Annotated in this window: 53 protein-coding genes (1 of these 53 cut by a window edge); 26 read left to right on the top strand and 27 right to left on the bottom strand. The window is 64.0% G+C overall.

Translation table 11 applies throughout. From position 1 onward, the window contains the following. Position 1: 1 nt before the first annotated feature. The 8 genes from ACWGTO_RS23155 to ACWGTO_RS23120 form a co-directional block, all read right to left on the bottom strand. On the bottom strand, positions 2-1,006 hold the full coding sequence (locus tag ACWGTO_RS23155; RefSeq protein ID WP_454577118.1) for a Rieske 2Fe-2S domain-containing protein: 1,005 nt from the start codon (positions 1,004-1,006) through the stop codon (positions 2-4). Then, entirely contained in the window at positions 1,003-2,136 is a 1,134-nt protein-coding gene (locus ACWGTO_RS23150) for a GNAT family N-acetyltransferase (protein WP_454577117.1), read from the bottom strand. Before ACWGTO_RS23150 ends, ACWGTO_RS23155 begins: the two co-directional genes overlap by 4 nt. After that, the gene (locus ACWGTO_RS23145; protein WP_454577116.1) at positions 2,133-3,389 is read right to left on the bottom strand and encodes a F390 synthetase-related protein; all 1,257 of its coding nucleotides are present in this window, start codon (positions 3,387-3,389) and stop codon (positions 2,133-2,135) included. The genes ACWGTO_RS23150 and ACWGTO_RS23145 overlap by 4 nt, the downstream gene beginning before the upstream one ends. After that, on the bottom strand, positions 3,386-4,210 hold the full coding sequence (locus tag ACWGTO_RS23140; protein ID WP_454577115.1) for an MBL fold metallo-hydrolase: 825 nt from the start codon (positions 4,208-4,210) through the stop codon (positions 3,386-3,388). Before ACWGTO_RS23140 ends, ACWGTO_RS23145 begins: the two co-directional genes overlap by 4 nt. Beyond that, positions 4,207-5,199 (bottom strand): NAD-dependent epimerase/dehydratase family protein, encoded by a 993-nt coding sequence (locus tag ACWGTO_RS23135; RefSeq protein WP_454577114.1) that lies wholly within the window; start codon positions 5,197-5,199, stop codon positions 4,207-4,209. Before ACWGTO_RS23135 ends, ACWGTO_RS23140 begins: the two co-directional genes overlap by 4 nt. A gap of 2 nt (positions 5,200-5,201) precedes the next feature. Further along, a complete protein-coding gene (locus ACWGTO_RS23130; protein WP_454577113.1) occupies positions 5,202-6,191 on the bottom strand; it encodes a 3-oxoacyl-[acyl-carrier-protein] synthase III C-terminal domain-containing protein in 990 nt (329 codons plus the stop codon). 88 nt (positions 6,192-6,279) lie between these two features. Continuing rightward, on the bottom strand, positions 6,280-6,729 hold the full coding sequence (locus tag ACWGTO_RS23125) for a DNA polymerase III subunit chi (RefSeq protein WP_454577112.1): 450 nt from the start codon (positions 6,727-6,729) through the stop codon (positions 6,280-6,282). Between the two features lie 13 nt (positions 6,730-6,742). Continuing rightward, positions 6,743-8,233: a leucyl aminopeptidase gene (locus ACWGTO_RS23120; RefSeq protein WP_454577111.1), complete on the bottom strand. Its 1,491-nt coding sequence runs from the start codon at positions 8,231-8,233 to the stop codon at positions 6,743-6,745. Between the two features lie 372 nt (positions 8,234-8,605). Here ACWGTO_RS23120 and lptF point away from each other — a divergent pair, with 372 nt between their 5' ends. From lptF to rsmA, 6 genes are all read left to right on the top strand, one after another. Then, positions 8,606-9,805 carry an LPS export ABC transporter permease LptF gene (gene lptF, locus ACWGTO_RS23115; RefSeq protein WP_454577110.1) on the top strand — a complete coding sequence of 400 codons (1,200 nt, stop codon included), beginning with the start codon at positions 8,606-8,608 and terminating at the stop codon, positions 9,803-9,805. A 2-nt stretch (positions 9,806-9,807) separates the two neighbouring features. Then, positions 9,808-10,890 (top strand): LPS export ABC transporter permease LptG, encoded by a 1,083-nt coding sequence (gene lptG, locus ACWGTO_RS23110; RefSeq protein ID WP_454577109.1) that lies wholly within the window; start codon positions 9,808-9,810, stop codon positions 10,888-10,890. Positions 10,891-10,985: 95 nt separating this feature from the next. Then, complete coding sequence (locus ACWGTO_RS23105) at positions 10,986-13,316, top strand: LPS-assembly protein LptD (protein ID WP_454577108.1); 2,331 nt, start codon at positions 10,986-10,988, stop codon at positions 13,314-13,316. A gap of 75 nt (positions 13,317-13,391) precedes the next feature. Then, the gene (locus ACWGTO_RS23100) at positions 13,392-14,318 is read left to right on the top strand and encodes a peptidylprolyl isomerase (protein ID WP_454577107.1); all 927 of its coding nucleotides are present in this window, start codon (positions 13,392-13,394) and stop codon (positions 14,316-14,318) included. 13 nt (positions 14,319-14,331) lie between these two features. Beyond that, a complete protein-coding gene (gene pdxA / locus ACWGTO_RS23095) occupies positions 14,332-15,360 on the top strand; it encodes a 4-hydroxythreonine-4-phosphate dehydrogenase PdxA (RefSeq protein WP_454577106.1) in 1,029 nt (342 codons plus the stop codon). After that, complete coding sequence (gene rsmA, locus ACWGTO_RS23090) at positions 15,357-16,196, top strand: 16S rRNA (adenine(1518)-N(6)/adenine(1519)-N(6))-dimethyltransferase RsmA (RefSeq protein ID WP_454577105.1); 840 nt, start codon at positions 15,357-15,359, stop codon at positions 16,194-16,196. The genes pdxA and rsmA overlap by 4 nt, the downstream gene beginning before the upstream one ends. 37 nt (positions 16,197-16,233) lie before the next feature. Here rsmA and gmk read toward each other — a convergent pair whose 3' ends face one another. The 7 genes from gmk to fabD all read right to left on the bottom strand — a co-directional run bounded on the left by gmk (position 16,234) and on the right by fabD (position 23,021). After that, on the bottom strand, positions 16,234-16,908 hold the full coding sequence (gene gmk / locus ACWGTO_RS23085; RefSeq protein ID WP_454577104.1) for a guanylate kinase: 675 nt from the start codon (positions 16,906-16,908) through the stop codon (positions 16,234-16,236). Positions 16,909-16,914: 6 nt separating this feature from the next. Further along, a complete protein-coding gene (locus tag ACWGTO_RS23080; protein WP_454577103.1) occupies positions 16,915-17,805 on the bottom strand; it encodes a YicC/YloC family endoribonuclease in 891 nt (296 codons plus the stop codon). 256 nt (positions 17,806-18,061) lie between these two features. Continuing rightward, complete coding sequence (gene mltG / locus ACWGTO_RS23075; RefSeq protein ID WP_454577102.1) at positions 18,062-19,321, bottom strand: endolytic transglycosylase MltG; 1,260 nt, start codon at positions 19,319-19,321, stop codon at positions 18,062-18,064. Positions 19,322-19,522: 201 nt separating this feature from the next. Next, on the bottom strand, positions 19,523-20,785 hold the full coding sequence (gene fabF / locus ACWGTO_RS23070) for a beta-ketoacyl-ACP synthase II (RefSeq protein ID WP_454577101.1): 1,263 nt from the start codon (positions 20,783-20,785) through the stop codon (positions 19,523-19,525). A gap of 34 nt (positions 20,786-20,819) precedes the next feature. Beyond that, positions 20,820-21,056, bottom strand: coding sequence for an acyl carrier protein (locus ACWGTO_RS23065; RefSeq protein ID WP_006203723.1), 237 nt, complete (start codon positions 21,054-21,056; stop codon positions 20,820-20,822). Between the two features lie 220 nt (positions 21,057-21,276). Further along, entirely contained in the window at positions 21,277-22,014 is a 738-nt protein-coding gene (fabG, locus tag ACWGTO_RS23060) for a 3-oxoacyl-[acyl-carrier-protein] reductase (protein ID WP_454577100.1), read from the bottom strand. Positions 22,015-22,073: 59 nt separating this feature from the next. Further along, positions 22,074-23,021 (bottom strand): ACP S-malonyltransferase, encoded by a 948-nt coding sequence (gene fabD / locus ACWGTO_RS23055; protein ID WP_454577099.1) that lies wholly within the window; start codon positions 23,019-23,021, stop codon positions 22,074-22,076. Positions 23,022-23,301: 280 nt separating this feature from the next. On the opposite strand from fabD, the gene ACWGTO_RS23050 reads away from it, so the two are divergent. The 13 genes from ACWGTO_RS23050 to ACWGTO_RS22990 all read left to right on the top strand — a co-directional run bounded on the left by ACWGTO_RS23050 (position 23,302) and on the right by ACWGTO_RS22990 (position 37,484). Further along, entirely contained in the window at positions 23,302-25,230 is a 1,929-nt protein-coding gene (locus tag ACWGTO_RS23050) for an LTA synthase family protein (RefSeq protein ID WP_454577098.1), read from the top strand. 447 nt (positions 25,231-25,677) lie between these two features. Beyond that, positions 25,678-26,178 carry a 30S ribosomal protein S6 gene (gene rpsF, locus ACWGTO_RS23045; protein WP_112560792.1) on the top strand — a complete coding sequence of 167 codons (501 nt, stop codon included), beginning with the start codon at positions 25,678-25,680 and terminating at the stop codon, positions 26,176-26,178. Continuing rightward, on the top strand, positions 26,178-26,426 hold the full coding sequence (rpsR, locus tag ACWGTO_RS23040; protein ID WP_006203718.1) for a 30S ribosomal protein S18: 249 nt from the start codon (positions 26,178-26,180) through the stop codon (positions 26,424-26,426). Before rpsF ends, rpsR begins: the two co-directional genes overlap by 1 nt. A 268-nt stretch (positions 26,427-26,694) precedes the next feature. Next, positions 26,695-27,279 carry a 50S ribosomal protein L9 gene (gene rplI, locus ACWGTO_RS23035; protein WP_181059027.1) on the top strand — a complete coding sequence of 195 codons (585 nt, stop codon included), beginning with the start codon at positions 26,695-26,697 and terminating at the stop codon, positions 27,277-27,279. Positions 27,280-27,455: 176 nt separating this feature from the next. Beyond that, the gene (locus ACWGTO_RS23030) at positions 27,456-28,805 is read left to right on the top strand and encodes a class I SAM-dependent methyltransferase (RefSeq protein ID WP_454577097.1); all 1,350 of its coding nucleotides are present in this window, start codon (positions 27,456-27,458) and stop codon (positions 28,803-28,805) included. A 163-nt stretch (positions 28,806-28,968) separates the two neighbouring features. Then, positions 28,969-29,946 (top strand): small ribosomal subunit Rsm22 family protein, encoded by a 978-nt coding sequence (locus ACWGTO_RS23025; protein ID WP_454577096.1) that lies wholly within the window; start codon positions 28,969-28,971, stop codon positions 29,944-29,946. A 215-nt stretch (positions 29,947-30,161) separates the two neighbouring features. Beyond that, positions 30,162-31,652 (top strand): replicative DNA helicase, encoded by a 1,491-nt coding sequence (locus ACWGTO_RS23020; protein WP_454577095.1) that lies wholly within the window; start codon positions 30,162-30,164, stop codon positions 31,650-31,652. A 230-nt stretch (positions 31,653-31,882) separates the two neighbouring features. Next, positions 31,883-33,301, top strand: a complete 1,419-nt coding sequence (radA, locus tag ACWGTO_RS23015) for a DNA repair protein RadA (RefSeq protein WP_454577094.1) — start codon at positions 31,883-31,885, stop codon at positions 33,299-33,301. Positions 33,302-33,349: 48 nt separating this feature from the next. Continuing rightward, positions 33,350-34,021, top strand: coding sequence for a CvpA family protein (locus ACWGTO_RS23010; RefSeq protein WP_454577093.1), 672 nt, complete (start codon positions 33,350-33,352; stop codon positions 34,019-34,021). Between the two features lie 128 nt (positions 34,022-34,149). Continuing rightward, positions 34,150-35,631 (top strand): amidophosphoribosyltransferase, encoded by a 1,482-nt coding sequence (gene purF / locus ACWGTO_RS23005; protein ID WP_454577092.1) that lies wholly within the window; start codon positions 34,150-34,152, stop codon positions 35,629-35,631. 30 nt (positions 35,632-35,661) lie between these two features. Next, complete coding sequence (locus ACWGTO_RS23000; RefSeq protein WP_454577091.1) at positions 35,662-36,417, top strand: SDR family NAD(P)-dependent oxidoreductase; 756 nt, start codon at positions 35,662-35,664, stop codon at positions 36,415-36,417. A gap of 79 nt (positions 36,418-36,496) precedes the next feature. Further along, complete coding sequence (locus tag ACWGTO_RS22995) at positions 36,497-37,126, top strand: hypothetical protein (RefSeq protein ID WP_454577090.1); 630 nt, start codon at positions 36,497-36,499, stop codon at positions 37,124-37,126. 136 nt (positions 37,127-37,262) lie between these two features. Further along, positions 37,263-37,484 carry a hypothetical protein gene (locus ACWGTO_RS22990; protein ID WP_023689120.1) on the top strand — a complete coding sequence of 74 codons (222 nt, stop codon included), beginning with the start codon at positions 37,263-37,265 and terminating at the stop codon, positions 37,482-37,484. Positions 37,485-37,535: 51 nt separating this feature from the next. Here the strand turns inward: ACWGTO_RS22990 and ACWGTO_RS22985 are convergent, their stop codons facing one another. Then, complete coding sequence (locus tag ACWGTO_RS22985; RefSeq protein ID WP_454577089.1) at positions 37,536-38,042, bottom strand: OsmC family protein; 507 nt, start codon at positions 38,040-38,042, stop codon at positions 37,536-37,538. A gap of 139 nt (positions 38,043-38,181) precedes the next feature. On the opposite strand from ACWGTO_RS22985, the gene ACWGTO_RS22980 reads away from it, so the two are divergent. Next, positions 38,182-39,687, top strand: coding sequence for a S10 family peptidase (locus tag ACWGTO_RS22980; protein ID WP_454577088.1), 1,506 nt, complete (start codon positions 38,182-38,184; stop codon positions 39,685-39,687). An 80-nt stretch (positions 39,688-39,767) separates the two neighbouring features. On the opposite strand, the gene ACWGTO_RS22975 is transcribed toward ACWGTO_RS22980, so the two are convergent. Further along, a complete protein-coding gene (locus ACWGTO_RS22975) occupies positions 39,768-40,199 on the bottom strand; it encodes a nuclear transport factor 2 family protein (protein ID WP_454577087.1) in 432 nt (143 codons plus the stop codon). Positions 40,200-40,569: 370 nt separating this feature from the next. On the opposite strand from ACWGTO_RS22975, the gene ACWGTO_RS22970 reads away from it, so the two are divergent. Further along, positions 40,570-41,493, top strand: coding sequence for a DMT family transporter (locus tag ACWGTO_RS22970; RefSeq protein WP_454577086.1), 924 nt, complete (start codon positions 40,570-40,572; stop codon positions 41,491-41,493). A gap of 132 nt (positions 41,494-41,625) precedes the next feature. On the opposite strand, the gene ACWGTO_RS22965 is transcribed toward ACWGTO_RS22970, so the two are convergent. Next, positions 41,626-42,489: a LysR substrate-binding domain-containing protein gene (locus tag ACWGTO_RS22965; protein ID WP_454577085.1), complete on the bottom strand. Its 864-nt coding sequence runs from the start codon at positions 42,487-42,489 to the stop codon at positions 41,626-41,628. 112 nt (positions 42,490-42,601) lie between these two features. On the opposite strand from ACWGTO_RS22965, the gene ACWGTO_RS22960 reads away from it, so the two are divergent. Continuing rightward, a complete protein-coding gene (locus tag ACWGTO_RS22960; protein WP_454577084.1) occupies positions 42,602-43,009 on the top strand; it encodes a tautomerase family protein in 408 nt (135 codons plus the stop codon). Positions 43,010-43,269: 260 nt separating this feature from the next. Further along, positions 43,270-45,492 carry an AMP-binding protein gene (locus tag ACWGTO_RS22955; protein ID WP_454577083.1) on the top strand — a complete coding sequence of 741 codons (2,223 nt, stop codon included), beginning with the start codon at positions 43,270-43,272 and terminating at the stop codon, positions 45,490-45,492. A 52-nt stretch (positions 45,493-45,544) separates the two neighbouring features. On the opposite strand, the gene ACWGTO_RS22950 is transcribed toward ACWGTO_RS22955, so the two are convergent. From ACWGTO_RS22950 to ACWGTO_RS22940, 3 genes are all read right to left on the bottom strand, one after another. Next, entirely contained in the window at positions 45,545-45,808 is a 264-nt protein-coding gene (locus ACWGTO_RS22950) for a hypothetical protein (protein ID WP_454577082.1), read from the bottom strand. A gap of 221 nt (positions 45,809-46,029) precedes the next feature. Then, complete coding sequence (pssA, locus tag ACWGTO_RS22945) at positions 46,030-46,845, bottom strand: CDP-diacylglycerol--serine O-phosphatidyltransferase (protein ID WP_454577081.1); 816 nt, start codon at positions 46,843-46,845, stop codon at positions 46,030-46,032. Positions 46,846-46,848: 3 nt separating this feature from the next. Next, the gene (locus ACWGTO_RS22940; RefSeq protein ID WP_454577080.1) at positions 46,849-47,802 is read right to left on the bottom strand and encodes a phosphatidylserine decarboxylase; all 954 of its coding nucleotides are present in this window, start codon (positions 47,800-47,802) and stop codon (positions 46,849-46,851) included. Positions 47,803-47,812: 10 nt separating this feature from the next. Between ACWGTO_RS22940 and ACWGTO_RS22935 the strand changes: the two genes are divergently transcribed. Then, positions 47,813-48,484: a lysozyme inhibitor LprI family protein gene (locus ACWGTO_RS22935; RefSeq protein ID WP_454577079.1), complete on the top strand. Its 672-nt coding sequence runs from the start codon at positions 47,813-47,815 to the stop codon at positions 48,482-48,484. Positions 48,485-48,494: 10 nt separating this feature from the next. Here the strand turns inward: ACWGTO_RS22935 and ACWGTO_RS22930 are convergent, their stop codons facing one another. Beyond that, a complete protein-coding gene (locus ACWGTO_RS22930; RefSeq protein WP_454577078.1) occupies positions 48,495-49,754 on the bottom strand; it encodes a DMP19 family protein in 1,260 nt (419 codons plus the stop codon). Between the two features lie 239 nt (positions 49,755-49,993). Between ACWGTO_RS22930 and ACWGTO_RS22925 the strand changes: the two genes are divergently transcribed. Beyond that, positions 49,994-50,884: an SMP-30/gluconolactonase/LRE family protein gene (locus ACWGTO_RS22925; protein WP_454577077.1), complete on the top strand. Its 891-nt coding sequence runs from the start codon at positions 49,994-49,996 to the stop codon at positions 50,882-50,884. Here ACWGTO_RS22925 and ACWGTO_RS22920 read toward each other — a convergent pair. From ACWGTO_RS22920 to ACWGTO_RS22905, 4 genes are all read right to left on the bottom strand, one after another. Beyond that, positions 50,863-51,210, bottom strand: a complete 348-nt coding sequence (locus ACWGTO_RS22920) for an antibiotic biosynthesis monooxygenase (protein ID WP_454577076.1) — start codon at positions 51,208-51,210, stop codon at positions 50,863-50,865. The genes ACWGTO_RS22925 and ACWGTO_RS22920 overlap by 22 nt on opposite strands. A 141-nt stretch (positions 51,211-51,351) precedes the next feature. Continuing rightward, complete coding sequence (locus ACWGTO_RS22915) at positions 51,352-53,232, bottom strand: ABCB family ABC transporter ATP-binding protein/permease (RefSeq protein ID WP_454577075.1); 1,881 nt, start codon at positions 53,230-53,232, stop codon at positions 51,352-51,354. A gap of 27 nt (positions 53,233-53,259) precedes the next feature. Beyond that, positions 53,260-53,595 (bottom strand): ArsR/SmtB family transcription factor, encoded by a 336-nt coding sequence (locus ACWGTO_RS22910; protein WP_454577074.1) that lies wholly within the window; start codon positions 53,593-53,595, stop codon positions 53,260-53,262. Between the two features lie 217 nt (positions 53,596-53,812). Then, complete coding sequence (locus ACWGTO_RS22905; RefSeq protein ID WP_454577073.1) at positions 53,813-55,327, bottom strand: LysM peptidoglycan-binding domain-containing protein; 1,515 nt, start codon at positions 55,325-55,327, stop codon at positions 53,813-53,815. Between the two features lie 124 nt (positions 55,328-55,451). Here ACWGTO_RS22905 and ACWGTO_RS22900 point away from each other — a divergent pair, with 124 nt between their 5' ends. Beyond that, positions 55,452-56,063 (top strand): LOG family protein, encoded by a 612-nt coding sequence (locus ACWGTO_RS22900; RefSeq protein ID WP_181059005.1) that lies wholly within the window; start codon positions 55,452-55,454, stop codon positions 56,061-56,063. A gap of 46 nt (positions 56,064-56,109) precedes the next feature. Here ACWGTO_RS22900 and ACWGTO_RS22895 read toward each other — a convergent pair whose 3' ends face one another. Next, positions 56,110-56,852, bottom strand: the 3' portion of a protein-coding gene (locus ACWGTO_RS22895; protein WP_454577072.1) for a LysR substrate-binding domain-containing protein. The gene runs 142 nt beyond the window's last position; only the last 743 of its 885 coding nucleotides appear in the window; the start codon falls outside the window, past its right edge; it ends in the stop codon at positions 56,110-56,112.

Here is a 56,852-nt window from a genome sequence, read left to right as displayed (position 1 = left end):
CTTACAGTTCGATCTGATACACCCTTGGCTCCGCTGCGGCCGGCGGCATCTTGCCGGCCATGATTGCCGATATGTCGCGGCGCAGGAAATCCAGCGGGCCGATCGCCGGCAGCACTTGCGGCGGGATGCGGGCATTGTCGCTTGCCGATTTCAGCACGCGCCGATCCTGCTGCAGGGCGAAGGCAAAGAGCGGCCGGAAGGCAAGCGCCTTGAGTTCGCCGAACAGGCCCTGGCGCGGGCCGATGAGCCAGCCGACGCCTTCGACGGTCCGTTCGTCGGCCTGACGCAAATGGAAGGTCGTCGCCAGCGCTAGACCGCCCTTGCCCCAATATTCCAGTTCGACGATGCCGGGATGACGGTAGCGGCCGATGGTTCTGGCGCGTTCGCCTTCCAGAAGCCGACTGACCAGCCCTTGCTGGCGATCCTCGCCGGTGTAGCAGCTTTCGACCCAGCCCTCGCCGCCGGTCACCTCGACGCGCACGAGATGGCGCTTTGCGGTGAGACCGCGCAGCACACCTTTGTGGGTGAAGTGGGTGTGGGTGGCGTCGAGAATGTTCTCGGCCGCGTCGAGCACGCTCGATTGCGCCGAACTGCGCACACGCTTCACGACGACATCCTGGCCTTGCATGCAGTGGAGATAGGGCTCGGCCTCGGGTGTGCCCGACGACACGAAGACGACGCCGTCGCGCTCGATGGCGCTGTAGCGGCGGACACGGTAGTGCGGGATGTCACCGACATGACCGGGAATGGCGGTGCAGCGTCCCTCGCCATTGTAGCGCCAGCCATGATAGGGGCATTCAATCTCACCGCCGACGACCTTGCCGGTCGACAGTTCGACCAGCCGGTGAGCACAGCGGTCGAACAGGGCTGCAATGCCCTGCGCCGAGCGGAACAGAACCAGCGGCGCGCCGTCGAACAGGATGCGCTTCGGCCTGGCTTTGATGTCGGCGGACCGCAGCACCGCCTGCCAATGGTCTTTGTCCTTTTGCTGCCGGCTTTCACTCAAAGTTCGAATCTCCTGAGCAGGGGAATGCCGATCCGCGCCAGCACGGTTTCCATGATCTGCACCGCCACGCGTTGGCGGCGCGGCAGATGGCGGACATAGACGGCGTTGTATTCGACTGTCGCCACGGCGCCGCGCAAGCGTTTGAAGGCGGCTGCACCTGCGCTCATGTTGAAGAACAGGCCGTGCGCCGTGGCATGGTCCTGCGCCAGCGCCATCATCATGCGGTAAAGGCCTTCGCTCACCGGCAGGCCGGTGTCATAGCCGACGATGGGCTGCGTCAGTGTGCTGCCGTTCTTCGACAGCGCGGTGACTGCGACCAGTTCCCCACCGGGACGACGCAGACCCGCCAACGTGAGGATGCCGCGACTGTGCATTTCGCTGATGTAACGGGCGGTGTAGTGCGGGTTGAGCGGCGTGTATTTGTCGAGATAGAGCATCCGGTAGAGCGCCTCGCAGCGGGCATAGTCGGCCTCGGTGAAATCGGTATTGCCGACCGTCTCGAAAGGCGTCGTGCGCAGCCGCTTGCGGTCGCGCTTCATGTCGTTGGACAAGGCGGAATCACGGCCGGCAAAAATGTAGACCTGCCGCGCCGCCAGCAGGCGAAACCCTTCCTGTTTTAGCGCCGCGATGGTCAAGGGATCGGCGGTCTCGTTCAGCGAGCGGATGACAATGGAGCGGTCGGGAAAACGCGCCGTGAGATAGTCGCGGATCGCCGAGATCGCCTTGCGGTCGAGCTGCGGCACGGGATTGGTCGAATAGAGCCAGTTGTTGACCTGCACCTGATGGTCAAGGCCGCCGGCCCTAACCAGTGGTGCGCACAGGCCGATCAGCACCCGGATCGCCTTTTGCAACACGGGCGATGAGACGAAATTGCGGGTCTCGTCGATGGCGTAGTCGATATAGGCGCTGGACGGGCAGCAGATATAGCAGTTGGGCGCTTCCTCAGCGTCGTTCAGCGTCAGCGGGAAGGAACGGCCGCCTATCTCGAAAGCCTCGACTTTCACAGTCAAATTGCGGACGAGGTCACGCACCGGTACTTCGTTGAAAAGTTGCACCAAGGCTTCGACCTCGCGCGGGTTGTTCTCAACCCGGTCGGCCTGCTCGATCTCCAATACAGTAGGCCGGTTCACGGTGCCGCTCCCAACCGGCATTCGACCCGGCGTAGTTTACGGTCTGTCTCCAGCGGCAGGTCCTTGCGCGCCAGGCTGACCAAAGCCGTCGCCTGGCGCGCCGCCAGCAAATTGCGCACGGCCTGATGCGCGGCGGCGGCGGCTTCGTTGGCAAGCCCGGGCGCAAGGCTGAGCTCAATCGCATTGCCAGCCGTCTGGACCAGGCGGAAATCGTCGATGCGCCGGTCGGCCTTCAACACAGCATTGCGCAGTATGTCGGGTGTCACAAAAATCTGCCCATGCGGCGAGGCGAGCCTGAAGGCATCGTCCATGCGGCCGACGATCTCATCCAGCGTGCGCAGCGGCGAACCGCAGCGGCATGGTGTTTCGGAGAGCCGCAACAGATCGTTCATCCGGTAGCGCGCCATGATCTGGGTCTGGCGGCGAAAGGCGGTGACGAGTGGCATGACCAGGCCGTCGCCGGCCGGTTGGAACTCGAAGTACGCTGAATCCTCAGCCAGATGCAGCCCACCCTTTCGGCACGTGACGGCGAACAGCCCTTCCGTCGCCATGTAGATCTGGTCGAGCGGGCGGCCGAAGAATTTTTCGATAACTGGCCGGTCGATGGGATCGAGCGTTTCGGCAGCTGAAAACACGCGCTGCGGTTTCAGCCGAAAATTTTCGGCCGCAAAATATCGCAGCATTTTCGGCGGCGCGATGATCACCGTCGGCGCAAAATCCTCGAGCGCCGCGCGCCAATTCTCCGGGCCGCGCGTCAGGTCGAAGAAGCCGAGATCGATGCGCCGCGATTTGCGCGCACTTTCGTAGAGTCCGGTGTTCTGCGGCAGGATCACCGCCACGCGCTGCCGGCGCCAGAGCAGATCGGACACGGCCTTGGCCAGGATCGTGCCCAGCCAGCGGTATTTTTCCGCCTCGGAAATGACGAACAGGCCGCGATTACCTGACGTGCCGGTGCTGGCGCCGACCGTCAGATCGCCGATGCGGCCATCGCGACCCTGAGCCTTCCAGGCTTCGGCTGCCGAGATGCCGTGGATGTTGAAGCGCTCGAAATTGGCCATCAGCGTCGCCTTGTCGGTCACCGGCAGGTCGCCGAGATGGCGCGGCGCCTTGCCGTAGAACAGCGCACGCGGCAGGTCGCGATCGAGAAAGCGGCGCAAGGCATGCGCTTGCCAGCGCTCGAAACTCTCGCGGCCCTTGCGCGAAACCCATTGCGTCAGGGCGAATGAGCCGATCGCCTCGGCCGGCCCGTTCATGGGTTTTCTCCGCCCAGATCGTAGGACGTCACCGCTGGGTCATGGCAAAGCACGACCTCGCCGCCGGTTGCCAGAAACCGCCGCAGCATCGCGCTGGTCGGTTCGAGGGCGGCGGCATCTTCGGCCAACACGGTAGCCGGAAGACCGGGCGTCCGATTTTCGACAAGGGCTTCGATCAGCCATTGCGCATCGACGGCGTAGAGCAGCGGCCGCTCCAGATTGGGAAACAGCAGGCCGAACTGGCCATCGGCATGGCCGGGCAGATCGACGGCGACGACGCTGCCGTCTCCGAACAGGTCGGCGCCGCCAGGCACGCCGCCGCGCGGCTCGATTTGCCGCTTCGACGAGAGCCGGTCGAGCCGGATCTCGAAATTAGGAGGAAACAGTTCCTTGAACACGCCATGGCGCAGATTCTGCCGGGCTGTCTTGGCCCTGGCCCGCGCCCAGGCGGCATCATTGACGATGAAGCGGGCGTTGGGAAACAGCGACAGGCCCGACATGTGGTCGACATGGAAGTGGGTGATGATAACGGTGCGCACATCCTGTGGCGACAGGCCGAAGCGCGCCAGAACCGGCAGCGGCTGCTCGGCCTCGTTGAGTTCGGGCCTAAGGATCGCACTGTAGAGACGCAGCGCGGTGCTGCGCCCGCCCGCTTGAGTCACGTGCGGTGTGTAACCGGTATCGATAAGCACGGGGCCGGCCTGCGGATGCAGGATCAACCCATAGCGGACCCTGAGCCGTACGCTCGTCCAGCTCCCGCCTCGCAGGATTAGGCGCTCGGCCGCATTGACCCAGGCACTGTTGGCGAAGACGATCTTCACGCAGCCCCCTCCGTCGCCTTGCCGAATGTGCGGTCGAGCCCTTCCTCGAACGACACTTTCGGCACCCAGCCGAGGATGCGGCCGGCCTTGGCAATATCCAGGCTCTGCGCATAGGCGAACAAGCCGAGACCGTAGCGCGTCACCGGCGGCTCAGGCCGGCCGGGCAGAAGCTCAGCCACCGTCTCCGCCAGCCCGGCTGCCAGCATTGCAGGCCAAAGCGGCATTTTGCGCCAGCGCGCCTGCACGCCCGCGCGGGCGCAGGCCGCCTCGGCAATGCGGCGCACCGGCACCACCTCGCCGCCGGAGATGTTGAAAATCTGACCCTCAGCGGCCCTGCCGGCAGAAAGCGCGGCAAGCACCGCGTCGACGACGTCCTCGATGTAAGTGAGATCGATGCGTGCCTTGCCATCGCGAAACAGCGGCAGTGGGCGTTGCCGCGCCACATGCAACAGGCGGGGCAGCAATGTGCGGTCGCCGGCGCCGTAGATGCCGCGCGGGCGCAGCACCACTGGCCCGATTTCGGGCGCCGCCAGCACGATCTCCTCGGCCTGCCGCTTGGTGCGGGCATAGTGGTTGACCGGAGAGGGCAAAGCAGCGTCTTCGCTGACGCCGAGCTGGTCGCGATAGGCGAAACTGACCGTCGGGCTGGAGATATGGACGAAGCGGCTTACGCCTTGCCGGCGGGCGAAATCGGCGAGGTTGCGCGTCGCAGTGACATTGGCCGTCTCGAAATCCGCCAGCCGGCCGAAGGGCGCCGAAAGGGCGGCACAATGGACGATCGCATCGACGGTTCCGAGATCGCGTTCGGCAGCAGCGCCGAATGGTTGGGATAGATCGAGGCGAACGACCCGATGGCCGACGGCTTCGAGCGCAGCGCAACGTCGGGCGTCGCGGCCAAGACCAAGCGCTGGTGTGCCCAACGCCGCCAGCCGCGCCATGACGTGGGCGCCGAGGAAACCGCTGGCGCCGGTGACGAGCACGCGCCCCACGGTCAGGCTTCCAGCGCCATGCCGCCGAGCGATACGCCGGCCGAGGTGCCGAGGAACAGCACTTTGGCGCCTGGCGCAATGCGTCGCTCACAGCGCGCGACATCGAGCGCGAAGGGAATGGACGCCGCGATCTGGTTGCCAAAATTGGCCGCGATATTGACGAGTTTCTCCGGCGCAAAGCCCGTCTGGCGCGCCATGTGCGCGAGCGCGAAAGGGCTTGCCTGATGTGGCACGACGACGTCGACGTCGTCCTGCCGCCAGCCGGCGCGGTCGAGCAATTCGGCAACGAAACCGCTGAAATGCCGCGATGTCACGCGGAACAGTTCCTTGCCGTCCATGTGGAAAAGGCTGTGGCGGGCGAACTCCTCGGGCTGGCGATGAAAGTCGAAACGCGTGCCGCCTGAGCCGATGCTGCAGGCCTCGTAGGCCGAGGGATAGGTGCGCATCAGATTGGCCGCCACCCTGCCCTCGCCGGGTGCCGCCTGTTGCACGACCGCTGCAGCGGCGCCATCGCCGAACAGGGCCGCGATGTCCGGCTGGTCCTGCCACGGCAGGGCGCGCGAGGCGATCTCGGAAGAAAACACCAGCGCGGTGCGGCATTGCCCGGCCTCGATCAGGCGCGATGCGGTCTCGAAGGCGGTGAGGAAGCCGAGGCAGGTGCTGTTGACGTCGAAGGCGGCGGCCAATCCATCCGCCAGGCCCAGGCGCTGCATGACCAGCGGTGCGGTTGCCGGCAGCGGCTGGTAAGGCACGCCGCAACCGCCGATGACCAGATCGATGCTGCCGGCCTCGAGCCCGGCATCGGCAAGCGCCAGCCGCGCCGCCGCACAGGCGAGATCGACTTGCGATTCGGCCTCGCAGACATAGCGCTCAATGACGCCGGTTGCAGCTTCGAGATGGCCATCGCCAAGCCCCAGCCGCGCGTCGAGAGAACGCGACGTCACGCATTGGGCCGGCACGGCCCGACCGGTTCCGATGATCTTGACCCGCATTCTCAGCCCGCCGCTTGAGTTGCGCTTTTCGCAATCCTTAGATCGCATCGTTCGGAGATAACAGCGTCGTTTTCAAGACGCGCCGGCCCTACGCCTTGCGCTCCCAGCGCCGGTCGGGCGTCTGCTGCCAGTAGGTCACGGCGTGGCCGGCCTCTTTCAGCACTTTCCAATGCGTCCGGGCGCCTTCGACCTGGGCCGCGTCATGGCCGTCGAACAGGAACACGGCGCGTTCGTAGCCGGCGAGGTCAGCGGGTGCTGCGCCATCGACGAGGAAGCGTATCTGCGCCTGGTTGGGATTGGCCCCGCTCGTGGTCAGGAGGATCGGCTGCTCGGCCGGATAGGCTTCGCGGTCGGTTGCATGCGCCAGGAACGAATCGTCCCTGAACGTCCACAAAAGCTGGTCGAGCGCGTCCCGCCGCTCTTCGGTGCCGGTCTGCACCACGGCGCGCCAGCCGCGATCGACGCTGCGCTCGAGCAGGCCGGGCAGCGCATCCTCAAGCGTCGATTCGGTCAGATGATAAAACAGGACATCGGCCATGGCTGGAAAGGCCTTATCCCTCGTAATTGTCGCGCACCAGGCGATCGAGCAGCCTGACACCGAAACCCGAACCCCACGACTGGTTGATCTCGCTCGGCGGCGAGCCCATCGCGGTGCCGGCGATGTCGAGATGCGCCCACGGCGTTTCCTTGACGAAGCGCTGCAGGAACTGCGCGGCGATGATGGCGCCGCCATAACGGCCGCCGATGTTTTTCATGTCGGCGTTCTTGGAATCGATCAGCTTGTCGTATTCGGCGCCGAGCGGCATGCGCCACAGCCGCTCCTGCGTCGCCTGGCCGGCCACCGTCAACCTGTCCGACAGTTCGTCATTGTTTGAGAACAGGCCGGCATAGTGCTGGCCGAGCGCGACCATTACGGCGCCGGTCAGCGTCGCCAGATTGACCATGAATTTCGGCTGGAAGCGGTCGTTGCAATACCACAGCGCATCGGCCAGCACGAGGCGGCCTTCGGCATCGGTGTTGAGCACTTCGATGGTCTGGCCCGACATCGAGGTGACGATGTCGCCTGGGCGCTGGGCGTGGCCGTCAACGGCATTTTCCGCCAGCCCGATGACGCCGACAACATTGGCTTTGGCCTTGCGCGCGGCCAGCGCCTGGATGAGCCCGACGACGGCCGCGGCACCGCCCATGTCGCCCTTCATGTCTTCCATGCCGGAAGCCGGCTTCATCGAATTGCCGCCAGTGTCGAAGGTAACGCCCTTGCCGACGAAGGCGACCGGTGCGTCCTTCGCCTTGCCGCCCTTCCATTGCATGACGGCCATGCGGGCGCCGCGCGGCGAGCCCTGCGCGACACCGAGCAGCGAGCCCATGCCGAGCTTCTTCATTTCCTTCTCGGTGAGGATCTCTACCTCGACGCCGAGCGCTTCCAGTTCCTTGGCGCGGGCGGCGAATTCGACCGGGCCGAGCGCATTGGCGGGTTCGTTGACCAGGTCGCGCGCCAGGAGCACGCCGTCGATGACCGCCACTTCGTCGGTGAACGCCTTTTTCGCGGCGGCCGGATCCGCAGTGTGGATGGTCACCTTGATCGGCTTCTTCGGCTCGGCGTCTTCCTTGTCCTTCCTGGTTTTGTATTTGTCGAAGGAGTAGCTGCGCAGGATGATGCCGGCGGCAAGGTTCGCCGCTTGCCTGCCGCCAATTTTTGCGCCCGGTACATCGAGAATGACGGCCACTTCGGCCGCCTTGCGCAGGGATGCGGCAATGGTGCCGCCAAGCTTCAGCCAGGCAAAGTCATCGAGGCTGGAGAGTTTGCCGGTGCCGACCGCCAACAGCCGGTCGAGCGATGTTCCCTGCGGCGCCAGCACTTCGACCACACTGGCGAATTTTCCGGAAAAATCCGCCACCGGAAACGCCCGCGCCAGCGTTCCGTCCGGATCGCAAGCCTTTGCCGGCTCGCCAAGACCGCCATCATCGGCCGCCAGCACGAAGACGCTGCCCTTTTTGGGTGCGGCAAATTTGGCGAAGGCGATCAACGGTCTCAAAGTCATCAGGTCCTGCTTTCGGAAACGGCTCGGATTTTCAGGGAAGATGGTTTTCAGGGAAGATGCGCGACATTTGGTCGTTTTCCTTCATTTGGCAAGACTTTGCCGGAATCGGGCCCCATATGCGCTGTGGAATCGATGACGATTCGTCGCGGCACGGCCCCGCTTTCCTGCCGCAACCTGTTGTTAACCATCGATGTTCTCCCTTTCTTATCCATTGCCGCCGACACTCCGGCCCGCGGGACGGGCGATGTGGGACGGAAATCGGATCGATCCGCTGAGATGGAAAGGCTTTGCAGACCCAGTTGTACAGGCGCAGCCGGACGACTACCTTGTCTGCGGGCATGATGCCGTTCGGCAAATCGAGAAAAGCCTTACATGAAGGTCGTTGAACGCTACATCATGCGTCGCGCGCTGGCGGTGTTTCTCGCTGCGCTGATCTGGACGCTGGCCATTGTCTGGACGACGCAGGTGCTCGCCCGCATCGACCTCGTCACCGACAACGGTCAATCGGCGCTGACTTTCTTCGAGGTCGCGGCCCTGATCATCCCCTCCATCATCCCGATCGTGGTGCCGTTCGCCCTGGTGGTGGCGGTTGCCCAGACGCTCAGCGTCATGAACTCCGATTCGGAACTGGCCGTCATCAACGCCGCCGGCGCCTCGCGCTGGACGATTGTGCGGCCGGTCCTGCTGATCGCGCTGGCGGCCAGCGTCTTTTCCTTCGCTGTCGACAATGGCGTCGAACCCTATGCCAGGCAGAAGAACCGCCAGCTGATTGCATCCTCGCGCGCCGATCTCTTGTCGCTGATCATCCAGGAAGGCACGTTCCGCAAGATCGACGACGGGCTGTTCCTGCAGGTCGGCGAGCGGCTGCCGGACAACCGGCTTGGCGGCATCTTCGTCGCCGATTCGCGCGAGGAAGGCGCCAATCTGATCTATTATGCCAAGAGCGGCAGCATCGTCGAAAAGGGTGACGAGAAGGTGCTGATGATGAATGACGGCGTCATTCATCGTAAGTCGCTGACCGGCGACCTGTCGGTCATCCGCTTCACCTCCTACGCCTTCGATCTGTCCGCCTTCATGTCGGCGGCGAACGACATCCTGCTCCTGCCCAAGGACCGAACGACGCAGTACCTGCTCAACCCGGACCCCAACGACAAAATCTTCCAGCGCAGGCCCGGCGCCTACAAGGCCGAGCTCGACCAGCGCTTTTCCGAATGGTCATATTCGCTGGTGTTCGCGCTGATCGCTCTGGCCGTGGCAGGCGATGCGCGCTCGCACCGCGAGGCGCGTATCCATCCGCTGATCACAGCCATTGCCATTGCGCTGTTCGTGCGCTGGCTGGGCTTTTTTGCCGCCGGGAAAGCCGACAAGGTCCCGCAATATGCGTACATGGTCTATGGCGTGCCGATCGTCGCCTCGGCGGTCGCCATCTGGTTCATCGTCACCTCGCGCAGCATGGAACTGCCCGGCAGCTGGGCCGACTGGCTGACGAATTTCGCCGGCCGAGTCAGCGATGGCTGGACGGCGCTCAAGCTGCGTCTGAGCCGGCGCTACACATCCGGCCAGGGAGCCTGACGATGGGCTGGACCTTGGGCCGCTACTTTTTCTTTCGCTACGTGTCGATCACGATCTGGTTCTTTATCGGCCTTCTGGCGCTGGTGTTCCTGATCGACTTCACCGAACTGTCCGGCCGCATCACAGGCCTGCCGGGCTTCACCTACGGTACGGCGGTCGCCATCTCGGCGCTGAGGATGCCGATGATCATGCTGCAGACGGTTCCGTTTGTCGGCCTGTTTTCGGCGATGGCGACGCTGGTCTCGCTCAACCGCAAATACGAGCTGGTGATTGCGCGTTCGGCCGGCGTTTCGGCCTGGCAGTTCCTGTTGCCGTGCTGCATCGGTGCGTTGTTATTCGGCGCGCTGTCGGTCGGCGTGCTCAATCCGATCGCGGCGCACGGCTTTTCCTGGTCGGAGCAGATGGAAAACCAGCTGCGGTCCGGCAATTCGAACGCGGTGGCGGCCGATGCCACGCCGTGGATCCGCCAGAAAACCAGCTCCGGTGACACCATCATCGGCGCCCGCGCCATCCTCAACCAGGGCCTGGAGATGGCCGACGCGGTGTTCTTCGTTCTCGATCCGCAAGGCAATATCGTCGAGCGCAAGGACGCTGTGCGGGCTTTCCTGCGCGACGGCTACTGGGAATTGCAGGACGTCAAGGTGTTCAAGGACGGCAACATCCGCTCGGAAGCGACCGACCAGTTGCCGACCAACCTCAAGCCGGAGTTCGTGCAGGAACGGCTGGCGCGCCCCGAAACCATCCCGTTTTACGAGCTTCCCGGCAAGATTGAGGTTGCCCGCTCCTTCGGCCTCAAGGCAAATGCCTTCGCCATGCAGTTCGATTCGCTCGTGGCGTTACCGTTCCTGCTTGTGGCCATGACGCTGATTGCGGCAACAGTTTCAATGCGATTTGCGAGGATGGGGCAGTCGGCAACGATGATTCTGGGTGGCGTCCTCGCCGGCTTTCTGCTTTATGTCGTTTCGGTATTGGTTAAGGCATTCGGCGTGGCGGGATTCGTGCCCACACCCGTGGCTGCGTGGGTTCCGGTTGTCGTGGCTATGTTCTTTGGGGTGACATTCCTGCTATACAAGGAAGACGGCTAGTGAGGGACGTGGCTTTGCGCAGCCATAGGCAGGCCGGTTTGGCGCGCCTTTATTCGGCGAGCGCCTTGGCATGCCTGCTCGCTTGCGGTGTGCCGATGACTTCTGCGCTGGCGCAGGACGTCACCGACGTGGCAACGAAGGTTCCCTCCGGTACCCAGATGCTGTTGGCGGCCGACACGCTCGTCTATAACAACGACAACCAGACGGTCACCGCCATCGGCGGCGTCCAGATCGACTATGGCGGCAACAAGCTCGTCGCCCAGCGCGTCGTGTATGATCGCAACACCAAGCGGCTCGTCGCCAGCGGCAATGTCGAGATCGTCAACAGTGACGGCACCAAGATCAACTCACAGCACATCGATATTACCGACGATTTCGCCGACGGTTTCGTCAATGCGCTGCGCGTCGAAACACCCGAAAAGGCCTATTTCGCCGCCGAAAGCGCCGAGCGCATGGGCGGCGTGCTGACAACGTTCCACAATGGCGTCTATACGGCCTGCGAGCCTTGCGAGGACAAGCCGGACAAGGCGCCGACCTGGCGGGTCAAAGCCAGGAAGATCATCTGGAACGGCGAAAAGAAGACGGTTCGCTTCGAGAACGCGAATTTCGAATTCTTCGGCTTCCCGCTGGCCTATCTGCCGGCATTCGAGATCGCCGATCCGACGGTCAAGCGCAAAAGCGGCTTCCTGATCCCCAGCATTGCCTACAACACCGATCTGGGCGTCGGCGTAAAAGTCCCTTACTATTTCGCTTTGTCGCCGACCTACGACCTCACCGTCACCGGCAGCGGCTATACCAAGCAGGGTTTCCTCGGCGAGGCCGAGTGGCGCCAGCGCTTCAACAATGGCCAGTACACGCTGAAGATCGCCGGCATCCGTCAGGAGAATCCGGACGAATTCATCGACGATTTCGGGCACAACGTTAATTCGGGTGAACCGGGCGACCCCAACAAGTTCCGCGGCATGATGGGCACCAAAGGCCAGTTCGCCATCAATCCGCGCTGGGATTTCGGCTGGGACATACTGCTGCAGAGCGACAAGAATTTCTCGCGCACCTATACGATCGACGGCTACAACGATTACGTCCACCAATCCTCGGTCTACCTGACCGGCCTCAACGACCGCAATTATTTCGATGTGCGGGCCATGCGCTTCCAGGTTCAGGAAAACACCTTGGACAGCAACATTGCGGCGCGCAGCGACAAGCAGCCCTGGGTTCTGCCGTCGCTCGATTATGCCTACATTCCCGACATGTCGGTGGCCGGCGGCCAACTGTCGTTCAACGTCAATGCGCGGGTCATCCGCCGCGACGACCTCGACGAGGCCTACTTCACCCCCAATACGCCGGCATCGGGCGTCCAGCGTGTGCGTGGCATCGAGGGTGAATCCGGCCGCCTCACCACCGAGGCCGAGTGGAAGCGTACCTTCACCACCGACGGCGGATTGCAGCTGACGCCGCTTCTGGCCCTGCAGGGTGACGTCGACTACCTCAACGCTTCGTCGGCTTCCCTTGCCGAGATCAACAAGATGGCGACCGATCCCAGGATCAATGTCGACGACGACATGCGATCCTCGTTTGCCCGGTACATGGCAACCGCAGGACTTGAAATGCGCTGGCCGGTGCTGTTTTCGATGATCGGCTCCAGCCACATCGTCGAGCCGATGGCGCAAGTCTTCGTGCGCCCGAACGAGCAATATGTCGGCGGGCTCGCCGTTCCCAACGAGGATGCGCAGAGCTTCGTCTTTGACGCAACGACGCTGTTCGAGCGCGACAAGTTCTCCGGCTACGACCGCGTCGAAGGCGGGACCCGCGCCAATGTCGGGTTCCGCTACTCCGGCGCCTACGACAATGGCTGGGGCACAAACGCCATCTTCGGCCAATCCTACCAGCTGGGCGGCCGCAATTCGTTCGACTCCCCGGATCTGGTCAATGCGGGTGCCGATTCGGGATTGGAAACTGAGACCTCCGATTATGTCGGCCTCATCGGCTTCAGCAGCCCGAGCGGCTTCTCGGGTTCGTTCAGCGGCCGCTTCGACGAGCAGAGCTTCGAAGTTCGCCGTGCCGAGGTGAAGGCTGCCTATTCCGGCCTGCCGGTTTCGCTGAGCGCCAAATACGCCTTCATCCAGGCGCAGCCGCTCTACGGTTTCACCACCGATCGCCACGAAGTGACGCTCGGCGCCTCGACGCACCTGGCCGAAAACTGGCGCGTGTTCGGCACCGGCACCTACGACCTGCAGCAAAGTGTGCTGGTCAAGGACGGCGTCGGCTTTGCCTACAATGATTCCTGCTTCACCTATCTGATGACGTTCTCGGAATCGCGCGACCTCATCACCAAGGAAGTGTCGCAGAATGTCGGCTTCAACCTGTCGTTCCGCACGCTCGGCGATTTCGGTTCGTCACAAAGCTCGATCGACTCCATCCAGTAGAGCCGGCTGACGACATCGTTTTGCCGCATAAAGCGGGCACGGCATTCGCTCATCCAAAACCGGGCTAGAATTGGGATGCTTTCGATGAGGAAATACCTGTTTTCGGCAGGATTCACGCTCCTGATAGCGGCGACCTCGGCCTCGGTCACCCTGATGGCGCCGCCGGCCTTCGCCAGTGAAATCAAGTATGTCGTCAACAACATGCCGATTACCACCGGCGACATTGCGCACCGGGCTGCCTTCCTGAAGCTGCAGCGCAAGAAGGGAGATGCAGGCAAGGAAATGATCGACCAGGCCCTGCGCGTGGCCGAGGCCAAGCGCCTCGGCATCCGCATCACCGACGCCCAGGTCGAGGCCGCCTATCAGCGCTTTGCCTCGAACAACAAGATGCAGCTCAAGCAATTGGACGGCGTCATGACGCAGTCCGGCGTAACCAAGGAGCATTTCAAGGAATTCATCCGCGCCCAGATGGCGTGGAACCAGGCACTGAGCGCACGCTATAGCGGCGGCGGACAGGCGAGCGAACAGGACCTGGTCAAGCACATGCTCGAAAAAGGCGGCGCCAAGCCGAGCGCCACCGAGTACATGCTGCAGCAGGTGATCTTCGTGGTGCCGAAGGCCGAGCGCAGCGCCACACTCGCCAAGCGCAAGCGTGAGGCCGAGGCCATGCGGGCCCGCTTCAACGGCTGCGCCACCACGCGTGAATTCGCCAAGGGTCTTATCGACGTCACTGTTCGCGATCTCCCCCGGGTGCTGGCGCCGCAACTGCCGCCGGACTGGGCCGAACAGATCAAGGCCACCAAGCTGGGCGGTGCCACGGCCGTGCGCGAGACCGATCGCGGCATCGAATTCATCGGAATCTGCTCGTCACGCGAGGTTTCCGACGACAAGGCTGCCCAGATGGTGTTCCAGAGCGAAAGCACCGGCGACAAGAACGCCGACGAACTCTCGGCCAAATATGTCGAGGAGCTGAAGGCGAAAGCCAAGATCGTCACGCGCTGAAACCGGCCTGGCCGTGCGTGAGACAGAGCTTCCGCTGGCGCTGAGCGTCGGCGATCCGTCCGGCGTCGGACCGGAAATCGCCATTGCCGCCTGGCAGAGGGCACGCCGTTCCGGGGCAGCGCCCTTCTATCTTCTCGCCGATCCGGCGCTGATTGCCGCGCGGGCGCGGCGGCTCGGCGCCGAGGTGGCAATCGCGGAGACGCTGCCGGCGCAAGCAGCCGATACCTTTCAACACGCATTGCCCGTGGTACCGCTGGCGGCCCGCTTCACCGACGATCCCGGCCGGCCCGACCCGGCAAACGCCACCGGCATTATCGAGGCCATCGACCGCGCCGTCGCCGACTGCCTCGCCGGCCATGCGGCCGCGGTCGTCACCTGCCCGATCGCCAAGAAGCCGCTTTACGATGCCGGCTTCGGCTTTCCCGGCCACACCGAATATCTGGCGCATCTTGCCTCTCTCCACACCGGTGGCGTGGTGACGCCGGTGATGCTGCTGGCCGGCCCCGAATTGCGCACCGTTCCGGTCACCATCCACATCGCGCTGGCCGAGGTGCCGAAGGCGCTTACAACGGAGCTGATCGTTGCGACTTCGCGCATCACCGCTGCCGATCTTGCAAGCCGCTTCGGCATCGCCAGGCCGAGGCTCGCGCTTGCCGGCCTCAATCCGCATGCCGGCGAAAGCGGCGCCATGGGTACGGAGGATGAGCGCATCATCCGTCCGGCGGTCGACATCTTGCGCGCGCAAGGCATCGACGCTTTCGGACCGCTGCCAGCCGATACGATGTTTCATGCGCGCGCCCGCGCCGGCTACGACGTGGCGATCTGCATGTATCACGACCAGGCGTTGATCCCGGCCAAGGCGTTGGCCTTCGACGAGGCGGTCAACGTCACGCTTGGCCTGCCGTTCATCCGCACGTCGCCCGATCACGGCACTGCCTTCGACATCGCCGGCAAGGGCATCGCACGTCCCGACAGCCTGATCGCGGCGCTGGCGCTCGCCCACCGGCTGGCCGATACCGGCACAAGGGTCGCAGCCGCATGAGCATCGATGGGCTACCGCCGCTGCGCGAGGTGATCGAGCGTCATGGGCTGCAGGCGAAGAAGGCGCTTGGCCAGAATTTCCTGCTCGACCTCAATCTGACCGGCAAGATCGCGCGCGCCGCCGGCGACCTCTCCGACAGCATCGTGATCGAGGTCGGCCCCGGCCCCGGCGGGCTGACCCGGGCGCTGCTGCTTGCCGGTGCAAAGCGCGTCGTTGCCATCGAACGCGACGAACGCTGCCTGGCGGCGCTTGCCGAGGTCTCCAACCATTATCCGGGCCGGCTCGAAGTGATCAGCGGCGACGCGCTGAAGACGGATTTTGCCGCTCTTGCCAATGCCGCGTCGCAAGGCGGCGGTCCGGTGAGGATTGCCGCCAACCTGCCCTACAATATCGGCACCGAGCTTCTGATCCGCTGGCTGACCGTAGCGGACTGGCCGCCTGTCTATCAATCGATGACGCTGATGTTCCAGCGCGAAGTGGCCGAGCGCATCGTCGCCGGCGCCGGCAGCCATGCCTATGGCCGGCTCGGCGTTCTGGCCGGTTGGCGGACCGAAGCCAGGATCGTCTTCGACGTGCCGCCGCAAGCTTTCACGCCGCCGCCCAAGGTGACGTCCTCGGTGGTGAATCTGGTGCCGCGCGCCAGTCCGCTGGCGACGGACGTGAAAAAACTCGGCCGCGTCACCGAAGCCGCTTTCGGCCAGCGTCGAAAGATGCTGCGGCAGAGCGTGAAGAGCCTCGGCGGCGAAGCCTTGCTGATGCGTGCCGACATAGATCCGACAAGGCGCGCAGAGACGCTCAGCGTCGAGGAATTCGTGCGGCTGACGAACGCGGTGTAGCTTTCCTTCTCCCCGTGAACGGCGAGAAGGAGAAACCCTACTGCGTTTTCTCGTCCAGCAGCCCCGAGACGAAATCGAACAGTCCCGGCCGCCTATCCCGTCGCAGCCGCTCGGCAGTGACTATGCCGCGCACTTCGGCGAAGGCGCGGTCGAGATCGTCGTTGACGATGACGAAGTCATATTCCTTCCAGTGCTCGATCTCGTTGCGGGCGTTCTTCAGCCTGGTCTCGATCACCTGTTCCTGGTCCTCGGCGCGGCGCTTCAGCCGCGCCTTCAATTCCTTCATCGACGGCGGCAGGATGAAGATCGAGACAATGTCGGCGCGCATCTTCTCCTTGAGCTGCTGGGCGCCTTGCCAGTCGATGTCAAACAGCATGTCGCGCCCTTGCGCCAACGCCAGTTCGGCCGGCTCACGCGGTGTCGCATAGCAATTGCCATGCACCTCGGCCCATTCGAGCAGCGCGTCGGAATCGCGCAGCCGCTCGAATTCGCGCATGGTGCGGAAGTGGTAGTGGACGCCTTCGATCTCCGAGCCACGGCGTGGCCTGGTTGTGACCGAGACCGACAGTTCCAGGCTGCCATCGCTTTCCAGCAGGTTGCGCGCGATCGTCGACTTGCCCGCGCCGGACGGCGACGACAGGACCAACATCAGCCCGCGTCGGCGAATGCGCGACCCCAGATCCCTGGCAACCATCGGCTCCTTGGCACCCATTTTGGGTTACTCCAGATTCTGGACCTGTTCGCGAAACTGGTCGACCACCGCCTTGAGCTCCAGCCCGATGGCGGTGACAGTGGCGGCGTTCGACTTCGAGCACAGAGTATTCGATTCGCGGTTGAATTCCTGCGCCAGAAAATCGAGCTTGCGGCCGATGGCGCCGCCATTTGCCAACAGCACCCGGCCCGACGCCACATGTGTCTTCAGCCGGTCGATTTCTTCGCGGATGTCGGCCTTGGTGGCCAGGAACGCGGCTTCCATGTGCAGCCGGCCGGCATCGAGATTGGCCGACGCATCCATCAGCAGCCGCACCTGTTCGGCGATCCGCTCGCGGATTGCCGCCGGGTCGCGCGACGGGTCGGCCTCGGCCTTGAGCGTCAGCGCCTCGATGCCGTCGATGTGACCGGAAAGCAGGGAGCGTAGCGCTTCACCCTCGCTTTGGCGCGCCTGCTCGAGACCGGTAAGCGCCGTTTCGAGCGCTGACAGGATTGCCGCGTCGAGCGCTGCGCGCACCTCCTCGGTTTCACTGCTTTCAGGTATATCCAGCACGCCGCGCAGGGAAAGCAGACCGTCGGCGGTCGCCGGGGCAACACCGAACTGGTCCTGCAACCGCTTGGCCAACCCGGCCAGATCCCTGAGGAAGACTTCGTTGACCACCGGTTGTCCTTGCTGACCGGCGGCACGGCCGACGGTCAGGGTCGCCTGGAAATTGCCGCGCGCGAAGCGCTTCTGCAGCGTCTGCCGGACCGCCGGCTCGAGCCGCTCAAAGCCTTGCGGCAGCCGCAGCCTGACCTCGACGCTCTTGCCGTTGACCGACTTGACCTCCCAGGCGATCGAGGCGCCGTCGTGCTCGCCGACGGCGCGTGCAAATCCGGTCATGCTCTGCAAATTCATGATGCGGCTCGTGTCTTCCTGATGTTCCGATTCTGAAATCCTGCTGGCGTTCGATATCACGGGCAGCGCGAATGTCAGAATCGCAATACCGGCAAGGTGTTGATTTCCGCTGTCGTTTTGATCTCGCAGTGCGGAAATCTGCAGACGTCTCGGATCAGGGCCGAAGGCGCTTCGAAACGCGCCGCGCGTTCAAAGCAGTAGCGCGTCGCCTGTGTCTGCAGCGCGTAAGGTCAATCTGTCAAAAAGCGCCGATCTGCTACTGGGCGGCACCCGCATCGCCGCCGGTGTCCCCGCTGTCGCCGCCGGCATCGCCACTGGCGTCACCGCTGTCATCGCCATCTGCCGGCGCATCGGTCTGGCCTGGGGTCTTGGCGCCCTTTGCGGCGTCTTCGACCTGCTTTTTCTGCAGCGCCCGATAGCGGGCAACGTTCTCATTGTGCTCGGCAAGCGTCGTGGCAAAGACATGGCCGCCGGTGCCGTCAGCGACGAAGTAGAGATCGTCGGTCTTCGACGGGTTGGCGACGGCTTCGAGTGCGGCGCGGCCGGGATTGGCGATCGGCGTCGGCGGCAGGCCGTTGATCAGATAGGTGTTGTAAGGCGTCTGCTTTTCGATGTCCGACTGGTAGATCGGCCGGTCGGCGGGTTTGCCCTTGCCACCGAACAGGCCGTAAATGATGGTCGGATCCGATTGCAGCCGCATGCCCTTGGCCAGACGGTTGAGGAAGACGGCGGCAACGCGCGAGCGCTCGTCGCCCCGGCCGGTTTCCTTTTCGACGATCGAGGCCAAGGTGACGAAGTCGTCGACATTGGCCAGAGGCAGGTCGGGCGCGCGCCGCTGCCAGACCTCGTCGACCAGCTTCTTCTGGTCGGCGAGCAGCTTGTCGACCATCTGCTGGCGCGTGGCGCCGCGGGTAAAGCGCAACGTATCGGTGGCAAGGCTTCCCTCGGCCGGCTTGGTTGCCGGCATGTCCCCGGTCAGCGCATCCTGCTCGGCAACGCGCTGCAGCGCCTGCTCGACCGTCAGCCCCTCGGGAATGGTCAGCGAATACATCACCGACTTGCCGCTCTTCAGAAGCTCCATGATATCGCGCATGGAGGCGCGCGGCTTGACCTCGTATTCGCCGGCCTTCAGCGCCGAGTCATTGCCATAGACGCGCACGCCGATGCGGAAGATGCGGGCGTCGCTGATCAACCCACGCCGTTCGAGCTGGTCGGCGATATCCTGGACGCCGGTGCTGGGCTTGACCAGAAAGGTGTCGCCAGCGACCGATGGGCCCGGTTCGTTGAAGGCCTGCTTGCCGAAATAGAGCGAAACGCCGGCGGCGAGGATCATCAACATCACCGCGGAGATGACGAAGTTCATGAACACGACGACCTGGCTGCGCGAGGCGCGAGAGCGCTTCGGCGGCGGTGTGCCTGCTTCAGGCCGCAAGGCCTCGGCCGCAGTCTTCGGCACGATCGGGCCGGTCTTCTGGTTTTGTCCGAATTGTCCGCTGCCGCCCGGATTGGTGTTCATAAGCGCCCTACCATCTGATCTCTTAGAGCGACCATGCGTCCGGTTGGACGCACAGCGTGCCCTAACATTTCAAGCCTACGCATCGTGCTTCTAAAAAAGCGCCTTCGGTTTCAGGCCGATGCGTCGAATCCCCAGCGGCAGAGTAGGCTCGAATATGGCAAAATTGACGACAGACCGCTGGCGCGCCGGTCGATAACGCAATCAGCCGATATAACGCTGGAAGACCAGCGAAGCGTTGGTGCCGCCAAAGCCGAAGGAGTTGGACAATGCCACGTCGATCTGGCGGGGCCGTGGCGTGTTTGCCACCAGATCGATCGCGGTTTCGCGTTCCGGGTTGTCTAGATTGATGGTGGCGGGCGCGATGTTGTCGCGGATGGCGAGGATCGAGAAGATCGCCTCAGCGGCCCCCGCTGCCCCCAGGAGATGGCCGATCGACGACTTGGTCGACGACATCGAGATCTTCGAGGCGGCATTGCCGACCAGCCGCTCGACGGCGCCGAGCTCGATCGTATCAGCCATGGTCGAGGTGCCGTGCGCATTGATGTAGTCGATGTCGGCAGGCGTCAGCTTGGCCCGGTTCAGCGCCGCCGTCATGCAGCGGAAGGCGCCGTCGCCGTCTTCGGCAGGCGCGGTGATGTGATAGGCATCGCCGGTCAGGCCATAGCCGGTGACCTCGGCGTAGATCTTTGCGCCACGCGCCTTGGCGTGTTCGAGTTCTTCCAGCACGACGACGCCGGCGCCCTCGCCCATGACGAAGCCGTCACGGTCGCGGTCATAGGGACGCGAGGCCTTTTCAGGCGTGTCGTTGCGGTCGGTGGACAATGCCCGGCAAGCGGCGAAGCCGGCAAGCGAGAGCCTGGTCACCGGCGCTTCCGCGCCGCCGGCCAGCATCACGTCGGCATCGCCGAAGATGATCAGCCGGGCGGCATCGCCGATGGCGTGCGCGCCGGTCGAGCAGGCGGTGACGACGGCGTGGTTAGGGCCTTTCAGCCCGTGCCTTATCGACACCTGGCCAGACACCAGATTGATTATGTTTCCGGGAATGAAGAACGGGCTGATGCGGCGCGGGCCGCGCTCGTGCAGGATCAGCGCATTCTCGGCTATGCCCTCGAGGCCGCCAATGCCGGAGCCGATCATGACGCCGGTGGCGCAACGCTCGGCTTCGGTGCCGGGCTCCCAGCCGGAATCCTTCAGCGCTTCGTCGGCGGCCGCAATCCCGTAAAGGATGAAGTCGCCGATCTTGCGCAGTTCCTTGGGCTCAAGCACGGCTTCGGGATTAAGCGTGCCGTTGGTGCCGTCACCGCGGGGAATGACGTGGGCGATCTTGCAGGCAAGATCTTCCACTTCAAACTCGGTGACGCGCTTGGCAGCGCTGCGGCCGGTCAGAAGTTCCTTCCAGCTGTGCTCGAAGCCCATGCCGAATGGCGAAACCAGGCCAAGGCCCGTGACGACGACACGCCTCATCGCAGGTCCTCCCCGGTGATGACTGCGGATAGCCTCAGGCCGAAGCCTTGTCGATGTACTTCACGGCATCGCCGACGGTCAGGATGGTCTCGGCCGCATCGTCCGGAATCTCGACGCCGAACTCTTCTTCGAACGCCATGACGAGTTCGACCGTGTCGAGGCTGTCCGCGCCCAGATCATCGATGAAGCTCGCCTGCTCCGTCACCTTGTCGGCATCGACGCCAAGATGTTCGATGACGATCTTCTTGACGCGCTCTGCGGTGTCACTCATTTGGGGCATCCTCGTCTTTTGTTTGTCTGTCTTCGTTAGCGGGCAGAATGCCGCTAATCAAGTTGAAAGATGGTCCTGCCGGAAACGCAATGGTGCCGGACCGGTTTTTGCCCGAACCGCCGGGTTGCGGGCCGCATTACACGAAAATTGGCTAAGGTCCAAGGCGAAATGGTCTCTTTTCACAAGCCGGCCGTGTCTTCTTATAACCGGCCATATCCCGTCAAATCATCGCCATGCCACCGTTGACGTGGATGGTCTGGCCGGTGACGTAGGCGGCTTCGTTGGAGGCGAGATAGGCGACGGCAGACGCCACTTCAACACTGGTGCCCATGCGGCGCGTCGGGATCGCGGCCATGATCGCATCTTTCTGCTTGTCGTTGAGCTTGTCGGTCATGGCCGATTCGATGAAGCCCGGGGCGACGCAGTTGACGGTGATGTTGCGGGTGGCGATCTCCTGCGCCAGCGACTTGGAAAAGCCGATCATGCCGGCCTTGGAGGCGCAGTAATTGGTCTGGCCGGGATTGCCGGTGACGCCGACAACCGAGGTGATGTTGATGATGCGGCCATGGCGGCGGCGCATCATCGGATGGGTGAGTTCACGGGTCAGCCGGAACACGGCGGTCAGGTTGACCTCAAGCACGCTGTCCCAATCGGCATCCGACATGCGCACGAACAGGCCGTCCTTGGTGATGCCGGCATTGTTGACCAGGATATCGACGCCTTCGAGCTCGGCTTCCGCCTTCTGGCCAAGTGCCTTGACCGCGTCACGGTTTGTCAGGTCGGCGGGGAACAGTTTTACACGGTCGCCAAGCTCGCCGGCCAGAGCCTCAAGCTTCTCGACGCGGGTGCCGTGCAGGCCGACAATGGCACCTTGCGCATGCAGCACCCGGGCAATCGCTTCGCCAATGCCCCCTGATGCGCCGGTGACGAGCGCCTTGCGGCCGGTCAGTTCAAACATTGTTATCTCCTGATCTCAGAGCGCACCCTTTGCACAGGTGCCGCCAAATCGCCAGCCTGTCAGCCCAATGTCGCCAGCGCCGCTTCGACATCGGCCGGCGTGCCTATGGCCGATGTGGCGATGTCGCGGTTGATACGCCGCGCCAGGCCAGACAGCACCTTGCCGGCGCCGATCTCGTAAAGGGTTGCGACGCCGTTAGCGCCAAACCACTCAACCGTTTCGCGCCAGCGCACGCGGCCGGTGATCTGCTCGACCAGGCGGCGCGCGATCTCGTCGGGCTCGCTGGTCGGGGTCACGGTGACGTTGGAGACGACGGGCACCACCGGTGCATTCCTGGTCACCCCAGCCAGCGCCTCGCGCATGACATTGGCCGCCGGCGCCATCAGCGCCGAATGGAAGGGCGCGGAGACCTGCAGCATCAGCGCCCGCTTGGCACCCTTTTCGGTGCACAGTTTCGCGGCGAGTTCCACCGCTGCCTTCGCACCGGAGATCACCAGCTGCCCACCGCCATTGTCGTTGGCGATCTGGCAGACCTTGCCGGACCCGGCTGCGGCTTCAGTACAAGCGGCTTCGACATCGGGCTGTTCCAGGCCGATAATTGCCGCCATGGCGCCCTCGCCGGCCGGCACCGCCGCCTGCATGGCATTGCCGCGAATGCGCAGCAGCCGGGCCGCATCGGCGACCGAGACGAAGCCGGCGGCCGCAAGGGCCGAGTACTCGCCGAGCGAATGGCCGGCGACGTAGGCAACCTTGTCCTTCAACGAAAAGCCGCGCGCTTCAAGAGCCCGCACCGCCGCCAGCGACACGGCCATCAGCGCCGGCTGGGCATTGGCGGTCAGGGTCAGCGTCTCTTCCGGGCCTTCCCAGATCAGTTTCGACAGCTTTTCACCCAGCGCATCATCGACTTCCTCGAAGACCCTGCGCGCCTCGGGGAAGGCGTCGGCGAGGTCCCTGCCCATGCCGACAGCCTGGCTGCCCTGTCCCGGAAAGGTGAATGCAACGGCCATTTGGGCTCTCTCCAGCGGCTGATTTTTCCCTGCCTGTGACGCAAGGCGGACCGCCAAGTCAAGCCCGTTGGCGGCATTTCGGCCGTTGGTCGAGACGGAAGCCAGCCCCCGAGTCCCTGTTCCGACAGGCTTTTTGCCGATCACTCCTGATGAAAACCGCTCACGAATCGTTTGCTGGCTCTTCTTATTTCCGCCACAGGCGCTAGCATTTGGATGACAGTTCTATGACAGAACGGTGACGCGAGTGGAAAAACGCGTTGCTTGGGCCGGGGGAAAAGACGTGGCAAGGATCAGGAAGGGCGCGGCCGTACCCGCGCCACAGTTCTTGGAAGACGATCCGTCCACCGGCTACCTGCCGGGGCGCAGATGGCCTGTCATCCGCTACGGTCTGGCCACTCTGCTTGCCTCCGCCGTCCTGGTGTTCGCCATCGAATGGATCGTACGCGGCGATTTCTTCGGCACGGTCGACTTCTTCCTGCAGCCCTTCAAGCCGGGCTGGACCACCATCATCGTCTTTGCGCTGGTGCTGATCGGACTGGACGCCGTGCTCGGCCGCAGCCACCAGAGCCTGATGATCGTGGCGCCGCTGACGCTGGCGCTGGCCTTTGTCGGGCACCAGAAGTCGCATTATCTCGGCGATCCGCTCTACCCGACCGATTTCCTCTATTCGCGCCAGATCATGGCATTGATGCCGCTGCTGGTGCGCGAGCGCCCCTGGACGGCGCTCGCCATGGCGGTCGGCATCGTCGCCGGACTGTCGTTGCTGATCTATGGCTGGCGGCTATGGCGCCGCAAAGTGCCGATCCTCAGCCGCAAGGGGCGGCTGGCGCGGTTGACGCTGGCAGTGCCGCTGCTCGCCTTCTTCGTCTCGATCATGGACTACGCCACCTTCTCGTGGACCCGCGACCGGCTGCAGATCATCCCGATCATGTGGGACCAGAAGGAGAACTACGCCTCCAACGGCTTTGCCCTGGCTTTCGCGCTCAACGTGCCGATGGCGCATGTCTCCGCACCGGCCGGTTACTCCGACAAGGCAATCGACGCGATAGACAGGCCGGATGTGACAGCCTCGGTGCCGGATGAGAAACCCGACATCATCATCGTCATGAGCGAATCCTTCTGGGATCCGACCAAGCTGCCCGGCGTCACCATCACGCCCGACCCCATCCCCAATGTGCGGGCTTTGCGCTCGGGCTATATGTTCTCGCCGGAATTCGGCGGCATGACCGCCAACATCGAATTCGAGGCGCTGACGGGCTTTTCCAATGCCTTCCTGCCGGCGGGCTCGATCCCCTATCAGCAATATGTGCGCACGCCGACGCCGTCGCTCGCGACCTTCCTGAAAAGCGAAGGCTACCGCGCGCGCGCCATCCATCCCGGCACCAACTGGTTCTGGAACCGGGGCGCGGTCTATGCCGATTTCGGCTTCAACGATTTCCGCTCGGAAGAGACGCTGCCGCCGTTGCAAAAGCGCGGGCCGCTGGCCTCCGACGCGGCAATGACCGACGAGATCATCGCAGAGGCCGACGCCAGCGAAGATCCGGTGTTCTTCTTCGCCGTCAGCCTGCAGAACCACGGCCCCTACGAGCCGTACCGCTATTACAATCCGACCCACAAGGTCGCGGCACCGATCAGCACATGGGCGCGGGAATCGCTGCTCAGCTATGCCGAGGGTTCGGCCGATGCCGACCGTGGCCTCGAGCGGCTGATCGAATGGGCGAAGAAGCGCGAGCGGCCGACGGTCATCGCCTTCTTCGGCGACCATCTGCCGCCGCTCGGCCCCGTCTATGTCGAGACCGGCTTCCTGAAAGACAATGTCGCGCCTCGCAGGGAGGCTACGCCGGAGGCCGCACTGGAGCACCACCAGACGCCGCTGATCATCTGGTCGAACCGCACCGGTCCGGCGCAGGACATGGGCGCAGTCAGCCCGGCCTTCCTGCCCTACCACATCCTGACGACGGCCGGGATCACGCACCCTTACTACACCGGGTTCCTCGGCGCGCTGCGCGAACGCTATCGCGTCGTCGACCGCAACCTTCTGCTGACGCCGTCAGGCGAAGCGACGCCCGACTGGGCGCGGCAGAAGGACACCGATCCGGCGATCAACGATTTCCGCCTGATCCAGTACGACATGATGTTCGGCAAGCGTAAGGCCGCGCCCGACTTCTTCCCCGAAACGGTGGACAAGGTCGTCGCCCATACAAGTTGAATAGACGGGGCGAGCTGACCGGACGCTCAATTGCCGCCTTCCCAGCGGTTCAACACGTCCCATTCTCCGGCCCTGTAGCCATGCTGTCCGTGTCATCCCCAGCCTCCATTGGCTGGCGATAAAAACCGGACAACTCACGTGCTACCAAATCCGGACAACTCATCTGCCTACGACACCGCCGGTGCCCTGCCCTTGCCTTCCAGCCAAATTGCTGTATAGACGCCCGCAATCTGCCGGTCCTTGCTGGGGGCTGAACGGAGGGCCGGAGGTTTTACCCAAAACCTTCGTGTGAAGCCAGAAGCGCTTCCGCCTCCCGTGTCTCCGCTCTCGACCGTCTCGAAATGCTCCTTTCTTCCCCGCCCCTTTTGGGACCAACGGGTCAGAGAAGTTGCAGAGGCTTTTGCCGCGAGGATCCGGGAGAGAAAAGAAGAAAGGCACTGAACCACTATGGCTCTATACGAACATGTGTTCCTTGCCCGGCAGGACCTCTCGCAGCAGCAGGTCGATGCGCTTGTCGAACAGTACAAGGGCGTCATCTCCGCAAACGGCGGGTCCGTCGGCCGGGTCGAGAACTGGGGACTGAAGTCCCTCACCTACCGGGTCAACAAGAACCGGAAGGCTTACTACACGCTTATGGACCTCACCTGCCCGCCGGCGGCGCTCAACGAGATGGAGCGCCAGATGGGTCTGTCCGAAGACGTGCTGCGTTTCCTGACCGTCAAGGTCGAGGCGCATGAGGAAGGCCCGTCGGCCATGATGCAGAAGCGCGAAGAGCGCTCGGAACGCGGCGGCTTCGGCGACCGCGACCGTGGCGATCGTGGTCCGCGCTCGTTCGGCGACCGTGATCGCGGCGACCGTGGCGATCGTCCGCCGCGCTCATTTGGCGACGCCGGTGGCGATCGTGGTCCGCGCCGTCCGCGCGAAGGCGTTGAAGGGGGTGCAGAATAATGGTCGACATCAATCAGATCCCGACCCGGCGCCCGTTCCATCGCCGCCGCAAGACCTGCCCGTTCTCCGGCGCCAACGCGCCCAAGATCGACTACAAGGACGTGCGTCTCCTGCAGCGCTACATCTCCGAACGCGGCAAGATCGTGCCGTCGCGCATCACCGCCGTCAGCCAGAAGAAGCAGCGCGAACTCGCCAAGGCGATCAAGCGCGCCCGCTTCCTCGGCCTGCTGCCCTACGTGGTTCGCTAAGACTTCGAGCAGGCGGTTCGCCGCCTGCTCTCTCTTCTCCCACGGCGACGGGCGCCGCAGGGATAACCTTGATGATGCATGTCGTTGTCCCAAAACCGGGACCACTTTTGGGCGACATGCATTGAAATCCCGAGTTGAGGTGAAAAGCCTCTAACTGCCGCGACAGGCAGGACAGCGACACCGGCGCCATGGCGCCCGAGCTTCCTGACCTGTTCCATTCAATTCGGCGCCGATCCCGCGGTTGGTGCCCAGACGAAGGAACAAGACCATGCAAGTTATTCTTCTCGAACGCGTTTCCCGCCTCGGCCAGATGGGCGATACCGTCAAGGTCAAGGACGGCTTTGCCCGCAACTTCCTCTTGCCGCAGGGCAAGGCGCTGCGCGCCAACGAGGCCAACAAGAAGAAGTTCGAGGGCCAGCGCGCCCAGCTCGAAGCTCGTAACCTCGAGCGCAAGTCGGAAGCCTCTCAGGTTGCCGAAAAGCTCGACGGCAAGAGCTTCATCGCCGTGCGTTCGGCCGGCGAGACCGGCCAGCTCTACGGTTCGGTGTCGACCCGCGATATCGCCGACCTGCTGACGGCTGAAGGTTTCTCGGTCAACCGCAACCAGATCCAGCTCAACCAGCCGATCAAGACCATCGGTGTCACCAATGTGGCGATCGCGCTGCATCCGGAAGTCGAGGTCACCATCAGCCTCAACATCGCCCGCACGGCCGAGGAAGCCGAGCGTCAGGCCAAGGGCGAGACGCTGACCACCGCCGAAGCCATCTATGGCGACGACATCAACGACAATGCGCGGCCGGAGAACTTCTTCGACCCGAACACCGAGTTCGAAGGCGGCGAAGACAACGCTTGATCGCCTAACGACAAGCGAGGGGAGCGGCGCTCCCGATCACATTGTCGTCATCCAGCCTTTGTGGACCAATGCCCGGGCGTCTCGCCCGGGCATTTTTGTGCCAAATGGAACTTTTCGAGCCCCTATATATTGAGGCAGAATTAGACAGCCAGTCTGACCGTGAGGGGACATTTGGTATGAATATTCTGTTGAAGCGCGTTTTCGACCGCCTGGTGCGCACGGGCAATCTCAAAGTCACCGGGCCGAAGGGCTTGACCGTGGTTTTCGGCGACGGCAGCGGCGAACCCGTGCACATGCACATCAAGACCAGGCATGCCGAGCGCGCCATCACCTTCGATCCGATGCTGGCCGTGCCGGAAGCCTACATGGACGGCGAACTCGATGTCCTCGAGGGGGGCGTGCTGGGCGTCATGCGTATCGCCTTCCAGAATATGGGCAGCGGCGGCATCGACGCCACCTGGTCGAAGGCGATCGAGGGCCTGCGCCATGCCTTCCGCCGCCTGCAGCAGATCAACACCGCCTCGCGCTCGCGCCGCAACGTACAGCGCCACTATGACCTGTCGGGCGACCTCTACCGGCTTTTCCTCGACGAGGACATGCAATATTCGTGCGCCTATTTCGAGCAGCCGGACATGACGCTTGACGAAGCGCAGGCCGCCAAGAAGCGCCACATCGCCGCCAAGCTCAGGCTGAAGGCCGGCCAGACCGTGCTCGATATCGGCTCGGGCTGGGGCGGCCTTGGCCTTTACCTCGCCAAGACCTTCGATGTCGACGTGCAGGGCGTGACCCTGTCGACCGAGCAGCACGGCGTCGCCACGGACCGGGCCCATGCGCTGGGCCTGCAGGACCGGGTGCATTTCGACCTGAAGGACTACCGCGAGCTCAATGAGCGCTTCGACCGTATTGTTTCGGTCGGCATGTTCGAGCATGTCGGCGTCAACCACTACCGCACCTTCTTCGACAAGGCGGCGACGCTGCTGAAACCCGACGGCGTCATGCTGCTCCACACGATCGGCCGCACCGGCGTGCCATGGGCGACCAGCGCCTTCGTCCGCAAATACATCTTCCCTGGCGGCTACATCCCGGCGCTTTCGGAGGTGATGCCGGCAATCGAGAAATCCGGCCTCGTCGTCACCGACATAGAGATGCTGAGGCTACATTATGCCGACACGCTGAAACATTGGGGCCAGCGCTTTGCCGCCAACCGCGACAAGGCCAAGGCGATCTATGACGAGCGCTTCTGCCGCATGTGGGAGTTCTATCTCGCCGCCTCGGAAGCCGCCTTCCGCTGGCAGGATCTGGTGATCTTCCAGATCCAGATCGCCAAGAAGAACGACACGCTGCCGGTGACGCGCGACTACATGGCCAAATGCGAGAAGGCGCTGGAAATGCGCGATATGGGACATCGCCACGAAACGGCAGCCGCCAAGCCTGCCGTTGCCAGGTCTGTCGCCGCCAAGTCCGTTGCTGTCAGGTCCGCTGCCGCCAAACCGGCACGTCGCCGCAAGGTGTCGGATCGGGAATAACGCCTCGATTGCGCATTGCCGCTTGCCATTGCCGGCTCCGGCACTGAAAAAGGTCTCGTTTTCGCGAGACCTTTTTCATGAACTTTATCCTCACTATCGCAGCCGCCGTGGCCGGGATCGCCGGCGCCCCGGTCATCCTGTTCGCGCCGCGCGGAGCGTGAGCGTGGAACTGCCCCCACCGCTCAGACAAGGCGTCGAGCGCCTGCTCGAAACGATACCGCTGCCGGCGCTGCGCCAGGCGGCGAAGACGCTGTCGGACCGCTACCGCGCCGAACTGCGCGATGGCCGCCTGCACATGGCCGAGGAGATGGCGGTGAAGGCCTATCTGGCGACGCGGCTGCCGGCGACCTATGCCGCCGTGCGCGCCAGCCTCGATTCGCTTGCCGATGCGCGGCCCGATTTCCAACCAAAAACCCTGCTCGATGTCGGCGCGGGCCCGGGCACGGTGCTTTGGGCCACCACGGGCCTGTGGCCCGATCTCGAACAGGCAGTGCTGATTGAAGCCAGCGCCGCGGTGCGCAAGGTGGGCCAGTCGCTGGCTCTTGATACCATCGCCGCCAGGACGGACTGGCGCGCCGGCGATGTGACCATCGACCTTGCCGACCTCCGGCCCGCCGACCTCGTCACCTGCGCCTATGTGCTGGACGAGATCGCGCCGGCATCGTTAGCCAAGCTGACCGACCGGCTCTGGCAACTAACCGGCGATACGCTGCTGATTGTCGAGCCGGGAACGCCGGCCGGCTGGCAGCGAATTCTTGCCGTGCGCCGGCGATTGCTGGAGGCCGGTGCGCATGTGCTGGCGCCTTGCCCGCACGATGCGCCCTGCCCGCTTGAGCCGCCCGACTGGTGCCATTTTTCCCGCCGCGTCGCCCGCTCGCGGCTGCACCGCCTGGCCAAGGATGCCGATGTACCGTGGGAGGACGAGAAGTTCGTCTACGTCGCAGCGTCGCGGCAGCCAGCGCCTGCACATCAGCCGCGCATCATTGCACCGCCGAAAGCCGGCTCCGGCAAGGTGCTGCTCAAATTGTGCCGGCCGGACGGCAGCGCAGGCGAGACGTTTTTCACCAAGCGCGACGGCGAGCTGTTCAAGGCAGCGCGGCGGCTCGACTGGGGCGACACATTGGATGGAAGAATCGGATAGCACCGAGATTGTTCTTGCTTCGTTCCTGTCGGACCAATACAATCAGCATTGCGAGTCAATCGGAATCAGAGCACGGGAATTCTGTCCTGTGGACGGTTTGCCGCCCCTGTGGACAGCGGGCATCAACGCCGATTGAACGCAACTGATGCATATAAGTCAGCACCGGATCTTTCGCGTTCTGGTATCGAGAAGCCGGGATCGAAATCGGGGACATCATGGCTGAGGCAGCACGAAAATTCGGCGTCGCGGAGCAACCGCTTTATCGTGAGGCGCCGAACAACATCGAGGCCGAGCAGGCGCTGCTCGGCGCCATCCTCGTCAACAACGATGCCTTCTACCGCGTCTCCGACTTCCTCAAGGCCGGCCATTTCTATGAGCCGCTGCACCGGAAAATCTTCGAGGTCGCGGCCGAGCTCATCCGCATGGGCAAGGTGGCGACGCCGATCACGCTGAAAACCTTCCTGCCGGCCGACGAGAAGGTGGGCGACATGACGGTGGCGCAATATGTGGTCCGTCTGGCGGTCGAGGCCGTCACCGTCGTCAACGCCACCGACTATGGCCGTGCCATCTACGACCTCGCGACGCGCCGCGCGCTGATCACCGTCGGCGAGGACATGGTCAACATCGCCTATGACGCGCCGGTCGACATGGCGCCGTCCGAGCAGATCGAGGATGCCGAGCGGCGGCTGTTCGAACTGGCCGAAACCGGCCGCTACGATGGCGGCTTCGAGAGCTTCACCGACGCCGTCAAGACCGCCGTCGACATGGCCAACGCCGCCTATATGCGCGACGGCCACCTGTCAGGCCTCGCCACAGGCATGCGCGATCTCGACCGCCGCATGGGTGGCCTGCAGGCGTCGGATCTGATCATCATTGCCGGCCGTCCGGGCATGGGCAAGACATCGCTCGCCACCAACATCGCCTTCAACATCGCCGAAATGTATGTGCCGGCGCAGCAGGCCGACGGCTCGTTCAAGGCCGCCAATGGCGGCGTCGTCGGCTTCTTCTCGCTGGAAATGTCGTCTGAGCAGCTCGCCACCCGCATCATTTCCGAGCAGACCGAAATTTCGTCGTCAAAGATCCGCCGTGGTGAGATTTCGGAGATGGATTTCGAAAAGCTGGTCGCCTGCTCGCAGACCATGCAGAAGATCCCGCTGTTCATCGACCAGACCGGCGGCATCTCGATCGCGCAGCTTTCGGCGCGCGCACGCCGGCTGAAGCGCCAGCGTGGCCTCGACCTCATCGTCATCGACTATATCCAGCTGATGCAGGGTTCCAGCGCCAAGGCCTCGCAGAACCGCGTCCAGGAAATTACCGAGATCACCACCGGCCTGAAGGCGCTGGCCAAGGAACTTTCCGTGCCGATCATCGCGCTGTCGCAGCTGTCGCGTCAGGTCGAAAGCCGCGAAGACAAGCGTCCGCAGCTCTCCGACCTTCGCGAGTCCGGTTCGATCGAGCAGGACGCCGACGTGGTGATTTTCGTCTATCGCGAGGAATATTATCTGAAGAACCGCGAACCCAAGCCCGGCACCGACGAATACATCAAGTGGGAACACGAGATGAACGAAATGCGCGGCAAGGCCGAAGTCATCGTCGCCAAGCAGCGCCACGGCCCGACAGGTTCGGTCAGCCTCGCCTTCCAGGGCGAGTTCACGCGGTTTTCCGACCTCGCCGAAGAGCACCATATTGCGGAGAGGTTTGAGTAGCTTTTTGGCCTACGTCAGCGTCCCGTCACACCCCCCTCTGGCCTGCCGGCCATCTCCCCCGCAAGGGGGGAGATCGGCAGCTTTGAGGGCGGCGTCTGTCTTGCGACGGGCGCGGTTGGCGAAAGCATCGATGACAGCCAATCTCCCCCCTTGCGGGGGAGATGTCCGGCAGGACAGAGGGGGGTGTGCAGGATCGCCAGCCTTCGGTCTTTTGCGCACGGCATCCCACCATGGCTAAATCCCGCGTCCAGTTCATCTGTCAGAATTGCGGATCGGTGCACCAACGCTGGGCCGGCAAATGCGATGCCTGCGGCGAGTGGAATACACTGGTCGAGGAAGGCACGTCGGGCGGCATCGGCTCGGGCCCGGCAAACACGCGCAATGCCCGCAAGGGCCGCGCCGTGGTGCTCACCAGCCTGTCCGGCGACATCGAGGACGCGCCGCGGATCGTTTCGGGCATTGGCGAGCTCGACCGCGCCACCGGCGGCGGGTTCGTGCGCGGTTCGGCGCTGCTGGTCGGCGGCGACCCCGGCATCGGCAAGTCGACGCTTTTGACCCAGGCCGCAGCAGCGCTCGCGTCAAAAGGCCATCGCATCGTCTATGTCTCGGGTGAAGAGGCCGTCGCCCAGATCCGGCTGCGGGCGCAGCGGCTTGGCGTCGCCGACACAGCGGTCGAACTCGCCGCCGAAACCAATGTCGAGGATATCCTGGCGACAATCGCCGACGGCAGGCGGCCGGACCTCGTCATCCTGGATTCCATCCAGACGCTGTGGACCGACCTTGCCGATTCGGCGCCCGGCACGGTCACGCAAGTGCGCGCCGCCGCCCAGGCGATGATCCGCTATGCCAAATCCACCGGCGCTGCCATCGTGCTGGTCGGCCATGTCACCAAGGAAGGCCAGATCGCCGGCCCGCGCGTCGTCGAGCACATGGTCGACGCCGTGCTCTATTTCGAAGGCGAAGGCGGCCACCATTACCGCATCCTGCGCACGGTGAAGAACCGTTTCGGGCCGACCGACGAGATCGGCGTCTTTGAAATGTCGGACAAGGGACTGCGCGAAGTCGCCAATCCCTCCGAGCTGTTCCTTGGCGAACGCCATGCAAAGTCACCGGGTGCCGCGGTTTTCGCCGGGATGGAAGGCACGCGGCCGGTGCTGGTCGAGATCCAGGCACTGGTGGCGCCGTCCTCGCTGGGCACGCCGCGCCGCGCCGTCGTCGGTTGGGACGGCGCACGGCTGTCGATGATTTTGGCGGTGCTCGAAGCCCATTGCGGCGTCCGGTTCGGCACCCACGATGTCTATCTCAACGTCGCCGGCGGCTACCGGATTTCCGAGCCGGCTGCCGACCTGGCGGTTGCCGCTGCACTGGTTTCATCGCTCACCGGTCTTGCCCTTCCCGCCGATTGCGTCTATTTCGGCGAAATCAGCCTGTCGGGCGCAGTGAGGCCGGTTGCGCATGCGCAACAGCGCCTTAAAGAGGCCGAAAAGCTGGGTTTTGGAAGTGCGGTTCTGCCCTTGGGCAGCGAGGAGGTTGCCAATGGCACTGGTCCTGGCGGGATCGGGGCCGGCGCTTTCCAGCCGACCGAACTTGCCGATCTGGTGGCGCGCATAGCCGGCTCACGGCGCAGCCGTGTCGACGAGGAAGAATGACGCGGCTCGCCCGAGCCGTGAAAAGACAATCGGAGTGGGGCGAACAACATGCCGATTACGCTGCTTGACGGAATTCTCGTCGGCTTCACCCTGGTCTCGGCGATGCTCGCCATGGTTCGCGGCTTGTCCCGCGAAATCCTGTCCGTCGTCTCCTGGGCCGCTGCCGCCGCGGCGGCGTTCTTCTTCTACAAGCCGGTGCTGCCTTACGTTCAGCCCTATGTCGAAAGCGACAAGATCGCCATGGCGGCGTCCGCCGGCATCGTCTTCGTCATCGCGCTGATCGTCGTATCCGTCATCACCATGAAGCTTGCCGACTGGATCATCGATTCCAGGATCGGCGCGCTCGACCGTACGCTGGGCTTTCTCTATGGCGCGGCGCGCGGCATCCTGGTGGTTGCGGTGGCGCTTCTGTTCTTCAACTGGCTGGCCGGCGCCAAGGCGCCTGCCTGGGTCGCCAACGCCAAGTCGAGGCCACTGCTTGAGACCATCGGCGCCAAGCTGGAAAGCCTGCTGCCCGAGGATCCGGAAAACGCCATCCTGAAGAAGCTCAACCCGAATCAGCCGGCAGCACCCGAGACGCCTCCGGCAGCCGATGCACCGGCGGCGGATGCGCCGGCAACCGGCGATGACGCGCCAGCGCCCGACGACGAGACCGACGCTCCGGCCGACAATGCGCCGGCACAGCCCGCCGCTCCGGCGCCGGCCGCACCGGCAAACTGAACTGAACGGCATGGCGCCTACCAGGCGGGCGCCATTTATGAGCTGACTATGGTGTGAACCGCGCACGGCGTGCGTTGCTTTCACGGCGCTATCGCCTTATATGGCCATTTTAGCGGAGCTTGAGCCCCATGGCAGTTTCGAAGGCAGACGCAGACGACGTGCTTTCCGCCGAAGCAGACGATCATTTCCACGACGAATGCGGTGTGTTCGGCATTTTCGGCCGTCAGGACGCCGCGGCCATCGTCACGCTGGGCCTGCACGCGCTGCAGCATCGCGGCCAGGAAGCGGCCGGTATCGTCTCCTATGACGGCACCCAGTTCCATGTCGAACGCCATGTCGGTCTGATCGGCGACACATTCACCAAGCAGCATGTCATCGACAGCCTGCAAGGCAACCGCGCCATCGGCCACACACGCTACGCCACCACCGGCGGCGCCGGCATGCGCAACATCCAGCCCTTCTTTGCCGAACTCGCCGATGGCGGCTTCGCGGTCGCCCATAACGGCAACCTCACCAACGCCATGACTGTGCAGCGCGCGCTGCAGAAGCAGGGCGCGATCTTCTCATCGACCTCCGACACCGAGACGCTGTTGCACCTCGTTGCGACCAGCAAGGAACGCGATTTGAATTCGCGCTTCATCGATGCCGTGCGCCAGGTCGAAGGCGCCTTTTCGCTGGTGGCGATGACCTCCAAGAAGATGATCGGCTGCCGCGATCCGCTCGGCATCCGCCCGCTGGTGCTCGGCGACCTCGACGGCGCCTGGATCCTGGCCTCCGAAACCTGCGCGCTGGACATTATCGGCGCCCGCTTCGTGCGCGACCTGAAGCCCGGCGAAATGGTCGTCGTGACCTCGAAGGGCATTGAGTGCCTGTTCCCGTTCGAGCCTCAGAAGACCCGCTTCTGCATCTTCGAATATGTCTATTTCGCGCGGCCGGACTCGTCGGTCGAAGGCCGCAACGTCTACGAGGTGCGCAAGCGCATCGGCGCGGAACTGGCGCAGGAAAGCCCTGTCGAGGCCGACATCGTCGTGCCGGTGCCGGATTCCGGCACGCCGGCGGCGATCGGCTTTTCGCAGGCTGCCGGTATCCCTTTCGAACTCGGCATCATCCGCAACCACTATGTCGGCCGAACCTTCATCCAGCCCGGCGATTCGATCCGCCATATGGGCGTCAAGCTCAAGCACAATGCCAACCGCCGCATGATCGAGGGCAAGCGCGTGGTGCTGGTCGACGATTCCATCGTGCGCGGCACCACCAGCCAGAAGATCGTGCAGATGGTGCGTGATGCCGGCGCTCGCGAGGTGCATATGCGCATCGCCTCGCCGCCGACCAGCGCGTCGTGCTTCTACGGCGTCGACACGCCGGAGAAGTCGAAGCTGTTGGCGTCGCGCATGTCGATCGAGGAAATGGCCGAATTCATCCGTGTCGATTCGCTCGGCTTCCTAACCATTGACGGGCTCTACCGCGCCGTCGGCGAGGCCGGCCGCGACAATGAGCAGCCGCAATTCTGCGACGCCTGCTTCACCGGCCAGTACCCGACCCGCCTGCTCGACTTCGAAGGCCACGACAATGTGCGCACGCTGTCGCTGCTGGCGAACAACGGGGCGTAGAGCCCAACTGACATCCTTGAAAGCGCTCGCATGACCCTCGACCTCTCCGGCCGCGTCGCGGTCGTTACCGGCGCCTCGCGCGGCATCGGCTATTTCATCGCCAAGGAACTTGCCGCCGCCGGCGCGCATGTCATTGCCGTTGCCCGCACCGTCGGCGGGCTGGAAGAGCTCGACGACCAGATCAAGGCCGAGCGCGTCAAAACCGGCAAGGGCGAAGCGACGCTGGTGCCGCTCGATCTTGCCGACATGGCCGGCATAGACCGGCTGGGCGGCGCCATTCATGAGCGCTGGGGCAAGCTCGACATCCTCGTGGCCAATGCCGGCGTGCTCGGCGTCATCTCGCCGATCGGCCATGTCGAGGCAAAAACCTTCGAGAAGGTGATGACCATCAACGTCATCTCGACCTGGCGGCTGATCCGCTCGGTCGACCCGCTGCTCAGGCTGTCCGACGCCGGCCGCGCCATTCTCATGTCCTCCGGGGCCGCGCATTCGGCACGCGCCTTCTGGGCGCCCTATGCGGCATCAAAGGCGGCGGTGGAAGCCATGGCGCGCTCCTGGGCGCATGAGACGCAAAGCTTGCCGCTGCGCATCAATACTGTCGACCCCGGCGCCACCCGCACCGCCATGCGTGCGCAGGCGGCGCCCGGCGAGGATCCAGAAAAGTTGCCGCATCCTTCAGAGATCGCCAAACGGATCGTGCCGCTGGCCAGCCCCGAGTTGAAAGAGACAGGGCTGATCTTCCTGGCTAGGCAGCAGCGCTTCGTCGCCTACCGGCAGCCGGAATAAAAGCTGGGCTGAAGCGGGATTAAACAGGCCTCCAGTTACGTTTCTTCTGACGTAGCACATTCGAAACCGGAGGACCGACATGCGTAGACTTCTTCTCGTTGCCGCCGCTGCGATTGCCGCCACAGCTGGCGTAGCCCTTGCGCAAGACGCCAAGATGAGTTTCTTCGTTACCAGCGTCGGTTCCGGCAAGGGCGCCGATCTCGGCGGCCTCAAAGGCGCCGATGCGCATTGCGCCTCGCTGGCGGAAGCCGCGGGGGTGACCGGCAAGGAATGGCACGCCTATCTCTCGACCGCCGATGTCGATGCGCGCGACCGCATCGGCAAGGGTCCGTGGGTCAATGCCAAGGGCGAAAAGATCGCCGATGACGTCGCCTCGCTGCACAGCGACGCCAATGCCATCAGCAAACAGACGGCGCTCAACGAAAAGGGCGAAGTGATCAATGGCCGCGGCGACAAGCCGAACCGGCACGACATACTGACCGGCTCGAAGCCCGACGGCACCAAGATCGCCGACCAGACCTGCGGCGACTGGACCTTGAGCGGAGCGGAAGGAGCGGCAATGATGGGCCATCACGACCGCACCGGCCTCGATGAGTCGGCGGCGGCGAAATCCTGGAACTCCTCGCATGCCTCGCGCGGCGGCTGCAGCCAGGAGGCGCTGAAAGGCACCGGCGGCGACGGCCTGTTCTACTGCTTCGCGGTGAATTGAGAGACGTCTGGGGAGCGGTTCCGTTCACGGGTCTGTGATGATCCGGCAGGTCCCTCCCCCGTCGCCCTGCTTTCGCCATCAGCCGGGAGTTGCTAGGGTCGATCCGACTCCGACATCCAGCAAAGCGAGGATTCCCATGGCTGCTCCCAGCGTAGCATTGGTCTGGTACCTGGTGATCGCCGGCCCGCAAGGCGGCATGGTGGTTCTGCCCAGCACCTTCGACACCCGCGAACAGTGCACCAACGCCATCACCGAATACCAGAAGCAGCCGACCCCGGCCGGCTGGGCGGTGAACTGCGTGCCGAGCGCCTCGCCGTTCACCGATGAGGGCGACGCGGAAGAGCCTGCGGCGCAGTAGGGCGCGAGGCCGAAGCTGCGATCTCCCCACCTGTGGGGGAGATGGCCGACGTCAGCGCTGTGCGCTCACCGTCAGCTCCGGCTTGCTGTTGATCGTCTGGAAGACCACGCAATAGCGCTCTGTGAGCTTGATCAGCGCGTCGATGCGCTCCTGCGGCTCATCGGTGTCGAGATCGAAATTCAGCCGGATGGCGCGGAAGCCGACCGGTGCATCTTTCGCCACACCCAGCGTGCCGCGAAAGTCGAGATCGCCTTCGGCCTCGACGGTGGCCGAGCCAAGCCTGAACTCCAGCGCAGTCGCCACCGCCTTCAGCGTGACCCCGGCGCAGGCGACCAGGGCCTCCAGAAGCATGTCGCCCGAGCATAGTTCGAGCCCGGAGCCGCCGGTTGCCGGATGCAGGCCGGCCACGGCCAGCGCCCTGCCGGTTTCCACCTTGCAGGCGATCGCTTGGTCGTCGATCGAACCTTTGGCGCGAAGCGTGATCAGCGCCTGCGCGGCGTCGCCGCGATAGGCCTCCTTGAGCGGCGCCTGCATGGCCTTGAGTGCGGTGGCGTCCATGGTCCTGTCCTTTCGAGTCCGTCGCGCTTTGATAGCACTGATATGCCGGCGCGACAGGGGGGCCACGATGTTCGCGAAGAGTTACTTTGACTTCGACCGCCTGGGCCATACCTATGCGGGAGCCATTCCCGGAGGTGTCATGCGTGCCAAGCTGAAGCTCATTCCTGCAATTCTCCTGTTGCTTGGCGCACTGATAGGGCCCGGCCTCGCCGAAACGCCCGAGCGTCCTGCACCCACCGGCGGGGTGCTGTCGCTGCTGCCGGCGCCACAAACGACCAGCCATTCAATCACCATTGCCGGACGCAAGCTGGACTACCAGGCAAAGGCCGGCACGCTGTCGCTGCTTTCGGGCAAGGCCGAGGTTACGGCGGAAATCTTCTATGTCGCCTACACGCTGCCGCCGGCGGCGGGTGCGGAGAAGGCCCGTCCCATCACCTTCGTCTTCAATGGCGGCCCCGGAGCGGCGTCCGCCTATCTGCATCTCGGCGCGCTCGGGCCACGTGTCATCGCGACCGGCGCCGATGGCCAATTCCTGCCACCGCCGCAAAAGCTGATCGACAATCCCGACAGCTGGCTCGACATGACCGACCTCGTCTTCGTCGATCCGGTCGGCACCGGCTACAGCCGCGAGGCGCCGGGCCAAGATACCAAAGACTTCTGGGGCATCAGCCAGGACGCCAGCTCGATCGGTGCCTTCATCCGGCTCTATCTCGCCCAGAACGGCCGCACCGGATCGCCGCTCTTCCTTGCCGGTGAAAGCTATGGCGGGTTCCGGGCAGCACTTCTCGCCAGAACCCTGCAGGAGGATGTCGGCCTGAGCCCCAACGGTATTGTGCTGATCTCGCCGGCGCTGGAATTCACGCTGGTGCTGCCAGATGAATTCCAGCCCCTGCATTGGGCGCTCGAACTGCCCTCGCTGGCCGCGGTGCGATTGCGCGGCGAAGGCGTCGGCGGCGAGGCGCTGCGCGAAAAGCTCGCCGAGGTCGAAAAGTATGCGCTGGGCGATTACCTCGCCGCCCTGACCGGCGGGCTGGAACAGGGCGGACGACTGGCCAGCCAGCGCGTGGCCGAGATCACCGGCTTGCCGCTCGACCTCGTGCAGCGCAATTTCGCCCGCATCCCGACCGCCCTGTTCGCGCGCGAATTCCAGCGCACCGGTGGCAAGGTGCTCAGCCCCTATGACGGCACGGTCGCCACCGCCGACATCGCGCCGGAGAGCGCTCGCAGCGCCGGCCCGGATCCGGTGCTCGACCGCAGCGTGCCGGCGTTGACCTCGGCCTTTGTCGGCTATGTCAGCAGCGAGCTGAATTTTCGCACCGATGTCAGCTACCGGTTGCTCAACGGCGACGTGACCCACAATTGGGACTACGGCGGTTCGCGGCAAGGCTATGCCGGGGTGATGGACGATCTGCAGCGGGCACGTTCGCTGAACCCGGCACTCGGCGTGGTAATCGTCAACGGCTACACCGACCTGGTCACGCCCTATCTGGCCTCGCGCTATCTGGTGAACCAACTCCCGACGCTCGCCAATGCCAAGCCTATCCGTCTCGACGTCGTCGAGGGCGGCCACATGATGTATTTCAGGCCGGACGGCCGGCGCGCGCTGAAGGACGCGGCTTCGGCGCTCTACCAGGCAACGCAGTAGGCCGTGGCAGCCGTTCACCCTTCTGAGTGCATAGCCCCAGCGAAGCTATCGGCGGTCTCCGCCGCGGCGCGGTGGTAAGGTCAAGAACCGGTTCCACTGCCGGCCGTTGGCGGACGGCGCCCGGAGAGGGCTTCAACCGCGTCTTCGATGCCGACGACCTGCCGCTCGACGTCCTCCAGATACAGTCGCCCGGCCGCAATCTGACCGTCGATGATCTCGAACAGCGTGACCCCGCGCACCTCAAAGGGTTGCCCGTCGCGGCGAGTACCTGACCAATGCCATTCGATCCAGGTCGTTTCACCGTCTTGGACCGAGCGCGTGACCGTTGCGTGGAAGTCAGGTATTCCGGTGAACATGGCCTCCCAGTTGGCGCGCATCTGGTCGCGCCCGACGAAGGCTCTGCCCGGGTGCGCCGGCTGTACGCTCCGATAGTTCTCGTGGATAAGAGCGGTGACGGCGTCGAGATGATGCGCGTTCATCGCCGTCACCAGTCGATCGATCACTTCAGTCATCGAAACTCCCGGATGCAGCACATGCATCAGCGAGCCCTCTCCGTAGTCCGCGCCGGGGTGAGCCACGCCGATCAATCCGCGAGCCTCAAAGATCAATCCGCGAGCCTCAAAATTACCTGATTGGGCTATGGTCGTCCAGCATTGCAAGACGCCTAACCTGCGCGTTCGCCTCCTCGCGTAATAGCGTCAGCGACCACTGCTAAGTGGCTTTTGGTCGTGCAAGTCCTTTGTAAGCCTCAGGCGAATGCGGGCCGCCGGCCCCTGCCCCAACGCAAGCCCGAAGCTGGCGCAGAGGCGTGCTGGCTGTGCCATGGAATGATGACACCCTCCTGACGGCAAGGTGTCAGGATCGCAAGCTTAGTCTGGTGACATGACGGATTCTCCCGGCGAGCCCGACACGCTCATGCATCACACGGCCAGCATCGCCGCCGAGCGCACGCTTGGCATCATGCTGGTGTCGGCCTCGGCCGTCGCCTTCGCGCTCACCGGCGTGCTGACCAAGTCGATCAATGCCGATCCACTGACCATCACATGCTGGCGCGGCTTCGTCGGCTCGATCCTGATAAGCTTCTACGTGTTCTGGCGGCGCCGCCGCTCGGGCGGGAGCGAAAGCCTGCGGCTCGGCTGGCGCGGCTGGCTGCTCGCGGTCGAAGGAGCGGCCGCCAGCATCGCCTTCATCTCGGCCTTCAAACACACCTATGTCGCCAATGTCGCGGTCATCTACGCGACCTCGCCCTTCATCGCGGCACTGCTCGCCTTCCTTTTGGTGCGGGAGAAATTCCGGCTGCAGACGATGCTTGCCGCCGCCGTGTCGCTTTGCGGCGTGGCCATCATGGTTGGCGGCGGCCTCGGCAGCGGCCATCTCTTCGGCGACGGGCTGGCGCTTTTGATGACCGCCGGCAGCGCGCTCTACATGATCATGGTACGCGCCTTCCGCGACTCGCCCGTCGTCTGGGCCGGCGCGGTGTCGGCCTTCCTGCTCTTCGTGCTCGGCTGGCTGGTCACCGATCCGCTGGCGGTCTCGACCCGCGATATGGTGCTGCTTGCCGCCTTCGGCTGCTCCTTCGCGCTGGCCTCGATCCTGTGGACAGAAGGCTCGCGGCTCATCCCGGCACCCGAATCCGGCCTGCTCGGTTCGGCCGAAGTGCCGTTCGCGATCCTGTTTGCCTTCCTGTTTCTGGCCGAGATCCCGCCGGCCGCCAGCCTGATCGGCGGCGCCATCGTGCTGTGCGCCGTGTTTGCCCATGCGGGGCGCGACTGGCTGGTGGCGAGAAAAAGTGCGGCAACCCGATAATTATTTTCAAAGTCATGGAACCATCATTCGAGTCAGGCATTTTATGTGCGACGGGTCACCCCCCAAGTCCCCCCAAACCCCTCGACCCGTCCTCCTTAAAGCCGACCGTAAGGTCGGCTTTTTCTTTGCAAATCAGCTGGGAGCGCCCGGCAAGGCGAGGTTGTCGCTCAGCAAGGCGGCAAGATCGCGTGCCGGCCGGTCGGCGCCCTGACCGAGCCTTATGGCGAATTGTGCCGTCGGCACCGGCGGCAGGCCGAGGTCGCGCGGCGCTTCGACGATGCCGGAATGAGCGAAGCGGGCGGTTCGCAAGGTCAGCGCAATGCCGGCGTTGACCGCGGTGCGCAAGCCCGCAAGGCTGGCGCTGCCGGCGGCGATGCGATAGCGGCGGCCGGCGGCATCCAGCGCCGCAAGGGCGGCCTCGCGAAAACCGCAATAGGGATCGAGCAGTGCCAGCGGCAGCTCTTCCTCTCGCGCGGCCAGTCCCTTTTGCGAGCAGAGCCACAGCATCGGCTCACTGAACAGCCCGACTTCGTCATTGGCGGGCGTTTTGCGCATGATGATGGCCAGATCGAGCTGACCGCCCTGCAGCGCCTCGCCAAGCTCAGCCGAGCGACCGACGCGCAATTCGATCCTGACGCGCGGATGGCTGGTCGCAAAGGCCCTGAGCAGCTCCGGCAGGCCGCTGTCGGCGAAATCCTGCGTCGTGCCGATGGCGACACGGCCGGCGGCGCGTGCGCCCTTCAGCGCCAGCCAAGCCTCGCTGTGGACGGCAAGGATGCGACGGGCATGGCCGACCAGATCCTCGCCGGCCGGTGTCAGTCCGCGCCCACGCCCCCGCGCCACCAGCAGCGCTTCGCCGACGATCTCCTCCAGCCGCTGCATCTGCGCCGTCACCGCGGAAGGCGAGCGGCCGACAGCGGACGCGGCCTGCGCCAGCGAGCCGCCATCGACAAAGGCGAGGAAGGTTCTGAGGAGATCGGGTTCGAGCGCTTGCATACTTCGATAATACAGAACCTTCTATTCCAAACAATTCGATTTTTTTGATCCAACCATCATGACATGGTCTCTTCAACGGCAAACAGACGCCGCTCAACCAAAGGAGAGAAAAATGCCGATCATCAACATCAGCGTCACCGGCAAACCCGACGCCAAGCTGTCCGCGACGATTGCCAGGGAAATCACCGACCTGACCGCAACGCATCTGCGCAAGGACCCGACGATCACCGCCGTCGCCGTCAGCTATGTCGACCCGCAGCACTGGTTCGCCGGTGGCAAGTCGCTGGCCGAGCATGGCGCCAACACCTTCTGGCTCGACATCAAGGTGGTCGACGGCACCAACACCAAGCTGGAGCTCGAGGCCTATCTGAAGGCGATCTTCGAAGCTTTCGGCCGATTGCTGGGCGGCGTGCATGAGGAGAGCTATGCCTTCGTGCACGAAGTTCCGGCCGCCGCCTATAGCTATGGCGGCAAGAGCCAGGAGTTCCGGTTCATCAGCGGGCGGCTGAAGGCGGCATAGCGCTATCCTCCCCTTCCCCCTGTGGGAGAAGGTGGCCTCGCGAAGCGAGGTCGGATGAGGGGTGTTCCAGCGGAGTGAGACGTTGGCGTTCCCTGGAACACCCCTCATCCGTCTCGGCGCTACGCGCCGATCCACCTTCCCCCACAAGGGGGGAAGGAAGAGAGCGTCGAGCTCTACATTGACCTTGCCCCCCATTGCGTTACCCTCTCCTGCGAAGCGGACGGAGAGCCGCGATACCGGAACGTTGGGAGAGACGCGGCATGATCCTGACACTGGCGCTGCTTGCAGGCCTCGTGCTGGCCTGGCTGCTGATAGGCGCGATCGAGACCATTCGCCTCGACCTGCGCTTCGCCCAGGCGCTGCTCTATGTGCCGTTCAAGCTGGCCTACCGGCTCGAAGACCGGCGCATCCGCATTGCGCGCAATGCGCCGACACCGGTGATCTATGTGGTTTCGCACCAGTCTCGCATCGAGCCGGCGCTGATGCTGTCGCTGCTGCCCGACGACACGCTGCACATTCTCGACGAGGCCTCTGCGCGTTCGCCCTGGCTGGAGCCGTGGCGCGAGCTTGGCCGCACCATCGCCTTCAACGCCGAGCATCTATTCGTCAGCCGGCGGCTGGTCAGGGTGCTGAAGGGCAAAGGCCGACTTGCCGTCTATCTGCCCGACGACGTCGAGCCTGATGTGAAGTCATTTCGCCTCTTCCGCGCCGTCACCCGCATTGCCATGCAGGCCGACGCCCGCATCGTGCCGATCTTCGTCGCCGGCGCGCGCGACCTGCCGGTGTCCTTGACGCCAAGGGACCGGGCGCCCCGCCACTGGTTCCCGAAACTGTCGATCAGTGTGCTGGAGCCGATGACGATTGCCGAGCTGCTGGCGCGCAATCCCGATCAGGCTTCCAACACCAATGCGTTGTTCGACCGCATCGCCGAGGCCAGGCTCTACGGCAGCAACCTCGATCGCGGCCTGTTCCTGGCCATGCGCGATGCAGCCGATCGCACCGGCGCCTCGCATCCGATCATCGAGGACGTGATCAGCGGTTCGCTCAGCTATCGAAAAATGTTCATCGGCGCGCGCGTGCTCGGCCGCCGCTTTGAGGCTACAACGGCACCCGGCGAAGCAGTCGGGGTGCTGCTGCCCAACGCCAATGGCGTGGTGCTGTCCTTTGTCGGCCTGATGTCAGCTGGCCGCGTAGCTGCGATGATCAACTACACCGCCGGGCCGGCGAGCGTGACCGCCGCGGTGCGCACGGCTGTGATCCGAACGGTGGTGTCCTCGCGCGCATTCGTCGAGAAGGCCGGGATTGCTGACATCATCGCCGCGGTCGAGGCCGGCGGCGCCAAAATGCTGTGGCTGGAGGATGTCCGCGCAAGCGTCACAGCGCTGGAAAAGCTCGCGGCCGCCGCGTTGTGGCGTATTCCGCTGCAGCGGCAGGACGCGGCCAAGCCGGCGGTGATCCTGTTCACCTCGGGCTCGGAAGGTACGCCGAAGGCCGTGGTGCTGTCGCACCGCAATCTTCACGCCAACGCCATGCAGGCCGAGGCGCGCATCACCATCTCGCCGTCCGACATCCTGCTCAACGTTCTGCCGGTGTTTCATTCTTTCGGGTTGACCGGCGGCACCATCCTGCCGCTGGTGAGCGGGGTAAAGCTGTTCCTCTATCCCTCGCCGCTGCACTACAAGATCATCCCGGAGATCGCCCGCAAGGTGAAGCCGACGATCATGTTCGGCACCGACACGTTCCTCGCCAATTATGCGCGCACCGCCAAGGATGGCGATTTCTCGAGCCTGCGTTTTGTCGTTGCCGGTGCCGAGGCGGTAAAGCCGGAGACGCGCCGCGTCTACCGCGAGCGCTTCGATGCCTCAATCATCGAGGGCTTCGGGCTGACCGAGGCCGCCCCCGTGGTCGCCGTCAACACCGCCATTCATGGCCGCGACGGCACGGTCGGGCGGCCGCTGCCGGCGGTGCGCATGAAGCTCGAAGCCGTCGAAGGCATAGAGGATGCCGGCCGCCTGTGGCTCCACGGGCCGAATTTGATGATGGGTTACATGACGGCCGACCGCCCCGGTGAATTGCAGCCGCTGGACGGCTGGCACGACACCGGCGACATCGTCTCGGTCGACCGCGAGGGCTTCATCACCATTCGCGGCCGCGCAAAACGCTTCGCCAAGATCGCCGGTGAGATGGTGTCGCTCGGCGCGGTCGAGATGCTGGTGCAGTCACTATGGCCGGAAGAGCGCCACGCCGCGGTGGCAGTGCCCGACAAGAGGCGCGGCGAGCGCATCGTGCTGGTCACCACCGCAGGCGACGCCGATCCGGAAGAGCTACGCAAGTTCGGCAAGCAGGCCGGTGCGGCCGAACTGATGGTGCCCAACGACATCGTCAAGGTCGGCGAGATTCCGGTGCTGGGCTCCGGCAAGACGGATTACGTCTCGACGCGAAAGCTGGCGATCGAAAAGCTGGGGCTCAGCGCTGCGGCTTGAGGCTTGCGGACGTCGTCGAGTATTCGTACCGAACCCGGAGCGGAGCGAAGCTCTAGAGAACCATCCACGACAACAGCAGAATGACGCCGACCGCCATCATCAGCAGGCCCGGCCAGTTCTGCGATAGACCGAGGAATCCGAGCCCACGCCGCCGTGGCTCAAGTGTCGGGCCCGTCGTTGCGAGATTCGGCGTGGGGGCATCCGGCGTCGCGGAAACGGGCGCTGGATCGCTAAGCCGCCCGCGCCTGAGTACGGCGCCGGCCATGTACACAACACCAGCGACAGTGAGCAAAGCACCGATGAGAATGACAGCCATTTTCGCCTCGCTTTCTTCAGGTCCTGCGCCTGATGCAAGTTGGCTGCGAATGCAAGTTGGCCGCGAAGGCGTCGGGCGAGGCCGCGCCTCGCCGTTCGGATCCCTATCGCCCGCTGAGGGACATAACGATCAGCACGGCCGACAGGTTCCGACGGTTCGGGTGTCATGCGGCAAGCGCAGAAAGCCAGGTGACCGCCGGTAGCGAATGGCGGCAGATCCTGTCAGCCAATATCCGAAGGCGGCACCTTCTCGCCCTCGATCTTGGCGCGCTTGGAATAGGCGCGCACGCTGAAGGGCAGGAAGATAAGATAGCCGGCGACCGAGGCGGTCAGCGTGTACCAGGGATAGGTCATCAGCAGCAGCACGTAGAGCACGACCGCGAGGATGATCGGCAGCACCTTGTCGCCCGGCACTTTCAGGCTTTTACCGGAATAGACCGGCAGCCGGCTGACCAGCAGGAAGGCGACCAGGATGGTGAAGCCGCTGGCGACGAAGGCGGCGGTACGGCTGGGCTCAACGCCAACGCGCAGGAACGACAGGTAAAGCGGCAGCATGACCAGCACGGCGCCGGCCGGCGCCGGCACGCCGACGAAATATTCGCTCTGCCAGATCGGGCGATCATGCTCCTCGTCGAGCACGTTGAAGCGCGCGAGCCGTAAGCCGCAGGCAATGGCGAACAACAGCACCGCGATCCAGCCCGGCGATCCCGCGCGGTCGAGCAGGAAGGCATAGAGCACCAAAGCGGGCGCGACACCGAAATTGACGATGTCGGCCAGCGAATCCATCTGCGCGCCGAATTTGGATGTCGCCTTCAGCATGCGCGCCAGGCGCCCGTCTATGCCATCGAGGAAGGCGGCGAGCAGCACCATCACCACTGCCGGCTCAAAGCGGCCTTCGAAGCCGAAGCGGATGCCGGACAGGCCGGCACAGATGGCAAGCACGGTGACCAGATTGGGCAGCACCATGCGCATCGGGATTTCGCGGATGCGCGGGCCGCCGCTGCCGTGAGCCTCGAATTTTTTGAACGGCGCGCCCACCGCTTACGAGATCCTGACGAGCGGGGTTGCGGCGATGCCGCCGAATTCCGCGAGCACGGTTTCGCCGCCGACCGCCGTCTGGCCGACGGCGACACGCGGCACGGCGGTCGAAGGCAGGAAGACGTCGACGCGCGAGCCGAAGCGGATCAGGCCGAACCGTTCGCCGATGGCGATCGAGCCGCCGCTCTCGGCCCAGCAGACAATGCGCCGCGCCACCAGGCCGGCGATCTGCATGGCGACCACGGTGCCGTTGGGGCTGTCGATGACCAGCCCGTTGCGCTCATTTTCCGAACTTGCCTTGTCGAGTTCGGCGTTGAGGAACTTGCCCGGCCGGTGCTCGATCTTGGTGATGCGGCCACGCACCGGGGCGCGATTCACGTGGCAGGAAAACACGTTCATGAACACCGAGATGCGGGTCATTTCGGTGTTGCCAAGGCCGAGCTCGCGCGGTGGCACCGCCGGCCCGACCGCCGAGATAATGCCGTCGGCGGGGCTGACCACCAACCGGTCGTCGACCGGTGTGACGCGCTCGGGATCGCGGAAGAAGTAGACGCACCATGCGGTCAGGATCAGGCCGACCCAGAACAGCACCGAGGAGAAATAGCCGAGGAACAGCGTGCCGGCGCCAAAGGCGGCGATGAACGGATAGCCCTCGCGATGGATCGGGACGAAAGCATTCTTGACCGAGTCGACTAGGCTCATTTGGTGGAGCTCATGGGCTGGGGCGGTCCCTGTTTCAGGTCCGGCCTCAATACCGGAAAGGCTCCGCCGTCGCAACGCAACATTGGCCAAGGCTGCATTGGCCACGGCCGGCAGCAACGGCGACGTGCTTGCCTGTCGGCGGCTTTGCCGCCAGAATTCAAGCCACCGCTGGCTCAGTGCGCGGCGAAAAGGCCGACTGCCAATGATGCCGAAATCACGGAAAGCGCACCACACTGCCGCGCGATCGGCAGCCATCGGTGCCGTTTTGACCACACTGCTGGCAGCCCATGCAGCGGCGCAAGGCAAGCCGTCCTTCGACTGCGCCAAGGCCGCCAGCGTGGCGGAAAAGGCCATTTGCGCCGACGCGGCTCTGGCGCAAGCCGATGCCGATGTGGCGAAGAATTATGCCGCGCTGCTGAAGATGCTCGATACTCCTGCCGGCAAGGCGCTGCGGGACGACCAGAGCGACTTCATCGTGTATCGCGACCAGATCGCCGGCTTCAACGAGAACACGCCCAAGCAGCAGCAGACTTTCGATCTCGGCGAATTCCTGCATGACCGCGCGACCTTCCTGGCCGGCATCCGCAAGCCGGCGGATGCAGGTTTGATCGGCACATGGAGCAGCGTGCGCGGCTCGGTCGAGATCAAGGCAGCGGGCGGAGACAAGGTCGAGATCTCGGAAGATGTCGTCTCCAATCCGGTCTCAGGAAGTGGGTCGTGCGAGATCGACGGCACAGTTGCCAACCGCAAGACGCTTCGGCTCAAAGACACCGACGACAACGACAAACCGACCGGGTTCGTCTTCACCTTTCGCCGCAACGGCGATGCGCTCGTCGTCGAGCAGAGCGGCACCGGCAAGGACGACAGATCCGAGCCGCCATCATGCGGCGCCAACGGTCATGCGGACGGCACATTCTTCCTGACGGAGAAGGAGTAGGCTCCGGTCGTTAGCCCGCCGCAGCTGAGCGATCAAAGTGCTCAACGAGTTCAGCCATAGCGGCCTCAGCGACGCTTTTATCGTCCTTGCCGCGCAAGAGCACACCGCCGTTCGGCGACGACTGGAAGAGGAAGACCTGGCCTGACGCCAGCACGACCCAATTCACGATTGCTCCTTCCTCCTTTTGCACCACCGAGTTCGCCGAAACGATAGCATCCGCCGGATCGAACCCTGCCTTGCGGAGCAGGAGGTCGACGGCAGCGGGAGCATGGTATTGTTCCGCCAACTCGATGACCGTGGTAATCTCGGGCTCCTCAGCACGGCCAAGCCTGGCGCCTACACTCGGAGCGTTGGCCCCTAGCGGGTTCTCGCCTGGCAGGCTGACAGGTGACTCTTCTGGAGCGATGTAGTCGTAGACTGTGACGTGTGTCTCTATCGCACTGCACAGTCGGGTTTTCTTGGCGCTGGTCTGAAGTTGAAAAACCATCTGTTTCTCCCCTTCTACATTCAGCATCCTTGCCATGCCGAACGCCATCTTGACTTCAGGCGGCGCGATTTTCGCGCAGGCAAGGCCGGCCCCGACATCGCGCCTGCTCAAGATCATCTGGCCTGCCAACTTGCCAACGGACTTATGAAGAAGCCTGCCTTCGCGTTGCGGATTGGCGATCATCAACCGCCGTATGGCATCCTCGTAGTCGTCATTATCGACAATTTGCAGATCAGGCCATGACGCAATCCAGCGCGCCAAAAGGTTCTCCATGGGCGCGGCCTCATCAGCATCGTAGAACGCATGATCAAGTGTATCGAGAAAATCATCTCGTCCATCCTCGAAGCCCGTCTGCTCGGAGGCCTCGTCGGGATGGTCTACAATCCAGCCGGACATCTTTTCCAGAGTTGCAAGTTGGCCCTTCGCGCCACAAGCAATGAGTCCGGCCCGTGCGTTGGCAATCATGGCACCGATTTCCTGCCCGGCATTGTGGATGAATTGACTATGGCCGCCGTTCTTTACCTCCGAAGAGTACGCGTCGGCATGAAGGACCTGCATCGCCTTGGGGTCGATTTCGGGATAACGATAAAGTCCCTTGGAAACCATCGCTGTGACGAACTGCATGACAGCGAAGACGAGAAAAAACGGCTCTTCACCGGCCTCCTCGACGTTCGAACGCGGCGCCACAACCCGCAAGGGCGGGTCGAACTTCAATTGTTTTTCAGAATTTGATGCCGGCTTCTCAGGCGTTCTTTTGGATTTGCGGGAAAAAAATCCGAACATCGAAATACTCTCCTGGCCGCAAATCTTGGGCGGACCGGCCTACTTCCAACGCAACAATATCAGCTGCCCTTGAGGATGAAAGGCGATCTGATCTGATCAGAGTGCCGGAGACATCCGCACGATGACCTGCTCAAATTGTCGACGACATGTCGGGTGGCCGTGCGTTCAGACGTCCTTGGCAGGAAAGCCCTTCGCAACAAGAGTGAATTGCGATGAGGCGACAAACCAAGGATTCAGCGATGCCATCCTCGAAATCAGCCGCCTTGAACGCCAAGGTCATTACACAAGGCCTCGCTTTTGGGGAATCGCCGCGTTGGCATCAGGGGCGCCTATGGCTCTGCAACTGGGGCACCGGCGAGATCGTCGCGGTGGATAGCAAAGGCAAGAGCGAGGTGATGCTCACCGTTCCGGCGATCCTGCCTTATTCCATCGACTGGCTGCCGGACGGGCGGCTGCTCGTTGTCTCGGGGCGCGACGGCCTCCTGTTACGGCAGGAAACGGACGGCACGCTTGCCACCCATGCCGATTTGAGAGAACTGTCGAACGGCCCGTGGAACGAGATCGTCGTCGACGGGCGCGGCAACATCTATGTCAATGGCGGCGGGCCGGCGCCGGCTGCGGGCGAGCATTTCGGGCCGGGCACCGTCGTGCTGATCACGCCTGACGGCAAGGTCCGGCAAGTGGCCGAGAACATCGCGTTCGCCAATGGCATGGCCGTGACGCCGGATAACAGCACGTTGATCCTCGCGGAATCGCATGCCAACCGGCTGACCGCTTTCGACATCGCTGTCGATGGCAGCCTTTCCAACCGCCGTGTCTGGGCCGATCTCGATGGCTTTCCCGACGGCATCTGCCTCGATGCCGAAGGTGCGGCCTGGTATGCGGATGTTCCCAACAAGCGTTGCGTGCGGGTGCGCGAAGGTGGCGAGGTCTTGCAGACCGTCAATGCCGACCGAGGCTGCTTTGCCTGCATGCTTGGCGGGCCGGACGGCACGTTACTGTTCATCGCCGCCGCCGAATGGCGCGGCTTCGAGAACATGATCAGCGAGGCCCGCACCGGCCAGGTGCTCAGCGTCGAAGCGCCAGCACCCGGCACGGGCTGGCCCTCTTACACTTCAGGCAAGCGCTGATAGTTGGCGATATCGGCCTTCACGCCAAGCCGGGCGATGGTCTCCTGGGGATTGAAGCCAGCCCGCTCATGCGCCGCCTTGACGATCGGCACGACATTGTCGACGGCCGCCTGGTTTTGCCATTCGACAATGGTGACGAGGTTGAACTCGCCAGGACCGGAGAACTGCTCGAGCACGAAATCCTGGACAAAGCCTTGCTGCAGGCGCAGCAATTCATGCGTTGCCCTGACCTTGCGCAGGATTTCCTCGCGCGCCTCGGCGGGCACGATGAATTTGTCGACCCTGAATACGGCTGCATCGGCAAACTGTTGATTTAGTTTATCCATTTCAAAATATCTCCGTTCTTGAACACATGGCTGTGCGGTGGCTCAAGAACGGTTTGCGAGCTCAACCTAAGTTGAGGTCAAGGGGAAAATCGAGGCGATGTTCGATCTCCCCCCTCGTGGGGGAGATTAGCGCTCCGCCGCCTAATTCACCTCCGACGTCCGCCGTCTCACAATCACCCCCAGCTCGTCGCTCTCCCTGGCAATACGCAGCCTCTCCTCGGCTTCCGTCGCTTCGCGCTGGCGGTCCCACATCGAGGCGTAGAGGCCGTGCTGGCGCAGAAGGTCGGCATGGGTGCCGCGTTCGGCGATCTGGCCGTCCTTGAGCACGATGATTTCGTCGGCGGTGATCACCGTCGACAGGCGGTGGGCGATGACGATGGTGGTGCGGCCCTTGCTGACCAGATCGAGCGCGGCCTGGATCTCCTGCTCGGTGTGGCTGTCCAGCGCCGAGGTCGCCTCGTCGAGCATCAGGATCGGCGGCGCCTTCAAAATCGTGCGGGCGATCGCCACCCGCTGTTTTTCGCCGCCCGACAGTTTTAGGCCGCGCTCGCCGACCATCGAGCGGTAGCCTTCCGGCAGGCGTTTGATGAACGGGCCGATCTGGGCCAACTCGGCTGCCTTCTCGACATCCGCTTCGCTGGCACTGATGCGGCCGTAGCGGATGTTGTAGGCGATGGTGTCGTTGAACAGCACCGTGTCCTGCGGCACCATGCCGATCGCACCGCGCAGGCTCTGCTGCGTCACATCGCGGACATCCTGGCCGTCAATCAGCACCTGGCCGCCCTGGACGTCATAGAAGCGGAACAAAAGCCTGGAGATCGTCGACTTGCCGGCGCCGGACGGGCCGACAATGGCCACCGTCTTGCCGGCCGGCACCTCGAAGGAGACGCCCTTCAGGATCTTGCGGTTGGCATCATAGGCAAAATGCACGTCGCGGAACTCGACCTTGCCGGCCGAGACCGCAAGCGGCCTGGCGTCGGGCTTGTCGGTGATCTCCTGCGGCACGTCGAGCAGGTCGAACATCTGCTCGATGTCGGTCAGGCCCTGGCGGATTTCGCGGTAGATGAAGCCGATGAAATTGAGCGGCACCGAAAGCTGCACCAGCATGGCGTTGATGAAGACGAAGTCGCCGACGCTCTGCGTGCCGGCCTGCACCTCCAGCGCCGACATGCACATGACGATGACGGTGCCGAGGCCGAAGATGATACCCTGGCCGAAGTTCAGCCAGCCGAGCGATGTCCAGATCCGCGTTGCCGCCATCTCATAGCGCGCCATCGAACGGTCGAAACGCTCGGCCTCCATGGCCTCGTTGTTGAAGTATTTGACGGTCTCGAAATTGAGCAGCGAGTCGATCGCCTTGGTGTTGGCGTCGGTGTCGCTGTCATTCATGTCGCGGCGGATCGAAATGCGCCAGTCGCTGGCGCGCACCGTGAACCAGACATAGAGCCAGACGGTGATCGCCACCACGACCACATATTTCCAGCCATAGGTGTAGGCGAAGATGCCGGTGGTCAGGGCGAATTCAAGGATGGTCGGCGCCGTGTTGAGCATGATGAAGCGCACGATCGTCTCGATGCCCTTGGTGCCGCGCTCGATGATGCGCGACAGGCCCCCGGTGCGGCGCTCGAGATGAAAGCGCAGCGACAGCTGATGCATGTGGACGAAGGTGCGGAAAGCGAGCTGACGCACCGCATACTGGCCGACGCGGGCAAACAGCGCGTCGCGCAGCTGGTTGAAACCGAGTTGCACCAGCCGCACGACATTGTAGGCGACGACCAGCATGACCGGCGCCAGCAGGAAGGACGGCAACGGCGGCGGCGATTTGGCGTCGCCGGCCAGTGCATCGGTCGCCCATTTGAAAAAATACGGGCCGGCAACCAGCGTCAGCTTGGCGACGACCAGAAGCAGCGTCGCCCAGGTGACGCGAGCTCTGAGATCGGCGCGATCGGCCGGCCACATATACGGCCACAGATTGCGCAAGGTGCCGAAGGTCGAGCTATCGGAAACGGTTTTTTCTGCCACTTTTCTTGCCTTTTGGGTGAGAGCGGATCAGCGGCCGGAGCAGCAGGAATTAACGAGCGCGGTCAGCGATGCGGAAACGTCTGCGAGCGCTGTGCGGTCGACCTCATAGCGCGAGCGCTGCCGGTCGGGCTGGAAGCGGACCAGGCCGGCCTCGACCAGGATCTTCAAATGCTGGGAAACGGTGGACTGCGCCAGATCGAGATGGTCGACAACCTCGCGGCAGCAGCAGGATTTGCTGGCCGACAAATGTTTCAGGATCTCGATGCGCGCCGGGTGTGAGAGTGCCGCGAAGCGAGCCGCGACAGCGCGGCTGGCGGGCGGTGCGCAGTTTGCGTGGTCTTGTTCGGAGAGGGAGTGTGTCATCGTTCATCGGCGATAGACGATGAACTGGGGTGGGGCAAGCTAATCCGATGGGTAGATGGCCGGCAGGCCAGAGGGGGCGTGAAGGATCACGACCTTTCTGATCGGCAAAACGGACTCCAGCTGATAGTGGGAGCACCAATGACAGGCCGGTGGGACAGCGCGCCCCTCTTCCCTGCCGGGCATTTCCCCCACACGGGGAGATTAGCTAATCACTTAACTACTGCGTCTTTCCCGGCGCTGTCGTCGCTTGCTCGCCCATTGCCTTGAGGTCGGCGGCTTCGCCTTCCTTGGACTTTTCCGGCACCTTGAACACCTGCCCCGGCCAGATGCGGTCGGGATCGCTGATCTGGTCCTGGTTGGCGAGATAGATGGTGGAGAAGCGCACGCCGTGACCGTAGACGCGCCGCGAAATCCGCCACAGCGTGTCGTTGCGGCGGATGATGACGGCGCCGTCGGCATGTTCGAGTTTCGGCGCCACCGTTTCCGGCACGTCGGGCGTTGCTGCCGCAACGACAGCCGGAGCCTCGGTAGCGGGCGCTGCCGGGGCCGCCGGTGCCTCGGCTACTGCGGGTGCGCTGGCAGCCGGAGCGGCAGGAGCCGGTGCGGGAGCGGCCGGCGCTTCGGCAGCAGCCGGTGCGGCCGGCTTTGCCTCGGCTGGCTTGGTCCCGGCGGGTGCCACCGCGGCGACCGTGTCGCCAGGCTCACGCTCGAACGGCACGGCGGCGCGGGCAACCACCTTCACGCCGTCGGCATCGAGACCGTCGACATGGATGGTGTAGCTGCCAACCGGAATGTCGCGCGTCGCCTCGACCAGGAAATGGCCGTCCGACGACGTCACCGCGTCGCCGAGCAGGATATCGTTGGCATAGGCGCGCACCTTGCGGCCAGCATCGGCGAGACCGGCAACGAAGATCTTGTTGCCGTCGATCTCGACCGCCTCGACGACGATCTTCGGTTCGGCCACCGCCGCAGCCGGCGGTGTCGCCGGTGCGGGAGCTGCGGCGGCATCCACCGCGGCCGGGGCGGCAGGTGCGGTCGCGGCAGGCGCCTCGGCAGCGGGAGCAGCGGCTTGATCGCCGGCAGCCGGTGCCGCAGGCTTGGTCTCAGGCGCCGGAACGGTCAACAGCTCGGCCGGCTTGCCCGGCTCCTCGACCATCGCCAGCACCTGGCCGGCGGCGTCCTTGGGAACCGAAACGACGGCGGTCTGCACCGAAGGCGTAACGACATCGCCTGTCGTTGAGCGCAGCGCGATCGTATAGTCGCCGGGCTTGAGCGGATCGTCGAGGACGATGACGAAAGCGCCATCCGGGCCGGCGACGGTCGAGCCGAGCACTGTCGAGCCGTTGAGGATCTCGACCTTGGAATTGGGCGCGGCATTGCCGGCAACGACGATCGAGCCGTTGCTTTCGACGCGCACGACATCGAAGCTCGGCACAACCGGGCCGGCCAGAGCCGGTGCAGTAGCGGGCGCAGCAACTTCTGTGGCTGGAGCCGTTGCGTCGGCAGGGGCCGGCGTAGCCTTGGCATCGGTGGGCGCGGCAGGCGCCGGCGGCAGCCTTCCCTCGGTCCCTGAATCGGCCGGCTTGTCAGCCGGCGGCGTCAGCGACGCAATCTCCGCCGGCGGCGTGGGATTGAGATACGAGTCGAGTGCGCCCGATACATAGGCGGTTCCCACGACCGCGACGGTCCCACCCGCCGCGAACAGAAACGCCTTCAATGGATTAATAGCCATATTCCCCTGCCCCTTAGCCACCTAACGCCGGTCTAGCGTGTTTTGCCGGAACCGACAAGAAAAAGCCCGGGCTTGTCAGCCTCTGGGGCTTGACCCCGCATTCAGACCCAATCACCAATCACGCATGAACACGATTCGATCCGTCTGCGTCTACTGCGGCTCGTCTCCGGGCCGCGATGAAATCTACGCCAAGGCCGGACACCTGCTTGGCCGCTCGCTCGCCAAGTCCGGCCTGCGATTGGTCTATGGCGGCGGAACCAAAGGCATTATGGGCGCCGTCGCCGAAGGCGCGCTCAAGGCCGGCGGCAAGGTAACGGGCATCATTCCGCGCTTCCTCATCAACAAGGAGGCGACCGAAACCGCGCTTGACCGGCTCGACGAGTTGTTGATCACCGACAACATGCACGAGCGCAAGCACAAGATGTTCGAAAAATCCGACGCCTTTGTGGCGCTGCCGGGCGGCATCGGCACGGTAGAGGAGATCGTCGAGGTCATGACCTGGGGTCAGCTCGGCCATCACCGCAAGCCGATCGTCTTTGCCAACGTCAAAGGGTTCTGGAATCCGATGCTGGCGCTGCTCGACCACATGTCGAGCGAAGGCTTCATCCACACCGCGCAACGGGTCAAGCCGCTGGTGGTCGAAGACCCCGAAGCCATCGTCGCCGCCATCATGGTGGCGGGCTCGTCGGTCGATGCGCCGACGGAAGGCGTGCAGTCGGTGATCGACAAGATGTAGGGGAGCAAGGGAATAGGGGGGTAGGGGAGTATGTTTAGAAGATCCCCTACTCCCCTACTGCCTCCCTCAAATCCACAATCACCGCCCGCTTGTCCTGACGTCGCCATGCCAGATGGATCGAGACGGTCCGCTCGAACCAGGGCAGGTCACGGAACGATATCCCCGAAGGTGCAGCGCTCTGGAGACTTGCCTGAACCGTCGCCAGGCCGAGCCCGGCGCTGACCAGGCCGAGCGAGGTCAGGGGATCAGCGGTCTCATAGGCAATGTCGGGCACGAAGCCGGCCTTGGCGCAGGCAGCCAGGAACTGAGCCCGGTTGGTGTCGTCGGGCTGGCGCACCACCGTGATCCAGACGCGGCCATCGAGATGGTCGGGCCGGATGTCGACGATAGCGGCGAGCGGATCATTTTGCGGCATCGCCAGCACCAGCGGTTCGCGCTTGACCAGCATGGCGGCAAGATCGGGATCGTCGGCAGCGGGCGGGCCGTAGACGAAGCCGAGGTCGAGCGAACGCTGGCGTAGCCCCTCGAGTTGGACCGCGGAACGCTGGTTCTTCAACTGCAGATGAAAATCCGGCCGGTCGCGGCGGAACTGCCGCAGCATCCGGCTGACAACGCCGGCATGCACGGCGCCCTCGACATAACCGATGGCGAGCCGCCCGAAAGCGCCGCTGGCAAGGTTGCGGCCAAGCTCCTCCAGACGCCGTGCATTGGCAAGCAGCGCCTGCGCCTCGGCAAGAAAGGCCGTGCCTTCGGCATTGAGGTGAACGCGCTGCTTGGCCCGCTCGAACA

This window comes from Mesorhizobium sp. PL10 (assembly GCF_053714315.1).
This window is presented reverse-complemented; position numbering and strand designations above follow the sequence as displayed.

Bases quoted from the DNA above. Each gene is read 5' to 3' on its own strand.
- ACWGTO_RS23030 (WP_454577097.1), top strand. From the start codon at position 27,456: ATGAATATTCTGTTGAAGCGCGTTTTCGACCGCCTGGTGCGCACGGGC.
- purF (WP_454577092.1), top strand. From the start codon at position 34,150: ATGGCAGTTTCGAAGGCAGACGCAGACGACGTGCTTTCCGCCGAAGCA.
- ACWGTO_RS22970 (WP_454577086.1), top strand. From the start codon at position 40,570: ATGACGGATTCTCCCGGCGAGCCCGACACGCTCATGCATCACACGGCC.
- ACWGTO_RS22975 (WP_454577087.1), bottom strand. From the start codon at position 40,199: ATGACTGAAGTGATCGATCGACTGGTGACGGCGATGAACGCGCATCAT.
- rplI (WP_181059027.1), top strand. From the start codon at position 26,695: ATGCAAGTTATTCTTCTCGAACGCGTTTCCCGCCTCGGCCAGATGGGC.
- ACWGTO_RS22965 (WP_454577085.1), bottom strand. From the start codon at position 42,489: ATGCAAGCGCTCGAACCCGATCTCCTCAGAACCTTCCTCGCCTTTGTC.
- radA (WP_454577094.1), top strand. From the start codon at position 31,883: ATGGCTAAATCCCGCGTCCAGTTCATCTGTCAGAATTGCGGATCGGTG.
- ACWGTO_RS22925 (WP_454577077.1), top strand. From the start codon at position 49,994: ATGCCATCCTCGAAATCAGCCGCCTTGAACGCCAAGGTCATTACACAA.
- ACWGTO_RS22920 (WP_454577076.1), bottom strand. From the start codon at position 51,210: ATGGATAAACTAAATCAACAGTTTGCCGATGCAGCCGTATTCAGGGTC.
- ACWGTO_RS23100 (WP_454577107.1), top strand. From the start codon at position 13,392: ATGCTTTCGATGAGGAAATACCTGTTTTCGGCAGGATTCACGCTCCTG.
- ACWGTO_RS22940 (WP_454577080.1), bottom strand. From the start codon at position 47,802: ATGGCTGCCGATCGCGCGGCAGTGTGGTGCGCTTTCCGTGATTTCGGC.
- ACWGTO_RS23020 (WP_454577095.1), top strand. From the start codon at position 30,162: ATGGCTGAGGCAGCACGAAAATTCGGCGTCGCGGAGCAACCGCTTTAT.
- rsmA (WP_454577105.1), top strand. From the start codon at position 15,357: ATGAGCATCGATGGGCTACCGCCGCTGCGCGAGGTGATCGAGCGTCAT.
- rpsF (WP_112560792.1), top strand. From the start codon at position 25,678: ATGGCTCTATACGAACATGTGTTCCTTGCCCGGCAGGACCTCTCGCAG.
- fabF (WP_454577101.1), bottom strand. From the start codon at position 20,785: ATGAGGCGTGTCGTCGTCACGGGCCTTGGCCTGGTTTCGCCATTCGGC.
- ACWGTO_RS23120 (WP_454577111.1), bottom strand. From the start codon at position 8,233: ATGACTTTGAGACCGTTGATCGCCTTCGCCAAATTTGCCGCACCCAAA.
- gmk (WP_454577104.1), bottom strand. From the start codon at position 16,908: ATGGGTGCCAAGGAGCCGATGGTTGCCAGGGATCTGGGGTCGCGCATT.
- ACWGTO_RS22900 (WP_181059005.1), top strand. From the start codon at position 55,452: ATGAACACGATTCGATCCGTCTGCGTCTACTGCGGCTCGTCTCCGGGC.
- lptG (WP_454577109.1), top strand. From the start codon at position 9,808: ATGGGCTGGACCTTGGGCCGCTACTTTTTCTTTCGCTACGTGTCGATC.
- ACWGTO_RS23000 (WP_454577091.1), top strand. From the start codon at position 35,662: ATGACCCTCGACCTCTCCGGCCGCGTCGCGGTCGTTACCGGCGCCTCG.
- rpsR (WP_006203718.1), top strand. From the start codon at position 26,178: ATGGTCGACATCAATCAGATCCCGACCCGGCGCCCGTTCCATCGCCGC.
- ACWGTO_RS23080 (WP_454577103.1), bottom strand. From the start codon at position 17,805: ATGAATTTGCAGAGCATGACCGGATTTGCACGCGCCGTCGGCGAGCAC.
- lptF (WP_454577110.1), top strand. From the start codon at position 8,606: ATGAAGGTCGTTGAACGCTACATCATGCGTCGCGCGCTGGCGGTGTTT.
- ACWGTO_RS22985 (WP_454577089.1), bottom strand. From the start codon at position 38,042: ATGGACGCCACCGCACTCAAGGCCATGCAGGCGCCGCTCAAGGAGGCC.
- ACWGTO_RS22990 (WP_023689120.1), top strand. From the start codon at position 37,263: ATGGCTGCTCCCAGCGTAGCATTGGTCTGGTACCTGGTGATCGCCGGC.
- ACWGTO_RS22930 (WP_454577078.1), bottom strand. From the start codon at position 49,754: ATGTTCGGATTTTTTTCCCGCAAATCCAAAAGAACGCCTGAGAAGCCG.
- ACWGTO_RS22960 (WP_454577084.1), top strand. From the start codon at position 42,602: ATGCCGATCATCAACATCAGCGTCACCGGCAAACCCGACGCCAAGCTG.
- fabG (WP_454577100.1), bottom strand. From the start codon at position 22,014: ATGTTTGAACTGACCGGCCGCAAGGCGCTCGTCACCGGCGCATCAGGG.
- ACWGTO_RS23010 (WP_454577093.1), top strand. From the start codon at position 33,350: ATGCCGATTACGCTGCTTGACGGAATTCTCGTCGGCTTCACCCTGGTC.
- ACWGTO_RS23125 (WP_454577112.1), bottom strand. From the start codon at position 6,729: ATGGCCGATGTCCTGTTTTATCATCTGACCGAATCGACGCTTGAGGAT.
- mltG (WP_454577102.1), bottom strand. From the start codon at position 19,321: ATGAACACCAATCCGGGCGGCAGCGGACAATTCGGACAAAACCAGAAG.
- ACWGTO_RS23130 (WP_454577113.1), bottom strand. From the start codon at position 6,191: ATGCGGGTCAAGATCATCGGAACCGGTCGGGCCGTGCCGGCCCAATGC.
- ACWGTO_RS22995 (WP_454577090.1), top strand. From the start codon at position 36,497: ATGCGTAGACTTCTTCTCGTTGCCGCCGCTGCGATTGCCGCCACAGCT.
- ACWGTO_RS23065 (WP_006203723.1), bottom strand. From the start codon at position 21,056: ATGAGTGACACCGCAGAGCGCGTCAAGAAGATCGTCATCGAACATCTT.
- ACWGTO_RS22955 (WP_454577083.1), top strand. From the start codon at position 43,270: ATGATCCTGACACTGGCGCTGCTTGCAGGCCTCGTGCTGGCCTGGCTG.
- ACWGTO_RS22905 (WP_454577073.1), bottom strand. From the start codon at position 55,327: ATGGCTATTAATCCATTGAAGGCGTTTCTGTTCGCGGCGGGTGGGACC.
- fabD (WP_454577099.1), bottom strand. From the start codon at position 23,021: ATGGCCGTTGCATTCACCTTTCCGGGACAGGGCAGCCAGGCTGTCGGC.
- ACWGTO_RS23145 (WP_454577116.1), bottom strand. From the start codon at position 3,389: ATGAACGGGCCGGCCGAGGCGATCGGCTCATTCGCCCTGACGCAATGG.
- ACWGTO_RS22910 (WP_454577074.1), bottom strand. From the start codon at position 53,595: ATGACACACTCCCTCTCCGAACAAGACCACGCAAACTGCGCACCGCCC.
- ACWGTO_RS22950 (WP_454577082.1), bottom strand. From the start codon at position 45,808: ATGGCTGTCATTCTCATCGGTGCTTTGCTCACTGTCGCTGGTGTTGTG.
- ACWGTO_RS22980 (WP_454577088.1), top strand. From the start codon at position 38,182: ATGCGTGCCAAGCTGAAGCTCATTCCTGCAATTCTCCTGTTGCTTGGC.
- ACWGTO_RS23105 (WP_454577108.1), top strand. From the start codon at position 10,986: ATGACTTCTGCGCTGGCGCAGGACGTCACCGACGTGGCAACGAAGGTT.